This window comes from Delftia sp. JD2 (assembly GCF_001682645.1).
In the GTDB taxonomy this organism is placed as follows: domain Bacteria; phylum Pseudomonadota; class Gammaproteobacteria; order Burkholderiales; family Burkholderiaceae_C; genus Comamonas; species Comamonas acidovorans.
Window position 1 is genome coordinate 1 of sequence record NZ_LFJT01000026.1, and the last position, 55,549, is coordinate 55,549.

51 protein-coding genes and 2 pseudogenes are annotated in these 55,549 nt (G+C 66.2%); 30 read left to right on the forward strand and 23 right to left on the reverse strand.

Going from position 1 to position 55,549, the window contains the following annotated elements:
• From ACM14_RS15515 to ACM14_RS15535, 5 genes are all read left to right on the forward strand, one after another.
• A partial coding sequence (locus ACM14_RS15515) for a TOBE domain-containing protein (RefSeq protein WP_139093438.1) occupies positions 1-336 on the forward strand: 336 nt, incomplete at its 5' end.
• Positions 333-1,868, forward strand: coding sequence for a GMC family oxidoreductase (locus tag ACM14_RS15520; protein ID WP_065346633.1), 1,536 nt, complete (start codon positions 333-335; stop codon positions 1,866-1,868). The genes ACM14_RS15515 and ACM14_RS15520, both read left to right, overlap by 4 nt.
• Positions 1,865-2,650 carry a 3-ketoacyl-ACP reductase gene (locus tag ACM14_RS15525; RefSeq protein ID WP_065346634.1) on the forward strand — a complete coding sequence of 262 codons (786 nt, stop codon included), beginning with the start codon at positions 1,865-1,867 and terminating at the stop codon, positions 2,648-2,650. Before ACM14_RS15520 ends, ACM14_RS15525 begins: the two co-directional genes overlap by 4 nt.
• Positions 2,651-2,661: 11 nt before the next feature.
• Complete coding sequence (locus ACM14_RS15530; RefSeq protein ID WP_065346676.1) at positions 2,662-4,275, forward strand: GMC family oxidoreductase; 1,614 nt, start codon at positions 2,662-2,664, stop codon at positions 4,273-4,275.
• A 14-nt stretch (positions 4,276-4,289) separates the two neighbouring features.
• Positions 4,290-5,471: a dihydrodipicolinate synthase family protein gene (locus ACM14_RS15535; protein WP_065346635.1), complete on the forward strand. Its 1,182-nt coding sequence runs from the start codon at positions 4,290-4,292 to the stop codon at positions 5,469-5,471.
• Between the two features lie 77 nt (positions 5,472-5,548).
• Here the strand turns inward: ACM14_RS15535 and argC are convergent, their stop codons facing one another.
• Positions 5,549-6,517, reverse strand: coding sequence for an N-acetyl-gamma-glutamyl-phosphate reductase (gene argC, locus ACM14_RS15540; RefSeq protein ID WP_061287978.1), 969 nt, complete (start codon positions 6,515-6,517; stop codon positions 5,549-5,551).
• A gap of 119 nt (positions 6,518-6,636) precedes the next feature.
• Here argC and ACM14_RS15545 point away from each other — a divergent pair, with 119 nt between their 5' ends.
• The 3 genes from ACM14_RS15545 to ACM14_RS15555 all read left to right on the forward strand — a co-directional run bounded on the left by ACM14_RS15545 (position 6,637) and on the right by ACM14_RS15555 (position 9,460).
• Complete coding sequence (locus ACM14_RS15545) at positions 6,637-7,521, forward strand: LysR family transcriptional regulator (RefSeq protein ID WP_065346636.1); 885 nt, start codon at positions 6,637-6,639, stop codon at positions 7,519-7,521.
• Between the two features lie 320 nt (positions 7,522-7,841).
• Entirely contained in the window at positions 7,842-8,768 is a 927-nt protein-coding gene (locus ACM14_RS15550) for an NAD-dependent epimerase/dehydratase family protein (RefSeq protein ID WP_065346637.1), read from the forward strand.
• Positions 8,765-9,460, forward strand: coding sequence for a type 1 glutamine amidotransferase domain-containing protein (locus ACM14_RS15555; RefSeq protein ID WP_065346638.1), 696 nt, complete (start codon positions 8,765-8,767; stop codon positions 9,458-9,460). Before ACM14_RS15550 ends, ACM14_RS15555 begins: the two co-directional genes overlap by 4 nt.
• Positions 9,461-9,485: 25 nt before the next feature.
• Here ACM14_RS15555 and ACM14_RS15560 read toward each other — a convergent pair whose 3' ends face one another.
• The 3 genes from ACM14_RS15560 to ACM14_RS15575 all read right to left on the reverse strand — a co-directional run bounded on the left by ACM14_RS15560 (position 9,486) and on the right by ACM14_RS15575 (position 11,267).
• Complete coding sequence (locus ACM14_RS15560; protein ID WP_065346639.1) at positions 9,486-9,980, reverse strand: MerR family transcriptional regulator; 495 nt, start codon at positions 9,978-9,980, stop codon at positions 9,486-9,488.
• Between the two features lie 391 nt (positions 9,981-10,371).
• On the reverse strand, positions 10,372-10,779 hold the full coding sequence (locus ACM14_RS15570) for a VOC family protein (RefSeq protein ID WP_065346641.1): 408 nt from the start codon (positions 10,777-10,779) through the stop codon (positions 10,372-10,374).
• Positions 10,776-11,267, reverse strand: a complete 492-nt coding sequence (locus tag ACM14_RS15575; protein ID WP_043821580.1) for a helix-turn-helix domain-containing protein — start codon at positions 11,265-11,267, stop codon at positions 10,776-10,778. The genes ACM14_RS15570 and ACM14_RS15575 overlap by 4 nt, the downstream gene beginning before the upstream one ends.
• Positions 11,268-11,403: 136 nt before the next feature.
• Between ACM14_RS15575 and ACM14_RS15580 the strand changes: the two genes are divergently transcribed.
• A complete protein-coding gene (locus ACM14_RS15580; protein WP_013801982.1) occupies positions 11,404-11,895 on the forward strand; it encodes a hypothetical protein in 492 nt (163 codons plus the stop codon).
• Between the two features lie 86 nt (positions 11,896-11,981).
• On the opposite strand, the gene ACM14_RS15585 is transcribed toward ACM14_RS15580, so the two are convergent.
• From ACM14_RS15585 to ACM14_RS15600, 5 genes are all read right to left on the reverse strand, one after another.
• Positions 11,982-12,590, reverse strand: a complete 609-nt coding sequence (locus ACM14_RS15585; protein ID WP_012206105.1) for a DUF4337 domain-containing protein — start codon at positions 12,588-12,590, stop codon at positions 11,982-11,984.
• Positions 12,591-12,690: 100 nt separating this feature from the next.
• Positions 12,691-12,870 carry a DUF2256 domain-containing protein gene (locus ACM14_RS30740; RefSeq protein WP_013801983.1) on the reverse strand — a complete coding sequence of 60 codons (180 nt, stop codon included), beginning with the start codon at positions 12,868-12,870 and terminating at the stop codon, positions 12,691-12,693.
• 20 nt (positions 12,871-12,890) lie between these two features.
• On the reverse strand, positions 12,891-13,961 hold the full coding sequence (locus ACM14_RS15590; protein ID WP_065346642.1) for an NAD(P)/FAD-dependent oxidoreductase: 1,071 nt from the start codon (positions 13,959-13,961) through the stop codon (positions 12,891-12,893).
• The gene (locus tag ACM14_RS15595) at positions 13,958-14,590 is read right to left on the reverse strand and encodes a lipocalin family protein (protein ID WP_043821577.1); all 633 of its coding nucleotides are present in this window, start codon (positions 14,588-14,590) and stop codon (positions 13,958-13,960) included. Before ACM14_RS15595 ends, ACM14_RS15590 begins: the two co-directional genes overlap by 4 nt.
• Entirely contained in the window at positions 14,551-15,534 is a 984-nt protein-coding gene (locus ACM14_RS15600; protein ID WP_065346643.1) for a MerR family transcriptional regulator, read from the reverse strand. The genes ACM14_RS15595 and ACM14_RS15600 overlap by 40 nt, the downstream gene beginning before the upstream one ends.
• A 258-nt stretch (positions 15,535-15,792) precedes the next feature.
• Between ACM14_RS15600 and ACM14_RS15605 the strand changes: the two genes are divergently transcribed.
• Positions 15,793-17,367, forward strand: coding sequence for a methyl-accepting chemotaxis protein (locus tag ACM14_RS15605; protein WP_065346644.1), 1,575 nt, complete (start codon positions 15,793-15,795; stop codon positions 17,365-17,367).
• 85 nt (positions 17,368-17,452) lie between these two features.
• Here ACM14_RS15605 and ACM14_RS15610 read toward each other — a convergent pair whose 3' ends face one another.
• On the reverse strand, positions 17,453-17,830 hold the full coding sequence (locus tag ACM14_RS15610) for a hypothetical protein (RefSeq protein ID WP_065346645.1): 378 nt from the start codon (positions 17,828-17,830) through the stop codon (positions 17,453-17,455).
• Positions 17,831-18,379: 549 nt separating this feature from the next.
• On the opposite strand from ACM14_RS15610, the gene ACM14_RS15615 reads away from it, so the two are divergent.
• From ACM14_RS15615 to ACM14_RS15625, 3 genes are read left to right on the forward strand one after another with little or no spacing between them, the layout of a single operon-like run.
• Complete coding sequence (locus ACM14_RS15615; RefSeq protein WP_043821572.1) at positions 18,380-19,687, forward strand: dicarboxylate/amino acid:cation symporter; 1,308 nt, start codon at positions 18,380-18,382, stop codon at positions 19,685-19,687.
• Between the two features lie 46 nt (positions 19,688-19,733).
• Positions 19,734-21,614 carry an ATP-binding protein gene (locus ACM14_RS15620; RefSeq protein WP_034394780.1) on the forward strand — a complete coding sequence of 627 codons (1,881 nt, stop codon included), beginning with the start codon at positions 19,734-19,736 and terminating at the stop codon, positions 21,612-21,614.
• Entirely contained in the window at positions 21,611-22,957 is a 1,347-nt protein-coding gene (locus ACM14_RS15625) for a sigma-54 dependent transcriptional regulator (RefSeq protein ID WP_043821568.1), read from the forward strand. Before ACM14_RS15620 ends, ACM14_RS15625 begins: the two co-directional genes overlap by 4 nt.
• A gap of 6 nt (positions 22,958-22,963) precedes the next feature.
• Here ACM14_RS15625 and ACM14_RS15630 read toward each other — a convergent pair whose 3' ends face one another.
• Both ACM14_RS15630 and ACM14_RS15635 read right to left on the reverse strand, forming a co-directional pair.
• Positions 22,964-24,121: a mandelate racemase/muconate lactonizing enzyme family protein gene (locus tag ACM14_RS15630; protein WP_065346646.1), complete on the reverse strand. Its 1,158-nt coding sequence runs from the start codon at positions 24,119-24,121 to the stop codon at positions 22,964-22,966.
• A 43-nt stretch (positions 24,122-24,164) separates the two neighbouring features.
• Entirely contained in the window at positions 24,165-25,133 is a 969-nt protein-coding gene (locus tag ACM14_RS15635; RefSeq protein WP_047216940.1) for a tripartite tricarboxylate transporter substrate binding protein, read from the reverse strand.
• 229 nt (positions 25,134-25,362) lie between these two features.
• Between ACM14_RS15635 and ACM14_RS15640 the strand changes: the two genes are divergently transcribed.
• On the forward strand, positions 25,363-26,367 hold the full coding sequence (locus ACM14_RS15640) for a LacI family DNA-binding transcriptional regulator (protein WP_012206091.1): 1,005 nt from the start codon (positions 25,363-25,365) through the stop codon (positions 26,365-26,367).
• A gap of 4 nt (positions 26,368-26,371) precedes the next feature.
• Here ACM14_RS15640 and ACM14_RS15645 read toward each other — a convergent pair whose 3' ends face one another.
• Complete coding sequence (locus ACM14_RS15645; RefSeq protein WP_065346647.1) at positions 26,372-27,166, reverse strand: arylamine N-acetyltransferase; 795 nt, start codon at positions 27,164-27,166, stop codon at positions 26,372-26,374.
• Positions 27,167-27,262: 96 nt separating this feature from the next.
• Here ACM14_RS15645 and ACM14_RS15650 point away from each other — a divergent pair, with 96 nt between their 5' ends.
• Positions 27,263-28,702, forward strand: coding sequence for a PLP-dependent aminotransferase family protein (locus tag ACM14_RS15650; protein WP_065346648.1), 1,440 nt, complete (start codon positions 27,263-27,265; stop codon positions 28,700-28,702).
• 26 nt (positions 28,703-28,728) lie between these two features.
• On the opposite strand, the pseudogene ACM14_RS15655 reads toward ACM14_RS15650, so the two are convergent.
• A pseudogene (locus ACM14_RS15655) lies at positions 28,729-29,139 on the reverse strand (hypothetical protein); the annotation flags it as partial.
• Between the two features lie 187 nt (positions 29,140-29,326).
• Between ACM14_RS15655 and ACM14_RS31620 the strand changes: the two are divergent.
• The gene (locus ACM14_RS31620; RefSeq protein WP_139093439.1) at positions 29,327-29,767 is read left to right on the forward strand and encodes a hypothetical protein; all 441 of its coding nucleotides are present in this window, start codon (positions 29,327-29,329) and stop codon (positions 29,765-29,767) included.
• Positions 29,768-29,918: 151 nt separating this feature from the next.
• Here ACM14_RS31620 and ACM14_RS15660 read toward each other — a convergent pair.
• The 6 genes and pseudogenes from ACM14_RS15660 to ACM14_RS15680 form a co-directional block, all read right to left on the reverse strand.
• Positions 29,919-30,329, reverse strand: a pseudogene (locus ACM14_RS15660) (transposase); the annotation flags it as partial.
• Between the two features lie 670 nt (positions 30,330-30,999).
• Positions 31,000-31,407, reverse strand: coding sequence for a hypothetical protein (locus tag ACM14_RS31625; RefSeq protein WP_139093440.1), 408 nt, complete (start codon positions 31,405-31,407; stop codon positions 31,000-31,002).
• Positions 31,404-32,342: an RHS repeat domain-containing protein gene (locus ACM14_RS30745; RefSeq protein ID WP_139093441.1), complete on the reverse strand. Its 939-nt coding sequence runs from the start codon at positions 32,340-32,342 to the stop codon at positions 31,404-31,406. The genes ACM14_RS31625 and ACM14_RS30745 overlap by 4 nt, the downstream gene beginning before the upstream one ends.
• On the reverse strand, positions 32,339-35,677 hold the full coding sequence (locus ACM14_RS32275) for a DUF6531 domain-containing protein (RefSeq protein ID WP_217491963.1): 3,339 nt from the start codon (positions 35,675-35,677) through the stop codon (positions 32,339-32,341). Before ACM14_RS32275 ends, ACM14_RS30745 begins: the two co-directional genes overlap by 4 nt.
• Positions 35,678-36,097: 420 nt before the next feature.
• Positions 36,098-36,679, reverse strand: a complete 582-nt coding sequence (locus tag ACM14_RS15675) for a peroxidase-related enzyme (protein WP_013801997.1) — start codon at positions 36,677-36,679, stop codon at positions 36,098-36,100.
• 120 nt (positions 36,680-36,799) lie between these two features.
• Positions 36,800-37,726, reverse strand: a complete 927-nt coding sequence (locus ACM14_RS15680; RefSeq protein ID WP_063325566.1) for a LysR family transcriptional regulator — start codon at positions 37,724-37,726, stop codon at positions 36,800-36,802.
• 133 nt (positions 37,727-37,859) lie between these two features.
• On the opposite strand from ACM14_RS15680, the gene ACM14_RS15685 reads away from it, so the two are divergent.
• Both ACM14_RS15685 and ACM14_RS15690 read left to right on the forward strand, forming a co-directional pair.
• Positions 37,860-38,762 carry an alpha/beta fold hydrolase gene (locus tag ACM14_RS15685; RefSeq protein ID WP_065346649.1) on the forward strand — a complete coding sequence of 301 codons (903 nt, stop codon included), beginning with the start codon at positions 37,860-37,862 and terminating at the stop codon, positions 38,760-38,762.
• Positions 38,763-39,239: 477 nt separating this feature from the next.
• Positions 39,240-40,793, forward strand: coding sequence for a YdgA family protein (locus ACM14_RS15690; RefSeq protein ID WP_065346650.1), 1,554 nt, complete (start codon positions 39,240-39,242; stop codon positions 40,791-40,793).
• 40 nt (positions 40,794-40,833) lie between these two features.
• Here ACM14_RS15690 and ACM14_RS15695 read toward each other — a convergent pair whose 3' ends face one another.
• Positions 40,834-41,622 (reverse strand): IclR family transcriptional regulator, encoded by a 789-nt coding sequence (locus tag ACM14_RS15695; RefSeq protein WP_065346651.1) that lies wholly within the window; start codon positions 41,620-41,622, stop codon positions 40,834-40,836.
• Positions 41,623-41,749: 127 nt separating this feature from the next.
• Between ACM14_RS15695 and ACM14_RS15700 the strand changes: the two genes are divergently transcribed.
• The 9 genes from ACM14_RS15700 to ACM14_RS15740 all read left to right on the forward strand — a co-directional run bounded on the left by ACM14_RS15700 (position 41,750) and on the right by ACM14_RS15740 (position 50,341).
• On the forward strand, positions 41,750-42,751 hold the full coding sequence (locus tag ACM14_RS15700) for a tripartite tricarboxylate transporter substrate binding protein (RefSeq protein WP_065346652.1): 1,002 nt from the start codon (positions 41,750-41,752) through the stop codon (positions 42,749-42,751).
• Positions 42,752-42,834: 83 nt separating this feature from the next.
• Entirely contained in the window at positions 42,835-43,770 is a 936-nt protein-coding gene (locus tag ACM14_RS15705) for an amidohydrolase (protein WP_065346653.1), read from the forward strand.
• Entirely contained in the window at positions 43,767-44,765 is a 999-nt protein-coding gene (locus tag ACM14_RS15710; RefSeq protein WP_065346654.1) for a tripartite tricarboxylate transporter substrate binding protein, read from the forward strand. The genes ACM14_RS15705 and ACM14_RS15710 overlap by 4 nt, the downstream gene beginning before the upstream one ends.
• 48 nt (positions 44,766-44,813) lie before the next feature.
• Positions 44,814-45,500 (forward strand): diguanylate cyclase, encoded by a 687-nt coding sequence (locus ACM14_RS15715; protein WP_047216950.1) that lies wholly within the window; start codon positions 44,814-44,816, stop codon positions 45,498-45,500.
• Positions 45,497-46,429 (forward strand): NAD(P)-dependent oxidoreductase, encoded by a 933-nt coding sequence (locus ACM14_RS15720; RefSeq protein WP_065346655.1) that lies wholly within the window; start codon positions 45,497-45,499, stop codon positions 46,427-46,429. The genes ACM14_RS15715 and ACM14_RS15720 overlap by 4 nt, the downstream gene beginning before the upstream one ends.
• A gap of 70 nt (positions 46,430-46,499) precedes the next feature.
• Positions 46,500-47,504 carry a tripartite tricarboxylate transporter substrate binding protein gene (locus tag ACM14_RS15725; protein ID WP_065346656.1) on the forward strand — a complete coding sequence of 335 codons (1,005 nt, stop codon included), beginning with the start codon at positions 46,500-46,502 and terminating at the stop codon, positions 47,502-47,504.
• 39 nt (positions 47,505-47,543) lie between these two features.
• Complete coding sequence (locus tag ACM14_RS15730) at positions 47,544-48,500, forward strand: tripartite tricarboxylate transporter substrate binding protein (protein ID WP_065346657.1); 957 nt, start codon at positions 47,544-47,546, stop codon at positions 48,498-48,500.
• Between the two features lie 4 nt (positions 48,501-48,504).
• Positions 48,505-49,395 carry an amidohydrolase gene (locus ACM14_RS15735; protein ID WP_065346658.1) on the forward strand — a complete coding sequence of 297 codons (891 nt, stop codon included), beginning with the start codon at positions 48,505-48,507 and terminating at the stop codon, positions 49,393-49,395.
• A gap of 22 nt (positions 49,396-49,417) precedes the next feature.
• Positions 49,418-50,341: an SMP-30/gluconolactonase/LRE family protein gene (locus ACM14_RS15740; RefSeq protein WP_065346659.1), complete on the forward strand. Its 924-nt coding sequence runs from the start codon at positions 49,418-49,420 to the stop codon at positions 50,339-50,341.
• A gap of 21 nt (positions 50,342-50,362) precedes the next feature.
• Here the strand turns inward: ACM14_RS15740 and ACM14_RS15745 are convergent, their stop codons facing one another.
• Complete coding sequence (locus ACM14_RS15745) at positions 50,363-50,902, reverse strand: PadR family transcriptional regulator (protein ID WP_016446262.1); 540 nt, start codon at positions 50,900-50,902, stop codon at positions 50,363-50,365.
• A 160-nt stretch (positions 50,903-51,062) separates the two neighbouring features.
• Here ACM14_RS15745 and ACM14_RS15750 point away from each other — a divergent pair, with 160 nt between their 5' ends.
• Positions 51,063-53,084, forward strand: a complete 2,022-nt coding sequence (locus ACM14_RS15750) for an NADPH-dependent 2,4-dienoyl-CoA reductase (RefSeq protein ID WP_065346660.1) — start codon at positions 51,063-51,065, stop codon at positions 53,082-53,084.
• A 47-nt stretch (positions 53,085-53,131) separates the two neighbouring features.
• Positions 53,132-53,572: a nuclear transport factor 2 family protein gene (locus tag ACM14_RS15755; RefSeq protein WP_063325552.1), complete on the forward strand. Its 441-nt coding sequence runs from the start codon at positions 53,132-53,134 to the stop codon at positions 53,570-53,572.
• 295 nt (positions 53,573-53,867) lie between these two features.
• On the opposite strand, the gene ACM14_RS15760 is transcribed toward ACM14_RS15755, so the two are convergent.
• Positions 53,868-55,085, reverse strand: coding sequence for a helix-turn-helix domain-containing protein (locus ACM14_RS15760; protein ID WP_254662065.1), 1,218 nt, complete (start codon positions 55,083-55,085; stop codon positions 53,868-53,870).
• Positions 55,086-55,175: 90 nt separating this feature from the next.
• Here ACM14_RS15760 and ACM14_RS31630 point away from each other — a divergent pair, with 90 nt between their 5' ends.
• Positions 55,176-55,511, forward strand: a complete 336-nt coding sequence (locus ACM14_RS31630; protein WP_139093443.1) for a hypothetical protein — start codon at positions 55,176-55,178, stop codon at positions 55,509-55,511.
• The last annotated feature ends 38 nt before the right edge of the window (positions 55,512-55,549 follow it).

A 55,549-nucleotide genomic window follows, 5' to 3' on the forward strand; every position in this document is an offset into this window, starting at 1 on the left:
GGAATGGGCCAGGATCTGCCCCTGCCGCAGCCGCTGGCCACCGCGCTGCAGGGCCATGCGGGCCGCGAAGTCATTGCCGGCATACGTGCCGAGGCCGTGGGCCTGATGCCCGAAGGCGTGCCGGCCGCCCCCGGCCAGGGCCTGGCCGAGGCCCGCGTCGAACTGCTGGAGCCCACCGGATCGGACACGCTGGCCCTGCTGAAGCTCGGTGGCCATGCGTTCACCGCGCGGCTGCCGCCCGATGCGCTGTTGCGCGCCGGGGACAGGGCACGCCTGCTGATCGACCTGTCTCGGCTGGTCTGCTTCGATGCCGCCACCCAGGCGCTGATCGCATGACCGCCATGGCGCACAACGGGCTGGACTGCGATGTGCTCATCATCGGCTCGGGCGTGGGCGGCTCGGCCGTGGCCCTGCAACTGGCGGACAGCGGTGCGAGCGTATGGGTGCTGGAGCGCGGCCCGGTGCTGCCGCGCGAGGCGCAGAACTGGGACATCGAGGCCGTCTTCGCCGAAAGACGCTACCAGACCGACGAGGTCTGGTACGCCAGCGGGCGGGCGTTTCGGCCCGGCATGTTCTATTTCGTGGGCGGGCACACCAAGTTCTACGGCACGGCCATGCTGCGCTTTCGGCAGCGCGATTTCGAGGCGGTGGAGCATGAGGAGGGCATCTCGCCCGCCTGGCCGCTGCGCTATGCCGATCTCGAACCCTGGTATGCCCTGGCCGAGCAACTGTTCGGCGTGCGCGGCCAGGGCGGCGCCGACCCCACGGAGCCGCCGCGCAGCACGGCCTATGCCCATCCCCCGGTGCCGCACGAGCCGCTGCTTTCGCGCATCGAGCAGCGCTTGCGTGCCCAGGGCCTGCGGCCGTTTCCCATGCCCTGCGCCATCGACCTGGGACCGGGCGGGCACTGCCGGCGCTGCGCCAATTGCGACGCCGTGCCCTGCATGGTGGGGGCCAAGGGCGATGCCGAAACCTGCCTGCTGCGGCCTGCGCTGGCGCACCGCAATGTGCGGCTGCACACCGGCGTGCACGTTCAGCGCCTGCTCACCGATGCGGGCGGGCGGCGCGTCGTCGCGGCGGAGGTGGTGGAGGGCGGCGTGGCGCGCCGCATCACGGCGGGGCTGTTCGTGCTCAGTGCCGGCGCCATCAACTCGGCGGCCCTGCTGCTGCGCTCGGCCAATGCGTGGCATCCGCGCGGCCTGGCCAATGGCAGCGACGTGGTGGGCCGCCACTACATGACGCACAACACCACGGCCCTGATGGCATGGCACCCGTTCAGGCGCAACCGCACGCGCTTTCCCAAGACGCTGGCGCTGCACGACTTCTATTTTGGCGACGGCGCGGGCGGCCCGCCGCTGGGCAGCCTGCAACTGCTGGGAAAGATCCGCGAGCCCATGCTGCGTGCCGCCCTGCCGGGCACCCCGAGGTGGCTGCGCAGCGCGCTGGCCGAGCGCAGTGTGGACTGGTACGCGCAAAGCGAGGACCTGCCCCACCCCAGCAGCCGCGTCACGCTGCGCGCAGACGGAGCCATCGAGCTGCACTGGCACCGCACCAACCTGCGCGCCCACCAGCGTTGGGTGGCGCGCTGCGCCCAGATACTGCGCGGCACCGGCTACCCGCTGGTGCTGTCGCGCGGCTTCGGCACCGAGGTGGTGTCGCACCAGTGCGGAACGGTGCGCCTTGGGAGTGATCCGGCCACCTCGGCGCTGGACCCGCAGTGCAAGGCCTGGGAGCTGGACAACCTGTATGTGGTCGATGCGGGATTCTTCCCTTCCTCGGCCGCCGTCAACCCCGCGCTGACCGTGGCTGCCCAGGCCCTGCGCGTGGGCAGTCACCTGCGTCACCACCTTCAGGAGCTGATGCCATGAATCCGCAATCGACGGCACTGCGCCCCGTGGCCCTGGTCACCGGCGGCAGCCAGGGCATAGGCGCCGCCATTGCGCTGCAACTGGCGCACGACGGCTTTGACGTGGCCATCACCACGCTGCAGGACGACGGCGCCAGTGACGGCGCCAGCGTCGCGCAGATCCAGGCCTGCGGCGCGCGTGCGCTGCGTGTGCGCGGCGACCTGGCCGACGTGCACGACCACGCTCGTGTACTCGATGCGGTCTGCGCCTGGGGCGGTGTGCCGTCCTGCCTGGTCAACAACGCAGGCATGGGATCGCCGCGCCGCGGCGATCTGCTGGACATCCGCGCCGAGGACTTCGACCTGGTGATGGCCACCAACCTGCGCGGCAGCTTCTTTTTCACGCAGGCCGTGGCGCAGCGCATGCTGGCTGCGCCTTCGGGCGCTGCGCGGTCCATCGTCACCGTGTCCTCGGTCAGCGGCGAGATGGCGTCGGTGGAGCGCGGCGAGTACTGCCTGTCCAAGGCCGGCCTGGGCATGCTGACGCGCCTGTTCGCGCTGCGCCTGGCGGCGCACGGCATTGGCGTGTTCGAGCTGCGCCCCGGCATCGTCCGCACGGCCATGACGGCGGGTGCTGCCGATCGGTACGACGGCCTGATCGCTGCGGGCCTTGTGCCCATGGGCCGCTGGGGCCGGCCCGAGGACGTGGCGCAGGCCGCCAGCGCGCTGGCAAGCGGCAGGCTGGCGTTTGCGACGGGGTCGGTGCTGCATGTGGATGGCGCGCTCTCCATCGCGCGGCTGTGAGGAGGATGACCATGGACAGCTATGACTACATCATCACGGGCGCGGGCTCGGCGGGCTGCGTGCTGGCCAACCGGCTGAGCGCCGACCCCTCGGTGCGCGTGCTGCTGCTGGAGGCCGGGGGCTGGGACTCGCATCTTCTGTACCACTGGCCTGCGGGCTTTGCGCGCATGACCCGGGGCCGGGGCTCCTGGGGATGGCAGACCGTGCCGCAGCGGCATCTGAACCAGCGCGTGCTGCGCTACACGCAGGCCAAGGTCATCGGTGGCGGCTCGACCATCAACGCCCAGCTGTACACGCGCGGCGCGCCGGCAGACTATGACGACTGGGAGCGCCTGGGCGGCGCCACGGGCTGGTCCTGGCGCGACGTGCTGCCGTACTTCAAGCGTTCGGAGAACAACCAGCGCTTTGCCAACGAGTACCACGGCTACGGCGGCCCGCTGGGCGTGTCCTGCCCCGTCAGCCCGCTGCCCATCTGCGAGGCCTTCTTCCAGGCCGGCCAGGAAATGGGCATGCCCTTCAACCCCGACTTCAACGGTGCCGCGCAGCAGGGCCTGGGCTACTACCAGCTCACGCAGTGGAATGCGCGCCGTGCGTCGGCGGCCACCGGCTTCATCGATCCGGTGCGCATGCGCCGCCCCAATCTGACCGTCCAGCTGCAGACCCAGGCGCTGCGCGTGCTGGTGCAGGGCCGGCGCGCGGTTGGCGTGGAGGCGGTCTCGGGCACCAGCCGCACGCCTTTCAGCGTGCACGCCAGCCGCGAAGTCATCGTCTGCTCGGGCGCCATAGGCTCGCCCAGGCTGCTGATGCACTCCGGCATAGGCCCTGCCGACCATCTGCGCAGCGTGGGGCTGGCGCCTGTGCATGATCTCCCTGGTGTCGGCTCCAACCTGCAGGACCACCTGGACCTGTTCGTGATCGCCGAATGCACGGGCGACCACACCTACGACAAATACCAGCGCCCCTGGCACGCGGCCTGGGCGGGCCTGCAGTACCTGCTGCTCAAGAAAGGGCCGGCCGCCTCCAGCCTCTTCGAGACCGGGGGCTTCTGGTATGCCGACCCCGATGCGCTCGCGCGCTCGCCCGACATCCAGTTCCATCTGGGGCTGGGCTCGGGCATAGAAGCCGGGATGACCGGGCTGGAGAACGCGGGCGTGACGCTGAACACGGCCTACCTGCGCCCCCGCTCGCGTGGCACGGTCCGGCTCGCGGATGCAGACCCGGCGTCGGCGCCCTTGATCGATCCCAACTACTGGGCAGACCCCCATGACCGGGCCATGTCCATCAAGGGCCTGCGCCTTGCGCGCAAGCTGCTGGGCCAGCCAGCGCTGCGGCGCTACGTGCACGGCGAGGTATTGCCGGGCGGACATCGGGACAGCGATGCCGAGCTGTCTGACTACGCCTGCGCCCATGCCAAGACCGACCACCATCCCGTGGGCACCTGCCGCATGGGCCCCGAGCACGACCCGGACAGCGTGGTGACGCCGCAACTGCAGCTCATCGGCATGGAGGGGCTGCGCGTGGCCGATGCGTCCGTGATGCCCTTCATCCCCTCGTGCAACACCAACGCTCCCACCATCATGGTGGCCGAGAAGGCTGCCGACCACATCCTCGGCCGACTGGCTTGAGGCAGGAGACCCCCATGCAGATCCTCCTTCCCCGAAGCGACGGCCGTCTCGTGCCACTGGCCATGAAGGCCAGTCCCATCGCTCCCGCGGGCCCGGCCCCTGCCTTCAACCGCAGCGTCTACGCAGCGGCCCATGTGGTGATCGACCCGTTGGCCGCCACGCATCCCTGGGATGGACCGCCTGCCATCGATTGGGAGGCGACGCTGGCCTTCCGCGAGCATCTGTACCGCCTGGGCTTCAAGGTCGCCGAAGCCATGGACACGGCCCAGCGCGGCATGGGCCTGGACTGGCCATCGGCACGCGAACTCATCCAGCGCAGCGCGCGCCATGCGCGGGCAGTGGGCGGCCAGCTGGCCTGCGGCGCGGGCACCGACCAGCTGGCGGTGCAACCCGGGGTCACGCTGGCACAGGTCGAGGCGGCCTACCGCGAGCAGATGGACGTGGTGCAGGCCGAAGGCTGCCCCGTGGTCCTCATGGCCAGCCGCGCCCTGGTCCAGGCCGCGCGCGGCCCGCAGGACTATCTGCAACTCTATGACCGGCTGCTGGACGCTGCCGACCAGCCCGTGGTGCTGCACTGGCTGGGCGAGATGTTCGACCCTGCGCTGCGCGGCTACTGGGGCAGTACGGACCTGGCGCAGGCCCTTGATACCGTCGCCGCGCTGATCGCAGCGAAGGCGCCAAAGGTCGAAGGCATCAAGGTATCGCTGCTCGATGCGCAATGGGAGAGGGCGCTGCGCCGCAGGCTGCCTGCGGGCGTGAAGATGTACACGGGTGACGATTTCCACTACGCCGAACTCATGGCCGGCGATGGGACGGCAGCCGGTGAGGGCGGCCACTCCCACGGCCTGCTGGGCATCTTCGACCCCATCGCCCCGGTGGCGGCCGTGGCGCTGGCCGAACTGGCCCAGGGCCGCAGCGGACGCTTCCGGGAACTGCTGGATCCCACGGTGGCGCTGTCGCGCGAGATTTTTTGCGCGCCCACGCGGCATTACAAGGCAGGCATCGTGTTCCTGGCCTGGCTCAATGGCCACCAGAAGCACTTCTCCATGGCCGGCGGAATGCAGTCTGCACGCGGGGCCGTGCACTTTGCCAAGGTGTTCGAGCTGGCCGATGCCTGCGGTGCGCTGGCCGACCCGGAGCGGGCCAGCGCGCGCATGAAAAGCTATCTGTCGGTGGCCTGTGGCGTCGAGGCTTGAAGCAGGATTGCCCGGATCTTGCCCGTCTTCCCCAGGCCGGCAGCTCACACCGCACTCACTCCACGCTCACGCCAGGCTCACACCACGCTCAGGGATTCATCGCATCCTGGCTGCAGCATCGGCTGCAGCCCGAGCATCAGATCAAGGTTCTGCACCGCCGCGCCGGCGGCGCCCTTGCCCAGGTTGTCGAACACGGCGGTCAGCAGCACCTGCTGCTCCTGCGGCTGTCCGAACACCGCGAGCCGCATCCGGTTGCTGCCATTGAGCGCGCGCGGGTCGAGCCGCTGCGCATCGGCGTCCTCCTCCAGGGGTTGCAGCTCGATGCAGGGCTGGCCCTGGTACCGCGCCTGCAGCGCAGCGTGCAGGCTGCGGGCGGTCACACCAGCGGGCAGCAGCCGCAGATGCAGGGCGATGGTCAGCACGATGCCTTGCCGGTAGTGGCCATAGGCCGGCACGAACACCGGCGCATGGGCCAGGCCGGCATGCTGCTGGATCTCGGGCACGTGCTTGTGGTGCAGTCCCAGGCCATAGACCTGCAGGGGCACGGCAGTCGCGGCGGCAGCGCCCTCATGGTCCAGCAGTCCTGCGCGGCCCCGTCCCGAGTAGCCCGATACCGCGTGAATGGCCAGCGGGTAGTCGGGGGGCAGCAGGCCAGCGTCGATCAAGGGCCTGAGCAGTGCCAGCGCACCTGTCGGATAGCAGCCGGGATTGCTGACGCGCCGGGCATGGGCGATGCGTTCAGCCTGGCCTGCCTCCAGTTCCGGCAGGCCATAGACCCAGCCCGGCGCGGTGCGATGCGCAGAACTCGCATCGATCACGCGCACGCCGGGCCGGCGCACCAGCGCCACGGCCTCGCGCGCAGCCTCGTCCGGCAGGCACAGCAAGGCGATGTCGCAGTCGTTGAGCGCCTCGGCACGGTGCGCCGTGCTTTTGCGCTGGTCGGCCGGCAGTTGCAGCAGGCGCAGGTCGGTCCGATCCGCCAGCCATTCGCGCACCTGCAGGCCGGTGGTGCCTTGGTCGCCATCGATGAAAACAAGAGAGGTCATGGGTTGCTCCGATTGGGTGTGGAGCGCATGGTGCAGCGACTGCCGCATGCAGGCCAGTTGAATCTGACAAACTACAGATTCATGATTCCTGAATTGCTGGCAACCTGGGGCACCGCACCATGCGCGAAATCAATCTGGACCGTCTGCGCACCCTGCTGACGGTGGCCGACCTGGGCTCATTCGCTGCCGCCGCCAAGGTGCTGCACCTGGCGCCGCCCACGGTGACGCTGCATGTGGCGCAGCTCGAAGAGCGTCTGGGAACTCGTCTATTGCACCGCGCACCGGCCGGCGTCACCGCCACATCGGCGGGCAGCCTGCTGATAGACAAGGCGCGCCAGCTCCTGGCCGAGGCTGACGATCTCCTGCAGACCGTGCAGCGCCAGATCGCCACGCGCGGGGGCCGCGTGCGCCTGGGCGCCTCCACCGGCGCACTTGCGCACCTCTTGCCCCAGGCTCTGGAAACCCTGGCGGCCCGGCATCCCGAGATCGACGTGCAAGTGGCGGTGATGACCAGCGAGGAGGCCCTGGCGCGCCTGGCTGCCGGCAGCCTGGACATCGGCATCGTTGCCTTGCCGCAGCCCGTGCTGCGCGGGCTGCAGGTGCAGGCCTGGCGCCAGGACCCCGTGCTCGCCTTCATCCCGGCCGCCTGGAAGCCGCCGCGACACATCACGCCCGCGTGGCTTGCGGCCCGTCCGCTGATCGCCAACGACCGTGGAACCCGGCTGTCACGCCAGACTGCCGAATGGTTTGCCGCAGGCGGCGCCCGGCCGCAGGCACGGATCGAGCTGAACTACAACGACGCAATGAAGAGCCTGGTGGCGGCGGGCTACGGCGCCGCGCTGCTGCCCCACGAGGCCGGCGCACCGCAGCCTGACCCCCGCATCACCACGCGGCCCCTGCGGCCAGCACTGTCAAGGGCGTTGGGCATCGCGCACCGCAAAAGGCCGGATGACGACGCGACGTCGGTGACGATTGAGGTTTTGATGGGGATGCGGGGGCGTTGACTTTGCTGATTGATGCCTGCTTGACAGCAGGAATCAATAGAGCCGGTGAGCGGACCGGAATAAATCTCGGCTTCATCCCGGTCCGGTTCGGTGCCTTGTTGATGCGATGGCACCATCACCGGTTTGACACTACGCTGGAATAAAACGCCTGTCGCGTCAACATTTGTGCCGGAGCGACCAAAGAGTCCACCCGCTGAGCGAGCCGGCGGGTTTGTCTTCGACCTGATATCAGGGATCTGTAGTTTGCCGCTTGACCTTCAACTCAAGTTGAAGCTTAAGCTCCATATCCTCTCATCACACAAGATGCTGCAAGGATCGATATGCAAACCATTTTGGGCGCCAATGGCCAGATCGCTGTGGAGCTGGCGCGCGAGCTCCACCGCAACTACACGCAGAACCTGCGCCTGGTCAGCCGCAAGCCGCGCAAGGTGAACGATACGGACGAGCTGGTGTCCGCCGACCTGATGAATCCCGCGCAAACCCTGGAGGCCGTGCGTGGCAGCGAGGTTGTGTACTTCACCGCTGGCCTGCCACCAGACACCGAGTTATGGGAGCGGCAATTTCCTGCCATGCTGCTCAACGCACTCGATGCCACGCGGGCAGCGGGGGCCAAATTTGTCTATTTCGACAACACCTACATGTACCCGCAAACCGCGCAGCGGCAGACCGAGGAAACCGCATTTGCCCCGGTGGGCCGCAAGGGGCGCGTGCGCGCCTTGATGGTCGAGATGGTGCTGGCCGAGATGCAGCGCGGAGATATCCCCGTCGCCATTGCCCGCGCGCCAGAGTTCTACGGCCCCGGCAAAACCCAAAGCATCACCAATACCCTGGTGATCGGCCCGCTCAAGGCGGGCCAGAAGGCCAAAGTGCCGGTCCGTGACGACAAGCTGCGCACCCTGATCTGGACGCCCGATGCAAGCCGCGCCATGGCTGCCATTGGCAATGCGCAAGATGCGTATGGCCAGACCTGGCATCTGCCTTGCTGGGACGAGCGGCTGACCTATCAGGCCTTTGTGAACCTGGCGGCTGCAACCTTTGGGGTTGAGCCGCGCTACAAGGTACTGAGCCACCTGGCCATGGTGGTTGCTGGCTGGGTCTCCAAGCCTGTGCGCGAACTGCGTGAACTGCTGCCACGCTACGCACACGACAATGTGTTTGATTCGTCCAAGTTCAAGCGCCGCTTTCCCGACTTTGCTGTCACCAGCTACGCACAGGGCCTCAAGCAAATCGCGCAGGAGTCTTCATGAGTACGCCACGTGTCTTGCATGTCGTCACCAATGTCGCTCATTACGACGACCCTGCGCACGCCACAGGGCTGTGGCTGTCGGAGCTGACCCATGCCTGGGATGTGTTTGCTGCGCAAGGGTACCCGCAGCAACTGGTGAGCCCGCTGGGTGGCGCCGTACCACTGGAGCCGCGCGCACTCCAATGGCCGCTCTTCGATGCTTCGGCCAAAGCCTGGCTCGATGATCCCGCGCGCATGGCCCTGCTGGCGAACACTGCAGCACCTGCCGATATCGATGCGAACGATTTCGATGCCATCTACTTCACTGGAGGGCATGCGGTAATGTGGGATTTTCCCGATAGTGCGGGGCTGCAGCGCATCACACGCAGCATCTGGGAGCAAGGTGGCATCGTTGCATCGGTTTGCCACGGCTACTGCGGCCTGCTCAATACGCAGCTCAGCGACGGCTCTTTGCTGGTCGCGGGCAAACGGGTCACGGGTTTTTCATGGACGGAAGAAATCCTGGCCGGAGTGGCCCGGTCCATGCCCTACAACGCCGAGCAGGAAATGAAGATGCGCGGTGCGCGCTATCAAAAAGCCTTGCTGCCTTTTATCTCGTATGTGGTGGCCGATGGCCGCCTCATCACCGGGCAAAACCCGGGGTCGGCCAAAGCGACTGCAAAGCAGGTGGTGCAGGCTTTGGCAAGGCGCTAGGGCCGCGTTCCAAACTGGCGCAGGCCTATGCCACGCTTGCCCGCTTCTTGTGTCCTGTGCGCATGAGCTTGCCCATTTTTTCTTCGGCCGCTGCTTCAGAGGCCAGGGATTCGGATTGCTGGGCCAGTACATGGGAGAGCACGCGGCGTGCGTTGTCGTGGCAATCCATGTTGTCTGGCCGCGCTTCAATATCGGTCAACAAAGCCTGCAACTGCTTTTTGCTGGTTTGCAGCTTTTTCTCCATGGCCTTGATATCGGCAATTTTTTGGCGCAGCGCGCCCACGACGGCCTCATGGTCCCAGCCTTGCAGGCCGGGCGGCAAGAGTGCACGAATTTCATCCAGGCTGAAGCCCACGCCTTGCGCCATCGCAATCAGCTCCAGCATCTGCACCATCTCAGGCGGATAGCTGCGGTAGCCATTCGCGCCACGCTCAGCCGCTTGCAGCAGGCCGCTTTGCTCATAAAAACGAATGCGTGATGTGGACAGGCCTGTGCGTTTGCTCAGTTCACCAATGTTCATGCGCAACCTTCGACAAGGGCTCCTTGACCTTCAACAAGGCTTGAAGCTTATCGTACTCGCAAGCCCTTCGTTGCGGCGGCAATTTGCGGCGAGCGCGACGCGCCCTTGTCGAAGAATGCGTGCTGGCGGCCATTCAAGGGCCAAGACACCTACCTCGCATCGCCTGGCTTCCTTGTTCCACTGCGTCGCATGCAGGCGTACGGCAGCACGAAGAGGTACAGACCGCTCAACAGCAAGAGAAAGAGCGGGGGCAGCGGCGAGTAGCTGACCCAGGAGGGAGGTTCCCTCTGCGCCCGGACAATGAAGTTGGCGATGACTGTGACCGTGAAGGCGACGGACAGCCAGCGGTGGATCTGCCGGATCCGGTGGTTCCAGTTCAAGGCGGCCTCCCTTAGCGGCGCGCCTGGATCATCTTCCACCCGTTCCCCGACGGATCGCGGAAGCCTGCGTCCACGGTGCCGTACCGTGCCACGGGTTCCTGCGTGAATTCCACTCCGCTTGCGAGCATTCGGTCGTAGGCCGCGCGGCAGTCATCCACGGTCAGTACGAGGGGCGGCATGGCGCCTTTGGCCACAATCGCGCGCACTGCCTGCGCCGTTGCTGCGTCGAGCACGGGAGGGCCGGGTGTGAACAGGCCGAGCTGGAACGACGGCTGTTCCGGGTGCTGCACCGTGAGCCAGCGATAGTCGCCGTTTGCCACGTCCGTGTGGACGCGGAACCCGAGTTTGTCGACATAGAACGCGAGTGCTTCGTCTTGATCGCGCACATACAAACCAACCACTTCAACGCCTCGAATCATGGGATCTCCTGTTGTTCGGGTTCGTTTGTATCGCTTGTTGCCCGGCGTCGCTTCTCCGAAACTGCGGTCGTGAGGTCGGGGCGGTGCGCGGCGCTGACAATGCAGGCGGGCACGCGGCCCAGCTCGTGCATCGTCGCCCGGGCGCGCACCCGGACTGCGCTGGGACTGTCGCCTGTGATATCGCGGAAGGTGCGCCCGAAGGTGCCCAGGCTTGCCCAGCCTGTATCAAAGGCGATGTCGGTAATGGCCAGATCGGTTTCGCGCAGCAGCGTCATTGCCCGCTCGATGCGCCGCGTGAGCAAGTACCGGTGCGGCGGACTGCCGAAGGCCTGCTTGAACGACCGGGCGAAGTGCGCTTCGGACACGCCACTGACCTGCGCCAGTCGCCCGACAGGCCAGGCCTCGTGCGATGCGGCGTCAATGCTGTCCTTCGCGCGCAGCAGCCGGCGCAACAGTTCAGGATCCTGGTGTGCAAGGTCGTTGTTCATGCCGTCTCCGGTGCCATCGGGAAGCATTTTCGTCTCTTGGGAGTCCACGGTTTGGGAATAGACCCCTGCGCGCGAACTGTATGGATGGACAGTAGAATTTCGGGCTCGATAGTTTCCACAAGGGAAGGGTCTGGACATGTCCGCAGAACTCGAACAAGAAGTCGTCTCAATCTTCGAAGACCGCCTTTGGCATCACAACGGCTGGGAGGCCCGCGTCATCAAGAATGAAGACGACGATGGCTGGGCCGTTGCCATGACCCAGGACGGCCAGGTGGAGCCAAGCCTGGTCGGCCCGTGGACCATGGGCCGCGACAAGAAAAATCCCAAGCCGCTGGACGTTTCCGCCTTCAACACGCTGGTGAAGACGGCGCACGAGGTGATGCGCCGGCATGAGCAGCATCTGGCAGCGCAGTTGCACAAGGATGTGCAGATCATGGTGGGCGGGTCACGCGTGACCGTCTCTCTGGATATCGAGCCCGATGAAGACAATCCCAGCGCCACGCTCACCGCCACTGCCGCCGACGGCAGCGAGCTGGCCAAGGTGGGAGTCAGGCCGGACCATCAGCTCACCCGGACGTCTGCGCAAGCCTGGGCAGAGGCAGGCTACCCCCGTCCCAGCGAGGACTGAGCCGCGGGCAAGGCCGGGGAATCAGGGGGCTGTTTCACAGCGGCCTTCCAAGGCGGATATGCGGCTTTGCGGCTTTGCCACACGCTCTAGATGTGCAGCATGGCCAGCCCGCCCACGCCAAGGCCTAGCGCTGCCACGCCGAGCATGGCGTATTCCAGCCATTTCTTCTTGGTCAGCAGCGCGATGGCTGCAAGGGCAATGGCGACCTGCAGCGCGGTGGTGGCCTGCGCCCAGCGGTGATGCAGGTGCATCTGCATCTCGGACTTCTCGTCCCATTGCCGGGCCTCGGCTTCCAGGCGGTCGGCATCGCGCTTGATGTCGTCCTTTTCCTTTTCGTAGCGCTCCACCTTGGCCTGGTAGGCCGCCCGCCTGTCCTCCGTGGTCGCCAGATCACGCGCGAACTCGGACAGCGATTGCTTGGTGCTCTTGGCCTGGAAGAAGGCCCACTGGTTGGCCGCTTCGGTCTTCTTGATGGCTGCGTCGTTCTTGTACAGCCCGGCATTGGCCTGGGTGGCGCCGCCCATGTACGCGAAGATGGCGCCCACCGTGGCGATGACTGCCGTGCACATGGCGATCTGGTTGGTCAGGCTGCCGCCGCCGATGCCATGGTGGGCGGTTTGGCCATGCTCGCCCTGGGCAGCATGTTCGAGTTCGTGATCGTGTGGGCCGTGGACGTGAAAGCCGCCGGAAGACATAGGTGCCAATTCCTTGATGCAATGGGGTGGCGCATTATGGGGCCGGCCTGGCGGCAATCCAGGGCTCCCAGGATGTGCGGGCGCATGGCCCGCTTGGAGGTCAGCGCCTTGGCTGACGGCCTGCAGATGGGGGAGTGGGATCAGGCGGCAGTCGCGCGGTGCGGCAGCGCTGCGAGCAGTATTTGACCTCGTCCCAATCACGTGCCCATTTTTTGCGCCATGTGAACGCAAGACCGCAGCACGCACACAGCTTGGAGGGCAGGTGGGGCTTCTTGTGCATGGCGCGGGCGTTCCTGCAGTTCAGCGCGTCAGCGTGGCCAGGGCGCGCCGGGCCAGCGCCCGTCCGCTGAGCCAGGCGCCTTCGACCCCTGCGCCGCACATCCAGTCGCCGCACAGGCCCAGGCCCGCAGGCGCGTCCCACCAGCAGCGGTTGACCAGGTGCGGCGCCGGCAGCGCATAGCGCCAGCGGTGGGCAGTGACGCGCAGGCCGCCTGGCAGAGAGCCGGTCAGAGAGCCGGGCAGTGGGCCGGCCAGAGCCTCGAATACCTGCAGCAGTTGCCGGGCCACGGATTCGGCGTCCGACTCGATGTGATCCTGGCTCCATCGTGCACTGGCATGCAGCACCCAGGTCTGAGGTCCTTGCGGCACTTGCGGCCCCTGTCGCCCTGGCTTGGCGCTGTCGCGTGCCACCCAGCACAGCGGGCCATCCGTGATTTCTGCCGCATCCCAGTCCAGCGGCAGGGGGGCGTCGGTGCGCAGCATGGCCACCCAGCAAGGCTGCATGCGCGCGCTGGCAGCCAGTGCCGCCGCATAGGGCGAGACCGGCTCCAGCAAGGCTGCCGCCTGCGGTGCAGGCACTGCCAAAACCAGGGCGCAGTATTCCGATCCGATCTGCCCGTGTTCGGCACAGTGCACAGTCCAGCAGGCAGATTCGTACTGCAACTGCTGAACCGTGGCTTGCAGGTGCAGCCGTGCGCCATGCCCCTGTTGTGCAAGCCGCTGGACAAGAAACGCTGCGGGAGAGGTCATGCGCGGCACGCCCACCCAGCGGTCGGGGCCTGCCTCTGCTGGCACCACGTCTGTGCCCTGCAGGCGCACTGCGCGCGGACGCCAGGCGGCGACAACGCCGTGCTGCTCCCACTGGCGCACCTCCTGCACAAACTCCGGGTCCTGGGCCGCAAACGATGGAGCGCCGTGATCGCACTGCCACGCACCCTGCGGATCCTGCGCGCGCCGCGTGCTCATGCGCCCGGATGGGCCTCGGCTTTTCTCGAAGATATCCACGCGGCAGCCAGCCTCGGCCAGCAGCTGTGCACATGCCAAACCCGCCATTCCCGCGCCGATCACCGCGACGGGGGGCGCGCCGTTCACAAGGCCTCCTGGCTGTGCGCTTCCTGGTGCCGCTCATGGCTGACCCAGATCAGCGCGCCGGTATCGACGCCCAGTTCCGCGGCCTTGGCGACGATGGATTGCAGCGTCTGCGGGGGCAGTTTGGGCTCCCTGGCCAGTATCCAGCAGTACTGCGTGTCCGGCCCGAGGACCAGCGCCCAGCGGTAGTCAGGGTCCAGGGCGGCCACATGGTAGCCGCCGTAGAACGGGCCGAAGAAGGAGACCTTGAGCGAAGCCGTGTCCGGCTTGCCCGTGAACAAGGCCTTGCCGACGGCGCGCTGCCACTGGCCCCGGGGCACGGAAAACCCCCGGTTCACCACCTTCACGCTGCCGTCTGCCTGCGGCGTGTACTCGGCGGTCACATCGGTCATGCCCCGCTCGAAACCATGGTCCAGCCGTGCCAGTTCGTACCACAGGCCCTGGTAGCGCTGCAGATCGAACGGTGAGACGGGCGTGACCGAGCCGGGCGGGCGCATGCTGGCGCAACCGCTGGCCAGCAGGCCGGCGCCAAGGGCCGCTGCCAGCAGGGTGCGCCGCCTGGCGGTGAAGACGGGGCGGGGGGCGGGAAAGTTCATGCGTATGTCCTTGATGTTCTTGTCGTCTGCCGCCATCGGGCGACCAGCGGTTGCAGATCCGTGAGATGGCGCACCGGCGTCATGCCCGCGACCGGGCTGGAATAAAGCGCCGGGCATGCTCCACCGGCCCACAACTCGATGGCCGGCGGCAGGTGGCTGCGCAGCTCGCCCAGGCAAGCCTGCGCCATCGCTCCGTTGTGTGCGCTGCTGAAGCTCAGCCCCACGATGTCGGCGCGATGCGCCCGCGCGGCCTGTGCCACGTCGCCGATGGGCGTCTGGGTGCCCAGCGATACGCAGTTGCAGCCTTCCAGGGCCAGCAGGGCTTCGACCATGAGCAGTCCCAGTCCATGCATCTCCTGCGGCAGCGTGGTCAGCAACACCTTGGGCGCGGGCGGCGGGGAAGGAGGGGCGAGCGAGGCGATCGCCTGCCTCAAGACGCCGGTGAGCACCTCGGTGTACAGGTGCTCTTCAAACACTTCAAAACGCCCCTGTGCCCAGAAATCGCCGACCGCCGTGGTCAGCGGGGCCACGAGCGTGGTCACGAAACCGGCCAGGCCCATGCGCGACTGGGCCAGGCTCAGGCAATGCCTGAGCTGGGCGGGATCATGGGCGGCAATGGCGTTGAGCATGGGGGCGAAGCGGTCAGAGTCCGCTGCATTCTCTGAATTTGTCCTGGACAAATCCTTGCCCGGCGAGGTGTCGGTGCGGGCCAGCAGCGCCTGCAGGCCGTCCAGATCCACGCCCATCAGCTTGCTGGGGCGCAGCCCCGTATCCATGAGCCGCCGGATCAGGGTCAGTTGTCGAACCTGGTCCGCCGGGTAGCGGCGATCGCCTGCCGAATCCCGTTCAGGCCTTGGAAAGCCGTAGCGTCTTTCCCAGACACGCAGGGTGTCCTTGGCAAGTCCGGTCTCGCGTTCGACGGCCGAGATGGGCAGCCCGGGGCCAGGCGCCAAAGGCAGGGGGTCAGAAAGTGGCGTCATTGATCTGAAGGGAACAAAACGTCCGGTCATGGCCGGGATGTTTTGAGGGATTTTGCGAATTGTCTAGGACAAAAATATGTTTTGTCCAATATATTACATAGAGAAACAAAGCGCAGGCCCGCTGGCCGCCACCCGGCAGCCGCTGGCGCGAGTGCTTTGTAGATCCCGGCCAGGAGATGAGTGCCCAGGCGCAGGCGAGGCTTCACACCATGATCGCCGCGCCCTTGTGCAGTCTTTCCGGCCACGCAGTTCGTACCGATGATCATCATGAATTTGTCCAACTGGCCACTGGCCCGCCGTCTCGCAGCTGCCTTCGCATGCGTCATCGCCATTTTTCTTCTTGTCATCGCGCTGGCCGTGAGCAGCCAGTCCCGGCTCAAGGAGGCCCAGCAATGGAACGAGCACACCTTCAAGGTGATGTCCCAAGGACAGCGCATGCTCACGGGCATGGTCAACATGGAGACGGCCTCGCGGGGCTATCTCCTGTCGGGTGACTCCCGTTTTCTTGCCCCGTGGGATGAAGGACTCAAGGAGTTCGAGGCCTCCTGGCAGGAGGCCGTACGCCTGACCGAGGACAACCCCGCCCAGCAGCGCCGGCTCGACGGAATCCGGCTGCGCCACCGTGAATTCGTGCAGGCGGTGCAGCCGCTGCAGGCGCTGCGGCGGCAAGTCCAGGACGGCACGGCGACGGTCGAGGATCTGGTCCGCGAGTTCTCTCTGGGGCGCGAGAAGGCGGCCATGGATGGGCTGCGCGCACTGCAGGCGGACCTGGTGCGAGAGGAGGAGCAGCTCATGGCCGAGCGCCTGACGCGCACCGAGTCGCTGGCGGCAATGACGCTGGCGTTCGAGCTGGGGGGTGCGCTGGTGGCCGTCGTGCTGGCCGCCTTGCTGGGGACCTGGGTCACGCGCTCCATCACGGGCCCCATCGGCCGGGCCATCCAGGTGGCACGCGCGGTGGCATGCGGGGATCTGACGCAGCGGGTGGAGGCCACCACCCACGATGAAGTGGGGATCCTGCTGCGCAGCCTCGGCGAGATGAGTGATGCGCTATCGCAGGTCGTGGCCGTCGTGCGCAGCGGCAGCGAATCCGTGGCAAGTGCAAGCACGCAGATTGCCCAGGGCAACACCGACCTGTCCTCGCGGACCGAGAGCCAGGCCAGCGCGCTTGAACAGACGGCGGCCTCCATGGAGCAGCTCGGAGCCACCGTGACCCAGAATGCTGATGGCGCGGGCAAGGCCAACGCGCTCGCGCAGCGGGCCAGCGGCGTGGCCGGGCAGGCGGGCGAGGTGGTCACCCAGGTCGTGGACACGATGAAGGGCATCAGTGAAAGTTCGCGCCGCATCGCCGACATCATCAACGTCATCGACGGCATCGCGTTCCAGACCAACATCCTGGCGCTGAACGCTGCGGTGGAGGCTGCGCGTGCCGGAGAACAGGGCCGTGGCTTCGCTGTGGTGGCCTCCGAGGTCCGCAGCCTGGCCGGCCGCAGCGCAGCGGCGGCCAAGGAGATCAAGGCCCTGATCTCCGACAGCGTCGAGCGGGTCGAACAGGGCTCTGTGCTGGCCGATCGCGCGGGCGGCACCATGGCTGAAGTGGTGACGAGCATACGCAGCGTCACCGACCTCATGGGCGAGATCAGCGCGGCTTCCGCCGAACAACGCAGCGGCGTGGCACAAGTGGGCGAGGCGGTCATGCAGATGGACCAGGCGACACAGCAAAACGCGGCCCTGGTGGAGGAAATGGCGGCGGCAGCCACGAGCCTGCGCCAGCAGGCGCATGACCTTGTGCAGTCCGTGAGTGTTTTTCGCCTGGGGCCCCAGACGCAGGGTTGAGGCAGGGTTGGCGCTCGGTTGATGCACCGGTGAAGACACGGTGCGGGACCCTGGGAGAGCGGGCCCCTCTACAGGCGCCGGAGCATCAGCTGCTGCTGCCGTCCTGCCCGGGCACCGGCCGGCGTTCAAACAGTTGCGCCATGGCTTTGGCGGCTGCCTCGGCCGCTTCGGCGCGGCGCATCTCGGCCGCGTCTTCAAACCCGCAGCCCATGGCCTGGGCCTCGGTGCCGGCGTAGTCGGCCAGCGTCTCGGCGCTGTCGCGGATGCTTTGCAGGGCGCGGGCCACCACATCCATGTGGCGATGGCCCTTGGGCGTCTCCAGCCATGCCAGGGCGAGTTGGGCGATGGAGGAAATCTCTGCACAGCCTTGCTGCACAAGATGGTCCACCTGGGTGAGGGCATTGGACAGCTGCCGCGTGGTGTGGCTGTCCTTGGCGGTGGTGGGTTGGGTGGTGGGGTTCATGCCTTGGCCCTCCGTGTGGAAGGGGCGGCGCCAAGAGAGGGCGCGCAGGCGAGTGCGAGGAAAACGGTGTTCATGCTTGATGCTCCATTGCAAAGCGAATTCACTGGCCTTTGCGATTGCATTGATCCGTGAATTGCATTGACAGACCTCGCTTTCGAAGAGGTTGTGCCGCTGTGTGATGGAGGTGTTTTGAAGCACCGGCCCCGTGACATGGGGCCGGTGCGGATGATAGCGCCGGCCGGGAGGGTCGGAGGCGGCAGGCCCGGCCATCCGGTTTTCCGAACGATGCAGGCGTTCCATCGTTCGGATTTCCGTGCCACCTTATGCATAAAAGTAAGGTCGATATAGGCGAATCAAGCAGTTAGCGCGGGGTGCAGGTGCCGGATGCGGCTGGCACGGTCTGTGCACTGTCAGGCGCAGGCCACGTGCATCGTGGTTGTGTATGCAGGGAGACAAGCCCGTCTTCGCTGTGGCATCCGGCCCGTGGCCGGCAGCCGTGGTGGCCGGGCTCGCTTGCAAGACCGAAATACGTCCAACGAAAAAATCCGCATGAAATTCAACCGCTTGACCACCATGGTGCTCGTGGCCATGGTCCTCGGCGTGCTGGTGGGCTATGCCTGCAACAGCTACGCACCCACGCCCGAGGCCGCCAAGGAAATCGCCAGCTACTTCGGCATCCTCACCGATGTCTTCCTGCGCATGATCAAGATGATCATCGCGCCCCTGGTGTTCGCCACCCTGGTGTCGGGCCTGGCCAACATGGGCGACGCCAAGGCCGTGGGCCGCATTGGCGGCCGCGCGCTGGGCTGGTTCATCGTGGCCTCGTTCTGCTCGCTGGCCATCGGCCTGATCTATGCGAACGTGCTGCAGCCCGGCCATGGCCTGAGCGTGGCCCTGCCGTCGTCGGCCGAGGGCCTTAACCTCAAGACCTCGGCGCTGAACCTCAAGGACTTCATCGCCCACGTGTTCCCCAAGAACATCTTCGAGGCCATGGCGACCAACGAGGTGCTGCAGATCCTGGTGTTCGCGCTGTTCTTCGGCATTGCGCTGGGCAATCTGCACAACCAGGCCGCGCGCTCCATGGTGGGCCTGATGGACGAAGTGGTCCACATCATGCTCAAGGTCACCGATTACGTGATGCGCTTCGCCCCCGTGGGCGTGTTCGGCGCTGTGGCCGGCACCATCACCATCCATGGCCTGGGCATGCTGTCGGTGTTCGGCAAGTTCATGCTGTGCTTCTACCTGGCCCTGGCCACGCTGTGGGTGCTGCTGATCGTGGCCGGCTACTGCGTGCTGGGCCGTGACATCTTCCGCCTGCTGAACCTGATCCGAGGCCCGCTGCTGGTGGGCTTTTCCACGGCCAGCAGCGAATCGACCTATCCCAAGCTGATGGAACAACTGGAGAAGTTCGGCATCAAGCCGCGCATCATCGGCTTCGTGCTGCCGCTGGGCTACTCGTTCAACCTGGACGGCTCGATGGTCTACACCACCTTCCTGGCCATCTTCATCGCCCAGGCCTACGGCATCGACATGACGCTGACGGCCCAGATCACCATGCTGCTGGTGCTGATGGTCTCCAGCAAAGGCATTGCCGGCGTGCCGCGCGCTTCGCTGGTGGTGGTGGCCGCCGTGCTGCCCATGTTCGGCCTGCCCGAGGCGGGCATCCTGCTGATCCTGGGCATCGACCACTTCCTGGACATGGGCCGCACCCTGACCAATGTGCTGGGCAATGCGATCGCCACGGCCGTGGTGGCCAAGTGGGAAGGCGCCGTCGATCCGACCGCGGCCACGGATGACGACGAGTCCCTGCTGCCCACGGACCATTCCGAGCAAGGGCGGCCCGCTGTCTCGGCCTGAGGCCCAGGCGGCGCTGGGGGGCACTGATAACATCGGTGCCTTCACCATGCCCGCCCGCCGCCCCCTGCGCCAGCTCATCCTGCTTTTGCTGTGGCTTGCCCTGAGCGGGCTGAGCGGCTGGGGTGCGTACCTGCTGGCCCAGCGGCTGGGCATCGCCGATCTGCGTGCCACGGGCATGCACCGGCTGGAGCTGTACGGCGCCAGCCTGCAGCGCGAGATCGGCAAATACGCCTTCCTGCCCGACGTGCTGGCGCTGGAAGGCAATGTACAAAGGCTGCTGGCCGAGCCCGGCGACGAGCAGCTCACCAACCGCGTCAACGCCTACCTGGAGCAACTCAACGACCGCGCGGGCACGCTGACTGCCTACCTGGTCGATGCGCGCGGCCACGTCGTGGCCTCCAGCAACTGGCGGCGCACCGACAGCTACATGGGCGAGGACCTGAGCTTTCGTCCCTACTACCGCACCGCCATGGCCACGGGCAGCGCGCGCTTCTTCGGCATAGGCACCACGCGCGGCGAGCCCGGCTACTACCTGGCCTCCACCCTGGGTGACGACACCCACACGCTGGGCGTGGCCGTGGTCAAGGTCAGCCTGGACCAGCTGGAGCAATCGTGGTCCACGGTGGAGGCGCCCGTGCTGGTGGGGGACGAGAACGGCGTCGTCATCCTGGGCACGGTCTCCGACTGGAAATTCACCACCTTGCGCACACTGGACGAGGGCACGCGCGCCGCCTTCGACCACACGCGCCAGTACAACCGCCGCGCGCTGGAGCCGCTGGGCCTGCAGGTGCTGCGCGACCTGGGCCAGGGCGCGCGCCTGGTGCGCATTGCCCGCCATGGCGAGGAATCGCCAGGCTCGGTCTACCCGGTCAGCGGCCGCTTCCTGGCCCAGTCGCGCCAACTGCCTGGCACGCCCTGGACGATCACCGTGCTCTCGCACCTGGAGCAGGTCGACCAGCTGGCCCAGAGCCGCGCGCTGGCCGCGGCCGTGGGCGCGGCCTTTGTGCTGCTGCTGGCCATGATGGTCAACGAGCGCCGCCGCCACCTGCGCGACCGGCTGGCCGCGCGCGAGGCGCTGCAGGCCGCGCACGACGAGCTCGAGCGCAAGGTGGAGCAGCGCACGGCCGACCTGTCGGCCGCCAACGAGGCGCTGCAGGCCGAGGTGGCCGAGCGCACACACGCCGAGGCCACGCTGCGCGCCGCCCAGGACGAACTGGTGCAGGCCGGCAAGCTGGCCGTGATAGGCCAGCTGTCCACGGGCGTGGCCCATGAACTCAATCAGCCGCTGACGGCGCTGCGCACCCTGGCCGGCAACAGCCAGCGCTTTCTGGAGCGCGGCGATACCGAAACCACGCGCGTGAACCTGGAGCGAATGGCGCAGCTGGCCGACCGCATGGGCCGCATCACCGGCCAGCTGCGCAACTTCGCGCGCAAGTCCAGCGGCGCCAGCCAGGCCGTGCCGCTGGCGCATGCGCTGGACAATGCGCTGGCCGTGCTGGAGTCGCGCGTGGCCGAGACCGGCGCCCGCATCCTGCGCGATGACGGCGTGCCCGAGGCCGTGGCCTGGTGCGACCGCAACCGCATCGAGCAGGTGCTGATCAACCTGATCAACAACTCCCTGGACGCCATGCGCGGCCAGCCCGCGCCCTGCCTGGAGCTGGCCTGCGCCGTGGCCGATGGCCGCGCCCAGGTCACCGTGCGCGACCACGGCCCGGGCCTGAGCGAAGCGGCGCAGGCCCATCTGTTCCAGCCGTTCTTCACCACCAAGGAAGAGGGCGTGGGCCTGGGCCTGGGGCTGGCGCTGTCGGCCGGCATCGTGCGTGAATGCGGCGGCACGCTGACGGGCAGCAACCATCCGGGCGGCGGCGCCGTCTTCACGCTGAGCCTGGCCCTGGCTCCCTCCACACCCTCTGCCGACACACCATGACCGACGCCCTCAAAGTCCTGATCATCGAGGACGACCCCGACATCGTGCTCGGCTGCGAGCAGGCGCTGCAGCTCGAAGGCATCGCCTGCGAAAGCGTGGGCAGCGCCGAGCAGGCGCGCCGGCGCCTGTCGCGCGACTTCGCGGGCATCGTGGTCAGCGACATCCGCCTGCCGCGCATGGACGGCATGGCCTTCCTGCGCGAACTGGTGGCCATGGACCCGGAACTGCCCGTGGTGCTGATCACCGGCCACGGCGACATCTCCATGGCCGTGCAGGCCATGAAGGACGGCGCCCAGGACTTCATCCAGAAACCCTTCGCCCCCGAAACCCTGGTCGGCGCTGTGCGCCGCGCCCTGGAGCGCCGGCGGCTGGTGCTGGAGGTGCGGGCGCTGCGCCAGCAGCTGGACCAGCGCGACAGCCTGGAGCACCGGCTGATAGGCCGCGCGCCCAACATGCGCCAGCTGCGCCAGATGCTCACGGGGCTGGCGCAGAGCGCGGCCGATGTGCTGATCCAGGGCGAGACCGGCACGGGCAAGGAACTGGTGGCGCGCTGCCTGCACGAAGCCAGCGCGCGGCGCGAGGGCAACTTCGTGGCCGTCAACTGCGGCGGCCTGCCCGACACGCTGTTCGACAGCGAAATGTTCGGCAGCGAGGCCGGCGCCTATACCGGCGCGGGCAAGAAGCGCATCGGCAAGCTGGAGCACGCCAGCGGCGGCACGCTGTTCCTGGACGAGATCGAGAGCATGCCCCTGCCCATGCAGATCAAGCTGCTGCGCGTGCTGCAGGAGCGTGTGCTGGAGCGCCTGGGCTCCAACACCCTGATCCCCATCGACTGCCGCGTGATCGCGGCCACCAAGGTGGATCTGCTGGAGTTGAGCCGGCAAGGGCTGTTCCGCGCCGACCTCTACTACCGCCTGAACGTGGCCACCGTCTCGCTGCCGCCCCTGCGCGAGCGGCGCGAGGACGTGCCGCTGCTGTTCGAGCACTTCGCGCTGCAGGGCGCCGCGCGCCACCAGCGGCCCGTGCCCGAGCTGACCACGGCGCGCGTGCAGCAACTGCTGGGCTATGACTGGCCCGGCAACGTGCGCGAGCTGCGCAACGTGGCCGAGCGCACGGTGCTGGGCATCGAGACCGGCTCGCCCCCCTTCGGCCAGCCGGCCGGCACCACCGCGCAGGACGCCGCGCCCCGGCCGCTGTCCGCCGCTGTCGAGGCCTTCGAGCGCGCCCTCATCGCCGACGCCCTGCGCCGCCACGCCGGCAGCCTGGCGCGCACGGCCGAAGCCCTGTCCATGCCCAAGACCACGCTGCACGACAAGATCCGCAAGTACGGGTTGGATGGGTAGGCACCCTCAACCCCGCTCCCCGAACTCCACGCTTTCGCGCGTCCAGCGCCGCGCCTGCTCGCTCAGGCTCAGTCCCAGGCCGGGGCGCGTGGGCACGAGCATGCGGCCATCGGCGATGTCCAGGCGTTCGTTGAAGAGCGGCTCCAGCCAGTCGAAGTGTTCCACCCAGGGCTCGTTGGCGCAGGTGGCGGCCAGGTGCACGTGCAGCTCCATGGCGAAGTGGGGCGCCAGGCTCAGGTGGGCCAGTTCGGCCTGGGCGGCGATCTGCAGGAAGGGCGTGATGCCGCCCACGCGCGGCGCGTCGGGCATGAGGAAGTCGGCGCTGCGGTGGCGTATGAGATCGCCGTGCTCGGCGGCGCTGGTCAGCATCTCGCCGGTGGCGATCGGCGTGTCGAAACGCGCGGCCAGCGCGGCATGGCCTTCGTGGTCGTAGGCGTCCAGCGGCTCCTCGATCCAGACCAGGTTGAACTCCTCGAAGACACGGCACATGCGCTGGGCCGTGGGGCGGTCCCATTGCTGGTTGGCGTCCACCATGATGGGCGCGGCATCGCCCAGGTGGGCGCGCATGGCCTCCACGCGCCGTATGTCCAGCGCGCAGTCGGGCTGGCCCACCTTGAGCTTGATGCCGCCAATGCCGCGCTCCAGCGAGGCGCTGGCGTTGCGCTTGAGCTCATCGAGCGGCGTGTGCAGAAAGCCGCCCGAGGTGTTGTAGCAGCGCACGGATTCGCGCTGCGAGCCCAGCAGCTTGGACAGCGACAGGCCCGCGCGGCGCGCCTTGATGTCGTACAGCGCCACGTCGAAGGCCGCGATGGCCTGCACGGCCAGCCCGCTGCGGCCCACGGAGGCGCCGGCCCAGCACATGCGTGTCCACAGCCGCGCGATGTCGCTGGGGTCTTCGCCCAGCAGGGTGGGCGCGATTTCGCTGGCATGGGCGAACTGGCCCGGGCCGCCTGCGCGCTTGGCGTAGCTCAGGCCCAGACCCCGGTGGCCGTCGCGGGTCTGGATCTCGGCGAACAGCATGGCGACCTCGGTCATGGGCTTTTGGCGGCCCGTGAGCACCTTGGCATCGCTGATGGGCCGGGCCAGGGGGAGGTAGCAGGACGACAGGCGTATCCACTGGATGCGGTCCTGGCTGGTGGTTTCGGAAAGCGCGGAAGAGGTCATGGCTGCGGGAGTGCGGTGGTTGGAAAAAGGACAGGGGCAGGCATCAGTCGATGCTGATCTTTCCGGCCTCGATGACCGTCTTCCAGCGCGCGTATTCCTGGCGCTGGAATTCGGCGAACTGTTGGGGCGTGCCGGCCACCATCTCGTAGCCGATGGAGACGAACTGCTCGCGCACCCGGGGATCGTTGAGCGCCTCGACAAAGGCCGCATGGGCCTTGTCGCGCAGCGCAGGCGGCAGGCCCTTGGGCGCGACGATGGCCTGCCAGGAGGCGACCTCCACGTTCTTCACCCCGGCCTCGGCCAGCGTGGGCAGGTCCGGCAGCACGGGCGAGCGGCGCGGGCTGGTCACGGCCAGGGCGCGCATCTTGCCGGCCCGGATGTGCTGGATCACGGCATTGATGTTCTGGAACGAGGCATCGACCTGGCCGCCGATCAGGTCGGCATGGGCGGGCGCGCCACCCTTGTAGGGGATGTGCACGCCCTGGGTGCCCGTTTGCTGCCAGAACAGTTCGGCCGTCAGGTGGTCGCTGGAGCCGTGGCCGGCCGAAGCAAAGCTCATCTTGCCCGGATGGGCCTTGAGGTGGGCGACCACGTCGGCCACGCTTTTGTGCGGCGAGGCGGCAGGCACGACCAGCACGTTGGGCGACTGCACGGCCACGGTGATCAGGTCGAAGTCCTTGAGGGCGTCGTAGGGCAGGTTCTTGATCAGGTGGGGCACGATGACCAGCGGGCCCAGCGAGGTGACGAGAAAGGTCTGCCCGTCCGCCGCCGCGCGCTGCACGAAGGCCGCGCCGATGGTGCCCGTGGCGCCGGCCTTGTTCTCCACCACGAAGGACTGCCTGAGCTTCTCGCCCAGCCTGGGCGCCACGGCGCGCGCGACCTGGTCGGTGGAGCCGCCAGCGGGGAAGGGCACGACCAGGGTGACGGGCCTGTCTGGCCAGGCCTGGGCCGATGCAGAAAAGGCAGCGAGCGCGGCCAGGGCCAGCGCCATGGCACGAAGAATGTGATTCATCTTGTCTCCTGATTTGTGAATGACATCGTTGTCATTTCCGAGGAAATGAAAAAGCGCCGATGCCAATTTGTAGATGCAAGGATTTGCGCTTTCAGCAAAATGATATCGTTGTCATTTTGGCTGTCAATCACGATTTCTGCGATGCAGGGCAGGTCTGGCGCCCGTGCGTGGAGGGCGGTCTGCTATCTTCAGGCCCGTCCCCGATACCAGCCCGCGATCGCGCTTGCCCATGAACACACCCACACCACCCAGGCCCGCCACGCTGCACGACGTGGCCGAGGCGGCCGGCGTCTCGCTGATCACGGCCTCGCGCGCACTGGGCAATCCTTCCATCGTTTCGGAGAAGACGCGCGAGCGCGTGCGCCAGGCCGTGGAGGCCACGGGCTACATCCCCAACCTGCTGGCGGGGGGGCTCAAGTCCCGCCGCAGCCGCATGGTGGCCGGCGTGGTGCCTGCGCTGTCGGTGTCGCAATTCCTGCCCACGGTGCAATCATTGACGGCCACGCTGGCGCAGGAGGGCTATCAGCTGCTGCTGGGCCAGACCTTCTACGACGAGCAGCGGGAGGAGGAGGTGCTCAACGCCATGATCGGGCGCCAGCCCGACGGCATTGTGATGATGGGCCTGGTGCAGTCCGACAAGGCGCGCGAGCGGCTGCGCAGGACCGGCATTCCCGTGGTGGAAACCTGGGACTTCAGCGACCGGCCGCTGGACATGGTGGTGGGCTTTTCCCACCTCAAGGTGGGCAGCGCGCTGGCCGGCTATTTCCTCTCGCGCGGCCTGCAGCGCGTGGGCATGGCCACGGGCAGCGACCACCGGGCCCAGCAGCGGCGCGAGGGCTTTCTTGCAGCCTGGGGCCGCGAGGTGCCCACGGTCACCGTGTCCGCGCCCGGCAGCCTGGAGCTGGGCCGGCAGGCGCTGGGCCAGTTGCTGGCGCAGCAGCCCGATCTGCAGGCCGTGGTCTGCAGCTCGGACATGCTGGCCCACGGCATTTTGGTGGAAGCCCAGGCGCGCGGCCTGCGCGTGCCCGTGGACCTGGCCGTCTCGGGCTTCGGCAATGCCGATTTCGCGGCCCATCTGCTGCCGTCGCTGACCACCGTGCATGTGGACGGACCGGGCATAGGCCGCCTGGCCGCCGAACTCGTGCTGGCACGCTGCAAGGGCCACAGTGCCGGGCGCTCGGCGTTCGACCTGGGGTTCGAGCTGATCGAGCGGGATTCGACCCGCCGAGCTTAGAGAGTCAGCACACGGCAGCCGCCTGGCGCTCGGTCGCCAGCCCGAACAGGCTGCCCAGCGCGTGCTGGATCTCATCAGGCGCCAGCTGCCTGGTCTCGGTGCCGCTGGCCGTGATGGTCTTGAGCGCGTCGCCCACCAGGATCATGCGGCCGGCCGGCTGGTGCAGCACCACCACCCGCTTTTGCACGAAGATGGCGTCCTGGTGCGTGGAGTTCAGGTAGTTGGCGGGGGCGAAATCCACCCACTCCTGGGGCGACAGGTTGAAGGCGTACTGGTTGGCCCATTCACCGTCCACGCGGGCCTGCAGCAGGTATTCGCCCTGGTCGTCCAGGCTCAGGCGGAAGGCGTCGCCGTCCTGGCGGACCTCGGTATCCAGCTCGTCCAGGGCCATGGGGGCGCGTATGCCGTAGCTGCCAAAGCCCAGGTCGCACAGCCAGCGCCGTCCCTCGACCTCGGCCACCAAGGCCATGTGGGTGCGGGGCCGGCGTGCCGGATAGAACATCGGCCGCGCCGCCACAAAGCGGTAGGCAATGCCCAGGGCCTGCAGCGCCATGGCGAACAGGCCGTTCACCTCGTAGCAATAGCCGCCACGGGCGCCGCCGAGGATCTTGCCCGCAATGTCTTCGGGCACCAGAGAGACGATCTTGCCGGCCTGCACGTCGAGGTTCTCGAAAGGCACCGCGAACAACTGGTGGCGCATCAGCGCATGCAGGGTGGCGGTATCGGCCTTGGCGGGGTCACCGGCACTGAAGCCGATGCGGCGGAAGTAGGCCTGGAGATCGAAATTGCTGGCTTGCATGGGTTTCCTCGGGTTGCTTGATGGCTGCAACGATAAATCCGGGCAGCCAATGCCTGTATAAGCAGAATTCAAGAAAACTGACCTGTACAGATTGGCATGCCCACCACCAACGAACCCTTGCCCCAGTACCGCCGCATTGCCCAGGCCCTGCGCGAGACGCTGGCCTGCGGCGCACTGCGCCCCGGCGACAGGCTGATCTCCGCCCGCAGCCTGGCCGAGCGCGAACAGGTCAGCCTGCCCACCGCGCTGGAGGCGCTGCGCTGCCTGGAGGCCGAGGGCCTGATCGTCGCGCGCCCGCGCTCGGGCTACTTTGTGCGGCAGGCAACGGGTGGCGCGGCGCTGCAGGCGTCCCGCCCGTCGTCGCGTCCCGTGCCCGTGACCCTGTCGGCCCTGGCGCGCTCGCTGTTCAGCAGTCCCGACACGCGCCTGATCCCGCTGGGTGCCGCATTGCCCGATCCGGCCTGGCTGCCCACGGCCCGGCTGCAGCGCGCGCTGCAGACCGCCGGGCGCCGCCTGGACGCGCACGGGCAGACCTACAGCATGCCGCCGGGCCGCGCCGACCTGCGCGGCCAGATCGCGGCCCGGGCCGCGCAATGGGGTGCGCGCTTCGGCCCCGATGACCTTGTTCTGACGGCAGGCGCCACCCAGGCCGTGCGGCTGGCGCTGCGCGCCGTGTGCAAGCCCGGCGATGTCGTGGCCGTGGAGCGGCCCGCCTATTTCGGCAGCCTGCTGCTGCTGGAGGACCTGGGCCTGAAGGCGCTGGAGATTGCCACCGATCCCCGCGAAGGCCTGCTGCTGGAGCCGTTGGCCGAGGCCATTGCCCGCCACCGGCCGGCTGCCGTGCTGGCATCGCCCACCGTGCAGAACCCGCTGGGCGCCAGCATGCCGGTGGAGCGCAAGCAGGCCCTGGTGGCGCTGCTGGAGCGGGCAGGCATTCCCTTGATCGAAGACGATGTCTATGGCGACCTTGCGGGCGACGGCCAGCGCCCGCCGGCCTGCAAGGCCTTCGACGGCAGCGGCAACGTGCTGTATTGCGGCTCCGTGTCCAAGACCCTGGCGCCGGGCTGGCGCGTGGGCTGGATTGCGGCGGGCCGCTTCCATGCCCAGGTGCTGCAGGTGCGCCTGGCGGGCGACTGGGCCGGTGCGCCGCTGCTGGAAGCCGCCGTGAGCGAGGTGCTGGCCAGCGGCGACTACGACCGGCACCTGCGCCGCCTCAAGTCCCGCGTGCAGGCCGGGGTGCAGGCCGTCACGGCGCGGGTCGAGGCCAGCTTTCCGCCCGGCACCCGCGTCTCGGCCCCGCGCGCGGGCTTTCTGCTGTGGGTGGAGTTGCCGCGCCAGGTGAATGCACTGGAGGTGCACCGCCGCGCGCTGGAGCTGGGCATTGGCGTCAGCCCCGGCCCGCTGTTCTCATCGCGCTCGGACCTGCCCAACCACCTGCGCCTGAACTGCGCCAACGAGCCCACGCCGCGCCTGCTGGGGGCCGTGGGGCAGGTGGGGGAGATATGCCGGGGGCTTCCTGGTGAATCTCGTGGTTAGAGGAGTATGTGTCGGACTTGTTGTGATTAACGCCACCGATCCACAAAGCGCGCACAGATGATCGCTGCCGCCAACTTCAACAGCGCTTCGTGAATTTCCATTCGTCGTTCAAAGTGGATTCGTAACTTGTCAAAGCCTTTAAACCATCAGAGGAATGTCTTAGGCATCCACGGCGATGTGTCGCTTGGAATCGAGCTTGCCGTTGTCCGCCGGGTTGGTGCCCGTTTCCTGGTCCCCGGGGCCTAGGAACGAGGAGCCATCAATGCTGATCCGGCTCCATTCGATCTGGTCATGTGCACGCAGTCGTGTCAGCATTGCCTATTGCAACTGCTCCCAGACACCAGCAGCGTTCCAGTCGCACAGGCGTCGCTAGCAGGTCATGCCGCTGCCGTATCCAATGGATTGGGGAGTTCTTCCCATGAAATACTTGTTCTCAGGCCTGTAGTACAGCCTATTGTTGAGGGTGGATGTCTTTTTGGATTGCTGATTGCTCTCTGCAATCAGATTGGTCTTAATTTATTTCTAGATAAACCTTTAATTGAGTCATTTTGCTAGGGCTTTTTATCAAATCATCGCCATAGATCTTGGTTAGAATAAATTCCGCTTTTTAAATAAAGGAATCAAATGTTAATTAAAAAATGCATTTCTGCTGCTGCGATGATTCTCGTTGCGAGCACTTCGCACGCCTGGAATTTGATTTATGCCCATGACGTAAATGGAAATGCAACAGTGGGCTCGCTACAAGCACTCCGAACAGCAGCAAAAAATGGCGCGTCTGTAAAGATAGTTACTCATGAGCCGGGTGTTCATTTCTGGAATGCTCCATGCGCGCAGGTTTCTGTTCGAGACGACTCCACCCAAGCAGTGGTATGTTTAGGGCATGTGGACTTCTTGGTCAACCTCAACCAAGGACCTCAGTTCGGCGTCCCCTTGCAGCCTCCTCACGGAGCAAATTTCGCAGCCAATACAACTGGTCAATACGCTCAGGTAGATATTCAGACTGGCAATGGAGCCGTGCTGGCGCAAAAGGTATTTCGCGGAGCAATAAGCTGGTATGTTGATTGACGGTATAGAAACATCAAATACGCTGTATCCGTGATAATGCTTTGATTAAGCCAATATTCATTGATTGCTTATAATTTTGGCCTCAAAAAATTCCTATTTAAAGCATCGGTAAATTCCGGTGCGGCCAATAGGTGGCTTAAAGTTGTCGGCATCACATATCCACGAAGCGCGCACAGACGATCGACGCCGCCAATTTCAGCAGCGCTTCGTGGATGTCCAACCGTCGTTCAAAGCGGATTCGCAGATTGCCCAAGCCTGCAAACCATCCGTTCGTCCGCTCCACCATCCATCGGTGCTTGCCCAGCCGCTCGCTGGTCTCAACGCCTCGTCTGGCAATACCCCGTTGTCTCAAATGCGCACGGCAACGCTTGTAGTCATAGCCCTTGTCGGCGTGCAGCTTGGCTGGTCTTTTGCGGGGATGCGCTGGCAAGCCTGCAATCGCAGGAATCGCGTGCACGCACCTCTCGAACACCTTGTCGTCGTGCCGGTTCGCGCCGCTGACCAAGATCGCCAGCGGGACGCCTCTGGTATCTACAACGATGTGTCGCTTGGAGCCGAGCTTGCTCTATCGAACGATAGGCCGCAATACTCACCCCAACCCCTCCAGGAGGCACCACAGGTATCGCCGCCGCAACCCTAACCATCGCGACACCCGCCGCATCCACCGCGGCCCCGCTCCAGTTCCCATCCCGGACATTGCTGGCCAGACTCTGCAATCTTGTTGAAATTTTTTATAAAACAGCATTTTACTTATCACCAAGGTGCTGCTTAAAAACACTCCCAGTCTTCTATAAATATTCTGTCAAGTCATCAATTTTTTATTAAAAGTTCTGCTGAAAATTAGAAATTCTATAATATGAGATACTGCGGTTCTTAATTTTACTTAACTTCCGTCAGGTTTCAATATCACACCTTCATGCATGACGAAGCAGTCTACAAAACCTGATATTTCTCCAGGCGTGTAAATGACAAGAAAATCCTCATTGGGTGCGATGGTAAGATTCTGATTTTCTGTATTGGTTTCAAATATAGCATGAACTACGGCACGTTGGCCTGATTGTAGTATGTAGTATTATGGTATAGGCTCTAATACTATTTTTGTTGGTGTGATTTTCTCATTTTTGATGGATAATTTGCTAATTATATTTGACATTCTATTTCATCATATTTCGAAAATTCCCCGAATTCAAATCAATGAAAATATTTATCTATTAATGAATGGTTGTAAATTATTATCCATGAAGCAACTCTGTCGTTATATTTTCTTTTTCATTATCTAGAAACGATGAAAATTCGTGAAGCCAATTGGAAACCACTATGTTATCCATGGAGAATGTGCTTGCTGGTAATTGAACTGAAGGACCTTTGTTAATGATTCTGCCGTCCTCCATGCATGCATCTGATGTGATATTTAATGTATCGTCTATTAAATGTACATTAATAACTATTGCCAATTCATTGCTGTCAATGCTTCGTGCCAAAGATAGATATCCGTTCAATGGGAATGATTCGTTTGAGTTACACGATATATTTGAAATAACGTTGTTAACTGATCTGTTTATGTCGGCATTGAATTTTGAAAGAAAATATTGAATTTCCTTCCAAAATATCTTCATTTCCAAATGAAGTATGTGATTCATTTACGCATAACTCCTTCCACAGAATCAAGTAATTCTTGAGTTAGCGGATGCATGCTGTTGCTGCCTCGACTGTCAATCCATCCTTGCATTTGATTCATGTCTATCGGCTTAATGGAGACATGGCCCGTCTGAGGATTGTCACAAACTGCACATAGGTTTTTAAATTTTGCCGTGTTGATGACTTGAATTTTTCCGGGTAGAGATTTTTCAATACTATTGGTGGCGGATAGGCCCTGCACGTCAACAGTCCTCGGGGTCATACTATTTGGCGTTCCAGAGGCAGATCTATATATTAAGGTGCCATCTTTGGCGGAATCTATCGAACGATACGCCGCAATACTTGCCCCAACCCCTCCAGGCACTACAGGTATTGCCGCCGCAACCCCATCAATCGCGATACCTGCCGCATCTACCGCAGCCCCGCTCCAGTTCCCCTCCCGGACATTGCTGACCAGACTCTGGAAGCCGATAGAAATATTGAACGCGTCCCAGACGGTTTCCGCAAGCTTGCCGTCCGGGTCCAGGTATTTGTTCGGGTTGTTGTTGGCGTAGGCGTAGCGGTTGAAGCTGTGGATCTGCTCGGGATTCATCTCCTTGGGGTCCATGCCCGTGAACCGGCCCAGCAGCGGCATGTAGTACCGCGCGCCCATGTAGGTCATGCCCGTATCGGGGTCGTAGGGCCTGCCAGCGAACCACAGCTTGTTGTCCGCGCTGGCCGGCTCCACCTTCTGGCGGTAGCCATAGGGCAGGTAGTTTTCCTTCCAGAGTACGGCGCCGGATTGGTTGGTGGCCAGCCAGGGCGTGCCTGCAGCGTCGTTGTGGAAGTAGGTGACGGTGGCCTGGGCCAGCGCACCGGGCGTGGTCAGCAGGGCTGCCAGAAGCAGCGCGGCAGCTGCCAGCAGGCGCCGGCAGGATTGGCGGATGGCGTTCTTCATCGGGCGCTCACTTTCTGTGCAATGCGCTTGCCGTTGAGGTAGATGTATTCGGTGAGCTGGCCGGAGCCGTATTCCGCGAGCAGGTTGCCGTGCACACCATGGAACTCGTAGGTGGTGACGCCTGCCTTGGTGGTGTGGGTGCGTTTCTGGTCGCCGTCGTAGGCATAACGGATGGGGGAATTGCCCCAGCAGTCGGTGCACAGCAGGTTGGGGACGGCGTTGTAGGTGTAGGACTTCTGGCTGCTCTGGATGAAGTTACCCGCCGTGTCGTAGGTGAAGTGGTTGGTCGGGCCGCCATTGACGGTGATGGAGGACAGGCGGTGGCGGCTGTCGTAGCGGTAGTCGATCAGTTCGCTGCCCAGGCTCTGGCGGGTAATGTTGCCGGAGCCGCTGTAGCTGATGCTTCCGCGCCCCCTGGAGGTGCCCATGGATACCAGTCTGTGCACGCCGTCATAGCCGAAGGTACGGTCATAGTCCGCATCGGCCGTATCCCTCACGCTGGTGAGATTGCCCGTGCGGTCATAGGTCAGGATGGATCGGTGGAAATAGCTGCCCTGGCGCGAGGTGGCGAACGAGGCGGGAAGCAGCCTTTCGTTCTGGCCATATTCGGACTGCACTCCGTTGGCATAGGCGATGCGCTTGATCTGGCGGGACGGCCAGTAGCTGACGCTGCTGATGTAGCCGGGCATGGCCGTGGGTCTGCCTAGACTGTCCAGTGTGTAGCTGACGGTGGAGCCAGACAGTGGGTAGGTGATGGATGCCAATTGGTCATTGCCGTTGTAGCTGTAGCCAGCATTCCAATTGAAGCCACCTGCAGCCAACTCCTCCCGCGTGAGGTTGCCGTTGCGGTCGTAGGTGAAGCGACGTGTGGCTTCGGATGTGGCCGTGCTCAGCAGGCGGTGGGCCCTGTCGTAGCTGTACGTGACGTCCGGGGTGGAGCCGGGGTAGCTGATGGACTGCAGGCGGTTGTGCCCGTCGTATCGGTATTGGATGGTGCCTACGGTCCCTGTGATCCTTGAAATCATGTTGCCTGCGGCATCGCGGCCCAGGCTTGTGGTGCCGGTCTCTGGGTGTGTGATGGATGTCAGTTGGTAGCTGCCGTTGTAGCCGTAGCTTCGTGTGATGCCCGCTTGCGTGACTGAGGTCACCAGTCCCCTGGCATTGCGGCCGATGGACAGGTTGGTGGACGGCTCCGGTGTGGAGATGGCCATCAGCAGCGGCTGGTCGGGGTCGCCGTAGGCGCGGTAGCGGTAGGTGGTTGTCAGACCGCGTTCGTCCACCACGGCGCGTGTGGCGGGGCCGTAGCCTATGCCCTGCGTGCTGCCATCCGCATGGCGTATGGAGATGACGCGGTCCAGGATGTCGTGCCGGTAGGCGGTTCCTGCGCTGGTGCCCGGGTCGGATTCAAAGGTTCTGCGGCCCAGCGCGTCGACGCTGAAACTTCGCACGATGCCGCCATGGTTGACGGACACGGGCTGACCGAAGCCGTTGAAGCTGGTGGTCTGGGTGAGCGCTCCCCGGCTGACGGTGCGCGTGGTGGTGCCATGGCTGATCTGGACGCTGTTGCCTGCGGGATAGCCGACGGAGATGATGCGGTTGAGACCGTCATAGCCATAGGTCCAGGTACTGCCGTCACCCCGGGTCTCGTAAGTGACGTTGCCCGCATCGCTGACCGTCCGCGAGATGGAAATGCCCTCGGGCTGCGATTCCGATTGGGCTATTCCCCGCCTGTAGCCACCGTAGTAGTGTGTCAGCCCTCGCGGGAAGGTGGTGGCGCTCAGGTTGCCTTGGCCGTCATACGCGTGGCGGGTCTGGATGCCATCGCGGGTGATGGAGGTCATGTTGCCATTGCCGTCGAAGCTGCGCGATATGCTGCCGCCCGCATGGCTTTCGCTTTGCACCTGGCGCACTATCCATTTGGACGGGTTGATGTAGTAGCTCAGGCTGGTGGTGCGGTTGCCGCTCGATGGGCCGTATTCGGAGATCGTGCCAGGATTGCCATAGGTGTCGAAGTTGCTGTAGCGGGTCGTATAGCTGGCGTTGTCTCGTGTGATGGTGCGCTCTGCAAGAAGCGGGGCGTTGAATTCACCGATATCGACCTTGGTAGCGAAGGCGCCGGGACGGAAGTTGTTCTCGCTCGATATCTTCTGCTTGCCCCAGGTGTAGGTCTCGGTCTGGCTGCTACCCAGGCTTTTGGAGGCCAGCAGGCCCACCATCCATACGCTGCCCGAGCTAGAGTAATTGGGCCCTATGTGCCGGTAGGTCACGGTGCCTGAGGGGGTGTTGACGGTGGTTACGTCGTGTGCGCCGGGGCGTCCGGGCGCGTAGCTGAAGGACCAGTTGCCTCCCGTGCTTGTGGACTTGGCCGTGACCACGGTAGAGCGGCTGGCGGGATTGGCCTGGGTGTCGAAGTGGACGAAACCGTATTGATAGCCGATGGAGCCCCCCTGAGGGTAGGTCAGGCGCCGCATGATGTGGCTGCCGGGGGTGTTGTTGAGGTTCCCGTTGTAGTCATAGATCCAGCGCAGACCGTCGGGCCGGGTGACGGAGCCGAGCTGGAATTTGTCCCTGACGTTTGAGATGCCCTGATAGGCGTAGTGGTAGGTCTGGCCTGCCGCGCTGATGGCGGTGATCCTCCGGCTCGCCATACCGCTGTCCGCATAGAAAAACTGGACTGAGCGACCATCGCTTGTGACCACGCTGGATATCTGCGGCGAGGCGGCCGCCGCGTACTGGATGGTGGCGTAGTTGCCGTTGCGGTCCGTGATGCGGCTCGTCAACCAGGCATATGTGGGATAGGGGCCGCCACCCAGATTGACCAGTTGGTTCATGTCGTAGCGCGTGCCGTCGGGTGATGTGATGGCCAGCCCACCCGCGCCGCTGGTGATGCAGTCGGCGCGCCAACGCTGCGTGGTGATCAGCAGTGGTGCGGTCGTGCCTGTGAAAGCCAGCAGCTGGCGGCTGCCGTCAGGCAGCTCCAGCACGGGGTTGTCAGCGATGGTCTGGCTGTTCTTGTTGAAGCAAATACTGGTTTCGCGGGACTTGAGCACCCTTCCAAAATGGATGTTCCAGCCCACGCCCGCCAGCGATTCATGGAGCGCCGGATTCGTGGGTTCTACCGATGTGCTGTTGTACGAACGTACTACTTTCAGGTCGAAGCCGCCATTGCCGGGCAGGTGGATATCCACGTAATGCAGTTGCAGTGCGCCGGTGAATGGATCAATGAATTCACCGAATACCTGGTTCACATAGCTGCGATTGGGTTGAATTCCCGGATCTTTGTAGAAGTCGGGAATGACTTCCTGGGAATGGACGGGCCACGCCGCCATTGTCATCAGCAGCGCCAAGCTGCCCGCAATTGCCTTTATTGCCGGATTCATGGGTTCTCCCTGAAGAAACTGGACAGGTGCGCACGCGCGGCTCGGGCAGTTGGTTCTGCTCTTGGCTGGCTGCAGGGCCATGCTGTGCATCTTCAGGGAGGCCGGCAAGAGAGCCCCCTTGGGCGGCAGGGTGGCTTCGAACGGTTCTTTTTACGCCGGAGTGCGGGAATCCAGCTAATGCGCTACATCAGGAATCCCGTGTTAATGACTGTCAAGAAAAGAAAATAGCCAAGCGTCCATCTTGAAAAGCGCACCGAATCATGACCTTTGGTCGGTATTTTTCCAGAATATCTCTCAGCTTATTTTCAGATTATTCCTAGGATCATTGGAGGCTACGGGATTGGGTTTTCCATGAAGCCGTCCCACTCTGACGCCTTATTTCTTCTCGCGCGGCACGCGCCCCATGAGGAAGAACTCGGGATTGGGCTGCATGCCGGCAAAGCTGGCCATGCGGTTGGACAGGCCGAAGAAGGCGGTGATGGCGGCGATGTCCCAGATGTCCTCGTCGTCGAAGCCATGCGGGTACAGCGCCTCGAAGTCGGCCTCGCAGATTTCATGGCTGCGTTCGCAGACCTTCATGGCGAAGTCCAGCATGGCGCGCTGGCGGGCGCTGATGTCGGCCTTGCGGTAGTTGACGGCCACCTGGTCGGCCACATAGGGCTGCTTTTCGTAGATGCGCAGGATGGCGCCGTGGGCCACCACGCAGTACAGGCACTGGTTGGCCGCGCTGGTGGTGGTGACGATCATCTCGCGCTCGCCCTTGGTCAGGCTGCCTTCCTCCTTGAGCATGAGCGCATCGTGGTAGGCGAAGAAGGCGCGCCACTCGGCAGGGCGGCGCGCAAAGGCCAGGAAGACGTTGGGGATGAAGCCTGCCTTTTCCTGCACTTCAAGGATGCGGGTGCGGATGTCCTCGGGCAGGCTGGACAGTTCGGGCTGGGGGTAGCGGGCGGTGGCCATGTGTCTTGTCTCCTGGGTGTGGTGGTTGTCGTTGCGGGCCATGTTCGCATGGCCTGCGCTGCGCGGGGTGAACGCGCATGACAGCCTGTCTGCCGCCGAGGTTGCAGATTGCGCCCGGGCTCAGGCGGGCGCCATGTCCGGCTCAGGCCGTTGTGCAAACCAGTCGCCCAGAAAGCCGGTGAGCGCGCGGATTCTGGCCGACATCTCGCTGCGCGTGGCGTGCACCAGGTAGATGTCGGCCGCAGGCAGCTGCCATTGGGGCAGGACCTCGCGCAGCGCGCCTGCGGCCAGCGGCGCGGCCACGTCCCACAGCGAGCGCTGCAGGATGCCGTGGCCGTCCAGCGCCCAGGCCAGGGCCGCTGCGCCGTCGTTGGTGCTCATCACGCCGTTGACCTTGATGTTGTGCTCGCTCAGGCCCTGGCGCGTGCGCCGGCTCAGGCGCCAGCTGCCATAGGTTTCGTCGCTCTCGCGGATCACGATGCAGCGGTGGGCCTGCAGGTCGGCGGGCTGGCGCGGCTCGCCATGGGCATCCAGGTAGGAGGGCGCGGCGCACAGCACGCGGCGGTTGGGCAGCAGCAGGCGGGCGGTGAGGGCGGAGTCGGGCAGGGCGCCGAAGCGCACCACGGCGTCAAAGCCCTGCTCGACCAGGTTGACGGGCCTGTCCGTCAGTTGCAGTTGCACCTGCACCTCGGGATAGGCGCGGGCAAAGGCCGACAGCGCGGGCGCCAGCCGCTGGCGGCCAAAGCCCAGCGTGCAGGCAATGGACAGCGGGCCGCGCGCCGTGGCGCGCGTGCCCGAGATGCTGCGCTCCAGCGCCTCCAGGTCGGCCAGGATGCGCGCGCCGTCCAGCAGGTAGGCTTCGCCCTCGGGCGTCAGGTGGATGCGCCGTGTCGTGCGCTGCAGCAGGCGCACGCCCAGGCGCCGCTCCAGCAGGGACAGGCGGCGGCTGACGGCGGGCGGCGTCACCCCCATCTGCTGGGCCGCGGCGGCCAGGCTGCCTTCGCGGATCAGCAGCGAGAAGAAACGCAGGTCGGAAAAGCCGTCCATGGTGGATGCGGTGAATGGTTGATTCGTAAATTGAACTGATGGATCAATGCAGTATTTTGCTATTTATGCAGCCTGGTTTACTGATTAGCATGGCAGGCTGACAGTCATGAACAACGTAGAAGGAATCTCCGGGATGCACACAGATCCATGGATGCCGGGCCTGCGCCAGCAGCGCATCACGGTCGATGACGGGGTGGAGATCAACGCCTGGGTGGGCGGGCAGGGTCCGGCCCTGCTGCTGGTGCACGGCCACCCGCAGACCAGCGCCATCTGGCACCGCGTCGCGCCCCGGCTGGCGCAGCAGTTCACCCTGGTGCTGGCCGACCTGCGCGGCTATGGCGACTCCTCGCGCCCGGCCGGCGACCCCGAGCATGTGAACTACAGCAAGCGCACCATGGCCCGCGACCTGCTGCGGCTGATGGCCCGGCTGGGCCATGAGCATTTCAGCGTGCTGGCGCATGACCGGGGCGCGCGCGTGGCGCACCGGCTGGCCATGGACTATCCCGCCAGCGTGCAGCGCCTGGTGCTGCTGGACATTGCGCCCACGCTGGCCATGTACGAGCAGACCGGCGAGGCCTTTGCGCGCGCCTACTGGCACTGGTTCTTCCTGATCCAGCCCGCGCCGCTGCCCGAGCGCCTGATCGAGGCCGACCCCGCCGCCTATGTGCGCGAGATCATGGGCCGGCGCAGCGCCGGCCTGGCGCCCTTCGATCCCCGGGCGCTGGCCGAGTACCAGCGCTGCCTGGCGCTGCCGGGCAGCGCGCACGGCATGTGCGAGGACTACCGCGCCTCGGCCGGCATCGACCTCGACCATGACCGCGAAGACCGCCAGCTCGGGCGCAGGCTGTCCATGCCGCTGCTGGTGCTCTGGGGCGAGGAGGGCGTGGTGCACCGCTGCTTCGATCCGCTGCGCGAGTGGCAGCTCGTGGCCGACGATGTGCGGGGCCGGCCGCTGGCCTGCGGGCACTACATCGCCGAGGAGGCGCCCGATGCACTGCTGGACGCGGCCCTGCCTTTCTTGCTGCAGGCCGGGTGAATGCGGCCATTGCCGGCATGTGGCCGGCATACGGTGGGTATACGGCCGGCATACGACCGGCATACGACCTGCATGGGGGCGCAATGACAGGCCGCATTGGCAGGCCGCATTGACGGCAAGTGAAGACACCGCAAAAGCCGAAGAATTCCGCAAAGGCCTGATTGACGCCATATCCATGGCGGCATAGCGTACGTTGCGCATTCCATTGGCATGCCAATCATGCGCGGCAATGGTAAGCAATTGAAAAAACCGGGCGCCTGTCGCGCCTGGGCAATTCCATGGGCGCGGGCCTTGAGAACGGCGCAAGACAAGGCCTGGCAAGGGCTGCGCAAAGGCGTGCGCCCACATGGGCCTGCCACGGGTGGCTCAGATGCGCCATTGCATGGGCCATTGCCGTTCCGTGGTGAAACGCCGAACTGATACAGTCGCGCGGCCCGCCCGAGGGGGAGGGGTCTTATTCATCACGGGATATTCACAATGAGCAACAAGAAAACCGCAGTGGCCGCTGCCGTGGCATTGGCCGTCGTGGCCTATGGAGGAACCACCTGGTATACCGGCCAGCGGGCCGAGGCTGGCTACAAGGAGGCCGTGGCCGAATTGCGCAAGGTGCTGGGCGAGAAAGTCGTCGTGACCGACGAGTACCACAAGGGATTCCTCTCCTCCCAGGCCAAGCTGGTGCTGCAGTGGCCTGCGGCGGAAGCTCAGGCCGCCGATGCGGCTGAAGCGGCTGACGCGGCAAAAGCAGCCGACACAGCTGAAGCGCCCGCCGCAGCAGAGCCGGTCGCTGCGTCCAAGCCCGTGCGCCTGGTGGTGGACACCACGGTGCGCCACGGCCCGCTGGCCGGTGGCCGACTGGCGGCAGCGGTTTCCGAGACACGCTTTGCGCTCGACGGCCTGGACGAAAAGAGCACGCAGGTGCTGGCCAAGGCCGCAGCCCCCACGCTGACCAGCGTGCACCACTTCACGGGCGGCCAGGATGTGCGCCTGCTGCTGCCCGCCGGCGAGCTGGGCGACCAGGAAGTCACCATGCGCTGGCAGGAAATGGTGCTGGACACGGCCCTGGGCGGTGGCAGCGTCAAGGGCACCTGGCGCTGGCCCGAGGTGGCCCTGCTGGGCCTGCCCAGCCGCGACAAGTCCATGGGCGTGGAAGAGGAAGAGGGCGACGAGGAGGAATCCGACAACGACGAGGCCCTCCCCACCCAGCCGGCCGCAGTGCCGGTGGAGCGCACCAGCATCATGCTCACGGGCCTGGAGAGCAGCTTCGAGAACAAGGTCATCGACGGCCTGTGGGGCCTGGGCCCCGGCAAGGCCAGCGTGCGCATCGCCCGCTTCGGCATGAGCAGCACGCCGGCCGAAGGCGGCGAGGCCAAGACGCTGCTGGACCTCAAGAACGTGGACGGCAGCTCGGTCATCGAGTCGGACAAGACCACGCTGGGCATGACCACCCAGGTCAAGGGCACGGGCCGCATCGGCCCCATCGATTTCGAGTCCGTGGGCTACGAGGAAAAGATCCAGCGCCTGGACATCGAGGCGCTGCGCGGCTTCCAGCGCGTCATGGTCGAGGGCTACCGCAAGGAGGGCCTGGCCAAGGCGCTGGAATCGCTGGAAGAGCAGGGCATGGGCGTGCTGATGCAGAACGCCCCGCGCCTGGTGGCGGCCCTGCCGGCCTACTCCATGAAGCTGCAGGCCACCTACCAGGGCCAGACCGGCCACCTGGAGTACGGCGCCGAAGTGCAAAGCGCGCCCACGCAGGAGCAGGTCGCCCAGGCCGGCTGGATGCTGGCGCTGCTCAAGACCTCGGCACTGCAGGCCAATGCCAGCTTGCCCAAGGCCTGGCTGGAGCCGCTGATCAAGGCATCGGGCAAGCCCGATGTCTCGGCAGAGGATGTGGAAGGCATGCTGGGCATGGCCCAGGCCACGGGCTATGCCCGCCTGGAAGGCGACAAGCTGGTCAGCGCGCTCAAGATGCAGGCCGGCCAGGTCACGCTCAACGGCAAGCCCATCGCCCTGCCCATGGGCGCGCTGCAGTAAGCGGCCATCCACCTTCCGGGCGTCGCCCCGGAAGGGGTTCTCAGGGGTGCCACTGGCTGGCGCGCACCACAGGGGCCTGTGTGCTGGCGCTGCCCGCCAGCGCATAGGACAGCTGGTTGGCCGCCGCCACCACGGTCTGCGCCATGGCTTCCAGCCGGGACTCGGGCAGGCGCGATGCCGGCCCCGAGATGCACACCGACCCCATCAGCCGCCAGTGCATGCCGAACACCGGCGCCGACACCGTGGCCACGCCCTGTTCGCGCTCGCCGATGGACCAGTGGTAGCCGCGCTGGCGGATCTGCTCGTACACCGGCCCCGGCTCGCCTGAAAACGCCAGGATCACGCGCCCCGGCGAGCCCTGGTCCAGCGGCAGCCCCTCGCCCATGCGCGCATGGTGGCGCAGGGCCTGCGGCCCTTCCACGCGCACGAGGCAGGTGCGCACATTGCCTTCGCGCACATAGAAGGCCGCGCTCTCGCCGCTGGCCTGCGTGAGCGCGCGCAGCGCGGGCTCCAGCACGTTCTGCACATCAAAGCCCGCCTGGTAGCGCGCACCCAGCCAGCCTGCCGCCGGGCCCAGGCGCCAGTCCCCATCGTCCCTTTGCACCATGAAGCCCGACTGCGCCAGCGTGCGCGCCAGCCGCAGCACCGTGGTCTTGTGCAGCGCGCAGCGCCGGCTCAGTTCCGCCAGGGACAGGTGCGACTCCCCGAGGGCGAAGGCGCCAAGCAGCTGCAAGGCACGCGTGACGGCGATGACGCCGCCGTCCTTGGCCGGGCTGGCCTTGTCATCGGATGGCTGCGCCGGGGAAGGGGTGCTGGGGGGCTTGTTCATGGTGCAAGGCGTGCAATTGGTTGCGCTGTATGAAACGGCATTGTATGGGTTGAAACGTTTTCATAAAGTTCGTCCCACGCACCGCAGCCATGCGGGCGTTGGACACAACAAACGGAGACAAACCGCCATGCCGATTCCCTCGCTTTCGCGTTGCCTCAACGCACGCCTTCTTGCCGCCCTGGTCGGCGTTGCCGCCATCGTGCCCGTGGGTGCTGTACAGGCCCAGGACACCTATCCCCGCAAGCCCATCCGCCTGGTGGTGCCGTTTCCGCCCGGTGGGGGCACGGACATGATCGCGCGCACCGTGGCCCAGCGGCTGGCGGACCACAACAAGTGGACCGTGGTGGTGGACAACCGGCCCGGCGCCGGCGGCAACCTGGGCGTGGATGCCGTGGCCAAGGCCGCGCCGGACGGCCATACCCTGGTCATGGGCCAGACCAGCAACCTGGCCATCAACCCCTCGCTGTACGCCAAGCTGCCCTATGACCCGCTGAAGGACCTGGTGCCCGTGGCGCTGGTGTCTTCCGCGCCCATCGTGATGGCCGCGCCGGCCAACTCGCCCTACAAGACCTTTGACGACCTGGTCAAGGCCGCCAGGGCCAAGCCCGACGGCCTCACGCTGGGCTACTCGGGCAACGGCACGGTGGCGCACCTGGCCGGCGAACTGGCCGAGAACGCGGCCGGCATCAAGCTGCGCCATGTGCCCTACAAGGGCGCGGCCCAGGCCATGACCGACCTGGTGGGCGGGCAGATCGATTTCTACATGTCCGCCGTGCCCACGCTGCTGGGCCAGGTGCGCAACGGCAAGCTGCGCGCGGTGATGGTCACCTCGCTCAAGCGGTCCGACCAGCTGCCGCAGACGCCCACGCTGGCCGAGTCGGGCTACAAGGACTTCGAGGCCGTCACCTGGTTCGGCGTGCTGGCCCCGGCCGGGACGCCCCAGGCCATCGTGCAGCAGCTGAACAAGGCCATCAACGACGCGCTGCTGGTGCCCGAGGTGGCCGAGAAGCTGCGCTCCGAAGGCGGCGAGGTGCTGGGCGGCTCGTCCGAGAAGTTCGCCGCGCTGCTGCGCGCCGAGGTGCCGCGCTGGGCACGCATCGTCAAGGACTCGGGCGCCAGCCTGGACTGAGACCGGGGGCAGGGGCGCCAGCCCTTTCGCTTCCTTCTCGCTCCCACCTCCCTTCCTTTTTCTTCCTCCATCGAGATCTCGCCATGGACTGCGACAGCCTTGCCGTGCCCGTCCGTTTCTCGCAGGGCAGCGCCCGGCCCCGTGCCGTGCTGCCCCCGGATGCCTGCGACTGCCATGTGCATGTCTATGACGGCCGCTACCCGGCAACCCCGGGCGCGCGGCTGCTGCCGCCCGACGCCTCGGCCGGCGACTACCGCGCGCTGCAGCGGCGCCTGGGCACCTCGCGCTGCGTGCTGGTCACGCCGTCCACCTACGGCAGCGACAACCGCTGCATGTTGGACGGGCTGGCCGCCCTCGGCCCGCAGGCGCGGGGCGTGGCCGTGATCGATGGCAGCGAAAGCGATGACCAGCTGCAGCGCCTGCACGGCCTGGGCGTGCGCGGCGTGCGGCTGAACCTGTCGCTGGGCGTGACGGGCACGGCCGAGCTGCTGGTGCCGCTGGCCCGCCGCATCGCGCCGCTGGGCTGGCACCTGCAGCTGCTGATGGCGCCGGACCTGCTGGCGTCGCTGGCCGGCGTGCTGCGGCAATTGCCGGTGCCGCTGGTGTTCGACCACTTCGGCCGCATCGCCCCGGTGCAGGCGGGGCGCCATGCGGGCCATGCGTTGCTGCTGGAGTTGCTGGAGGGCGGCAGGGCCTGGGTCAAGTTGTCCGGCGGCTACATCGTCAGCGCGCTGCAGTCGGTCGAAGACCCGGCGCTGGATGCCCTGGCCGCCAGCTATCTGCGCTGCGCGCCCGAGCGCGTGCTCTGGGGCAGCGACTGGCCGCATGTCAGCGCCTTGGCAGGCATGCAGCCCCTGCCCGATGACGCCCGCCAGATCGACCGCCTCGTCGACTGGACCTCCCAGGCCGGCGGCGCCGCCACGCTGCAGCGCGTGCTGGTGGACAACCCCCGGGCGCTGTACGGCTTCGAGACCGCAGCGCCGCCATTGCATTGCACACAAGCAGGAGACAAGCCATGAACACCTTCCACTCCACGCGCCGCGCACTGCTGGCCGCAGGCGGCGCCGCCCTGCTGGGGCCGCTGTGCAGCGCCGCCGCCCACGCGCAGCCCGCATGGCCGGCAGGCAAGCTCATCACCTGGGTCGTGCCTTACCCGCCCGGCGGCAGCACCGACGTGCTGGGCCGCCAGGTGGCGCTGCACCTGGGCAAGGCCCTGGGCAGCACCGTGATCGTGGACAACCGCGCGGGCGCCACGGGCACCATCGGCGCGGCCTACGTGGCCAAGGCGACGCCGGACGGCCACACGCTGCTGGGCACCTCCATCGGCCCGCAGGCGATTGCGCCCCACCTCATGGGCAAGCTGCCCTATGACCCGATTGCGGGCTTCGAGCCGGTCATCACCATCGGCACCATCCCCCATTTGCTGGTGGTGGGCGCGGCCCAGCCCTTCCAGACGGTGGCCGATCTGCTGGCCGCCGCCAAGGCGCAGCCGGGCCAGCTGGCCTTTGCCTCGGGCGGCAGCGGAACCATCTTGCAGATGCAGGGCGAGCTGCTGCAAAGAAAGGGTGGCGTGCGCTTCATCCATGCGCCCTACAAGGGCGACACGCCCGCGCTGCAGGACACGCTGGCGGGCCAGGTGCAGTTCATGTTCGCCCCCGTGGCGGCCGCGCTGCCCCATGTGCAGGGCGGCAAGCTGCGCGCGCTGGCCGTGACCTCGGCGGCGCGCCTGAAGGCCCTGCCTGACGTGCCCACCATGGCCGAGGCCGGCATCGGCGACTTCGTGGTCGAGCAGTGGCAGGCCGTCTTTGCGCCGGCCAGGACGCCGGCCGCCATCGTGCAGCGGCTGAACCAGGAGATCGGCCAGGCGCTCAAGGACCCGGCCGTCGTGGCACTGGCCGAGCGGCTGGGCGTGACCCTGGTCGGCGGCACGCCGCGGCAATTGGGCGAGCTGCAGAAATCCGACTCCGCCAAGTGGGCCCAACTCATCCGCGAGGCCGGCATCAAGGCCGACTGAACCGCTTGCATCTTCCTGTTTCCCTTCACCTCATCTCACTGGACCATCATGAGCCAACTCCCAGAAATCATCCGTGACATAGAGCGCGTGGACGCCCAAGTCGTGCAGCGCGCAGCCGGCTTTCAGGCCGCCATCCTGGCCGACGTGGCGGGCCGCCGCGGCACCATGCATGCGCGCGTGGCGCCCGTGCACCAGGGCATGAAGGTGGCCGGCCCGGCCTTCACCGTCGAGGTGCGCCCCGGCGACAACCTCATGATCCACGCCGCCATTGCGCTGGCCCGGCCCGGCGATGTGCTGGTCATCGACGGCAAGGGCGACCAGACGGCGGCGCTCATGGGCACGCTGATGCTCAGCGCCTGCAAGAAGCTGGGCCTGGCCGGCGTCATCGTGGACGGCGCCATCCGCGACCGGCTGGAGCTGCTGGAGCTGGACTTCCCCGTGTTCAGCGCAGGCTTCAATCCCGCAGGCCCGACCAAGTTCGTGCCGGGCCGCATCAACCACGCCATCTCCGCTGGTGGCACGACGGTTCACCCGGGCGACCTGGTGGTGGGCGATGCCGATGGCGTGGTCGTCATCGAGCGCGCCAAGGCACCCGCCATGCTGGAGCTGGCCGTGAAGAAGGTGGCCGACGAGGCCGCCCGCATCGAGGCCATTGCGCGCGGCGACACGGCATCGAAATGGCTGCCCGCGGCCCTGCGCGCGGCCGGCGTGCTCAAGGAAGGGGAATCGCTGTGAGCACCATCATCGTCACCGGCGCCGATCTGGCGCAACAGGCGCTGGACCTGCTGGCCCGGCACGACATCGTCTATGCGGGCAAGACGCCCACCGAAGAGGACCTGGTCGCGCTGTGCCGCGCCCATGATCCCGTGGCCATCATCGTGCGCTACGGCAAGGTGGGCGCGGCCGTGATGGACGCGGCGCCCTCGCTGCGCGTGATCTCCAAGCACGGCAGCGGCACGGACACCATCGACAAGGCGGCTGCCGCCGAACGCGGCATTGCCGTGGTGGCCGCCGCTGGCGCCAATGCGGCGGCCGTGGCCGAGCAGGCCCTGGCCCTGCTGCTGGCCTGCGCCAAGTCGGTGGTGGCGCTGGATGCCCGCATGCACGCAGGCCACTGGGACAAGGCCACGCACAAGAGCCTGGAGCTGGGCGGGCGCACCGTGGGCCTGGTGGGGCTGGGTGCCATCGGGCTGCGCTTTGCGCGCATGGCCGATGCGCTGGGCATGCGCGTGATCGGCTTCGATCCCTTCGCAAAGAACCTGCCCGCCTACGTGCAGCCCGTGGACCTGGAAACCATCTGGCGCGAGTCCGACGCGATTTCGCTGCACTGCCCGCTGACCGAGGAAAACCGGGGCATGCTCGGCGCCTCCACGCTGGCGGCCTGCAGGCGCGGCGTGATCGTGGTCAACACCGCACGCGGCGGCCTGATCGACGAGGCCGCGCTGCTGGCCGCCGTGCGCTCGGGCCAGGTGGCGGCCGCAGGGCTGGACAGCTTTGCGGTGGAGCCCATGGTGGCCGGCCACCCGTTCCAGGGCGAGAAGAACTTCGTGCTCAGCCCCCATATCGGCGGCGTGACCGGCGATGCCTACGTGAACATGGGCGTGGGCGCGGCCCGCAATGTGCTGGAGGTGCTGGCCCGCGTGCCTGCGGCGGCCGGCGCCTGAGCCAGGGCAGGGGCGCCGTGCGCGCCCTTGGCCCATGCATGTGCATGCATGTGATTTGAGGAGACAAGCGATGTCGAGGAATTTCCAAGAGGTCCGCCGCCTGGCCTTGCGCGGCGGCCTGCTGGCCGCCATGGGGCTGGCCGTGCTGGGCACCCAGCCCGCACTGGCGCAGAAGGACTATCCGGCCAAGCCCGTGCGGCTGGTCGTGGGCTTTGCGGCGGGCGGCCCCACCGACGTGGTGGCGCGCGCCTTTGCCGACCATGCGGGCAAGGCCCTGGGCCAGCCCTTCGTGGTGGACAACAAACCCGGGGCCAACACCATCGTGGCCGCGCAGGCCGTGGCTGGTGCGCCGTCCGATGGCTACACCCTGCTGTTCGGCGCCACCAACCACAGCATGATCCCGGCGCTGTACCAGGGCCGCGTGAAGTTCGACGTGGTGCGCTCGTTCCGGCCGCTGTGCACGGTGGCCAGCAGCCCCACGGTGCTGGTCGTGGGGCCGGGCATGCCGGCGCGCAGCCTGCAGGAGTACATGGACCAGGCGCGCAGCCGGCCCGGCAGCGTCACGGCCGGCACGGCGGGCATGGGCAGTTCGGGCCATTTCGCCACCGAGATGTTTGCGCGGGCCAAGGGCCTGAAGCTCAACCACGTGCCCTACAAGGGCGCGGCGCCCGTGGTGACCGACCTCATGGGCGGCCAGCTCGATAGCTCGTTCGCCACGCTGGGCTCGGTGCTGCCCCAGGTGCGCAGCGGCAAGCTCACGGCGCTGGCCGTGGCCTCGCCCAGACGCGCGTCCCTGCTGCCCCAGGTGCCGACCTTTGCAGAAGCGGGCGGCGGCGACTACTCGGCCGATGTCTGGTATGGCGTGCTCGCGCCGGCCGGCATTCCCGACGGCGTGGCCCAGGCGCTGGAGCGCGTGGCCGTGGAGTTTGCCAAGAGTGCATCGGCCGCGGAAAAGCTGCACGGCCTGGGCATGGATGCCGAGTCGAGCTGCGGCAGCGCCTTCGCGCAGCGCGTGGCCAGCGAAGCGGCCTCCTATGCGCAGATCGCCCGCGAACTGAACCTGAAGGCGGATTGATTCGGCCGCCACCCCCTCGAAAAAATCTGGAGACAAGCCATGAAATTCCTTACCAGAACCCTGATCGCGGCCTGCGCCCTGGCCGCCGCCGTGGCCCAGGCCGCCTTTCCCGAGCGTCCCATCACCCTGGTCGTGCCCTATGCGCCCGGCGGCGGCGCCGACGCGGCCGCGCGCCTGCTGGCCACGCGCATGGGCGCGCGGCTGGGCACCAGCATCATCGTGGACAACCGGCCCGGCGCCAGCGGCACGATTGGCGCCAGCCAGGTGGCCAAGGCGCGCGCCGACGGCTACACGGTGCTCTACGACGCCACGCCGTTTTCCATCAACCCGCATCTGTTTGCCAAGCTGCCCTATGCGCGCAGCGCGCTGCAGCCGCTGTCGCTGGTGCTGCTCATGCCCAATGTGGTCGTGGTCAAGGCCGACTCGCCCGTGCGCAGCGTGGCCGACCTGGCGGCCAGGGCCAAGGCGCAGCCGGGCAAGATCAACTTCGCCTCGGGCGGCAGCGGCACGGTGCAGCGCCTGGCGGCCGAGCTGTTCCGCCAGCGGCTGGAGCTGGACATGGTCCACGTGCCCTACAAGAGCGGCGGGCCGGCCATTGCCGATGTGATGGGCGGGCAGGTGGACTTCATGTTCGGCACCATGGCGGCCACCTATCCGCTGGTCACGGGCGGCAAGCTGCGCGCCCTGGCCGTGGCCGCGCCCCAGCGCTCGGCGCGCCTGCCCGATGTGCCCACCGTGTCCGAGACCGTGATTCCCGGCTACGAGGCCTATGAGTGGAACGGCATCTTCCTGCCCACGGGCACGCCCGAGCCCGTGGCCGCGCGCCTGCACCAGGCGCTGGCCGAGGTGCTGCAGGAAGCCGAGGTGCGCCAGCGACTGAGCGACCTGGGCGCCCAGCCCATGGGAACGACGCCGGCCGAGTTCGCCGCCTTCCTCCAGAAGGAAGACGCCAAGTGGGGCGAGGTAGTGCGCAAGGGCGCCATCGTGCTGGACTGAGCGCATGGCCATGAACGCATCGACCATCGCCGTTGCGCATTCGGCCGGCACGAACCGGCCTTTCCGCACGCTGCCGCCGCTGGCCTGCGACAGCCACATGCACATCTTCGATGCGCGCTTTGCGCCGTCGCCGCACTGGCCGCGCACGCCGCCGCATGCCGACGTGGCCATGTACCGTCAACTGCAGCAGCGCCTGGGCACTTCGCGCGCCGTGGTGGTCACGCCCTCGACCTATGGCACGGACAACGCCTGCACGCTGGATGCGCTGGAGCGCCTGGGCGATGATGCGCGCGGCGTGGCCGTGGTCGCCCACGACGTGGCCGATGCCGAGCTGGACCGGCTGGCCGCGCACCGCGTCTGCGGGGTGCGCGTGAACTTTGTCTCGCCGCAGTCCTGGGGCGAGACCACGGCCCACATGCTGGTCACGCTGGCGCACCGGGTTGCACGGCTGGGCTGGCATGTGCAGATTTTTGTGCAGCCCGAACAGCTGGTGGCGCTGGCGCCCGTGCTGGGCGCGCTGCCCGTGCCCCTGGTCGTGGACCACCTGGGCCGCATCGACCCGGCTGAAGGCATGGAGGGCGCGGCCCATGCCGCGCTGCGCCGGCTGCTCGATGGCGGCAACACCTGGGTCAAGCTCTCCGGCGCCTATATGCGTTCATCGGTGGGCGGCCCTTCCTATGCCGACACGCTGCCGCTGGGCCGCGATCTGGTGCGCGCCGCGCCCGAGCGCCTGGTCTGGGGCAGCGACTGGCCGCACACCACCGAGGCGCCGGGCTCCGTCAACGATGCCGATCTGGTGGACCTGCTGCAGGCCTGGGCCGGCACGGACGAGGCCATGGACCGCATCCTGGTGGACAACCCCGCAAGGCTGTATGGCTTCGACGGCGCGGCCTGACACTCCAAGAAAGACAGACACCATGTTCCTGCTGCAAGCCCCCCAGGTCTGCGAACTCGAATCGTTCACCACCATGCCCGACGCCCTGCGCCGCCCCGAGCGCAGCGACTGGGCCGATGCCAACCGCAGCGGCGCCGTGACCGACTCCTTCCTCGAAGGGCCGGTGTTCGACGCGGCCGGCCATCTGTACGTGGCCGACATTCCCTGGGGCCGCGTGTTCCGCGTCGATCCGCAAGGCGCCTGGACGTTGGTTGCCGAGTACGACGGCGAGCCCAACGGCATGAAGTTCCTTGACGAGCGCACGCTGCTGATCACCGACTACAAGAACGGCCTGATGCGCCTGGATGTGGCTACGGGGCGCATCAGCCCCTATCTGCAGAGGCGCAACAGCGAGCGCTTCAAGGGCGTGAACGACCTGGTCTTCGATGCCGAGGGCAACCTCTACTTCACCGACCAGGGCCAGAGTGGCCTGCACGATCCCAGCGGCCGCCTGTACCGCCTGCGGCCGGACGGCCGGCTGGACCTGCTGCTGGCCAACGTGCCCAGCCCCAACGGCGTGGCGCTGTCGCCCGATGGCCGCGTGCTCTACCTGGCCGTGACGCGCGGCAACTGCGTCTGGCGCGTGCCCCTGCTGCCCGATGGCAGCGTGGCCAAGGTGGGGCAGTTCTTCACCTCCTACGGCCCCAGCGGCCCCGACGGCTTGGCCATGGATGACCAGGGCCGGCTGCTGGTGGCCAACCCGGGCCTGGGCCTGGTGTGGGTGCTCAACCACCGTGCCGAGCCCGTACAGGTGCTGCGTGGCGTGCCGGGAAGCTCGCTCACCAACCTGGCCTTTGGCGGCGCGGACCGCCGCACGCTGTATGTGACGGACTCCACGCACGGGCGCATTCTGCGTGCCCGGCTGGAGGCGCCGGGGCTGGCGCTGCACGGCTTGAACAAGGGCTGAGGCGGCCGTCGCGACCGTTCCTCAGGGCCTGGCCGGCATGTCCAGGATCTCCCGGGCTTCCTGCAGCAGGCCTATCCACAGCTGCTCCTGCTGTATGCCGGCCTTGAGCACCAGGTGCTGCAGCCGCCGCTCGCGCGTGGGCGGCTTGTCCAGGAAATCGCGCTGCTCCAGGCGCTGGTAGACGTCCAGCTGCGCCTGGTGCAGTGCCAGCAGCCGCTGCACTTCGTCCTGCAGTCCGCAGGGGCCCACCACCGCCTCGGCACGCAGGCGGACCATCCATTCCTCGCGCAGCGGCTTGGGGTCTTCCTGCTCGGCCACCCAGCGCTTGAGCTCCTTGCGGCCCGTGGGCAGGATGCGGTACTGGCGCTTGCGGCCCCGGCCGGATTCGGCGGGCAGGGCCTCGATCCATTGCGCCTCTTCCAGCCGGGCGAGTTCGCGGTAGATCTGCTGGTGCGTGGCGTTCCAGAAATAGCCGATGGAGCGGTCGAAGCGCTCGGCAAGTTCCGAGCCCGAGCAGGGGTGCTCGACCAAGGCGGTGAGAAGGGCGTGTGGCAGGGACATCGGCAACAAAGGGACTGGCGCTGGGCGCCATCTTACGGGCCTGCATGGAGGTGCGGCCAAGCGCTGCAGTCATTTTTGCAATTTTTTGCGCAACCAGTTGCATAAATAAAGGAGGCTGACTACATTCATGCAATCAGTTGCATAAAAAAGCGAGACAGGCATGACCCACTACCCCCACCTGAATGCCGAACTGGACCTGGGCTTCACCACGCTCAGAAACCGCGTGCTCATGGGCTCCATGCATGTGGGCCTGGAGGAGGCGCCCAACGGCTTCGAGCGCATGGCCGCCTTCTACGCCGAGCGCGCGCGCGGCGAGGTGGGCTTGATCGTCACGGGCGGCATCGCCCCCAATGAGCGCGGCCGGCCCATGAAGGGCGGCGCCATGATGGTCAATGAGCACGAGGCGGACCAGCACCGCATCGTCACGCAGGCCGTTCATGCCGAGGGCGGCAAGATCGCCATGCAGATCCTGCACTTCGGCCGCTATGCCTACCAGCCCGGGCTGGTGGCGCCCAGCGCGCTGCAGGCGCCCATCAACCCCTTCGTGCCGCATGCGCTGACGGGCGACGAGGTGGAGCAGACCATCGAGGACTTTGTGCGCTGCGCAGCCCTGGCCCGGCATGCGGGCTACGACGGCGTGGAGATCATGGGCTCGGAGGGCTATCTGATCAACGAGTTCATCGCCGCACGCACCAACCACCGCGATGACGAATGGGGCGGCAGCTACGCGGGCCGCATGCGCTTTGCGGTGGAGATCGTGCGGCGCACGCGCCAGCGCGTGGGGCGGGACTTCATCATCATCTACCGCCTGTCCATGCTGGACCTGGTGGAAGGCGGCTCCACGCTGGAGGAAGTGATCGCGCTGGCCCAGGCCATCGAGGCCGCGGGCGCCACGCTGCTGAACACGGGCATAGGCTGGCACGAGGCGCGCATCCCCACCATCGCCACCAAGGTGCCGCGCGCCGCGTATGCCTGGGTCACGCAGCGCGTGATGGGGCAGGTGGGCATCCCGCTGATCACCTCCAACCGCATCAACACGCCCGAAGTGGCCGAGCGCCTGCTGGCCGAGGGCTATGCCGACATGGTCTCCATGGCCCGGCCGCTGCTGGCCGATGGCGACTTCGTGCGCAAGGCGCGCCAGGGCCGGGCCGACGAGATCAACACCTGCATTGCCTGCAACCAGGCCTGCCTGGACCATACCTTTGGCGGCAAGATCACCTCCTGCCTGGTCAACCCGCGCGCCTGCCATGAGACCGAGCTGGTGATTGCGCCCGCGCCCGCCGCCAAGCGCATCGCCGTGGTGGGCGCCGGCCCGGCGGGCCTGAGCTTCGCTGTCACCGCCGCGCAGCGCGGCCATGCGGTGACGCTGTTCGATGCGGCCAGCGAGATTGGCGGGCAGTTCAACATTGCCAAGAAGGTGCCCGGCAAGGAGGAGTTCCACGAGACGCTGCGCTATTTCCGCCGCCAGCTGGAGCTGGGCGGCGTGGCGCTGCGACTGGGCCACCGCGTGGAGGCCGCCCAGCTCATCGAGGGCGGCTATGACGAGATCGTGCTGGCCACGGGCATACGGCCGCGCGTTCCCGCCATCGACGGCGTTGACCATCCCAAGGTGCTCGGCTACCTGGACGTGCTGCAGGGCGACAGGCCCGTGGGCGAGCGCGTGGCCATCATCGGCGCGGGCGGCATAGGTTTCGATGTGGCCGAGTACCTGACCCATGCCGGCGACAGCGGCGCCGTGGCGCCCCGCAAGTTCTATGCGGAGTGGGGCATAGACACGGACTACGCCCAGGCCGGCGGCCTGGCGCAGCCGCAGGCCGAGCCCTCGCCGCGCCGCGTGCACCTGCTGCAGCGCAAGTCCACCAAGGTGGGCGACCAGCTGGGCAAGACCACGGGCTGGATACACCGCACCTCGCTGAAGGCGCGCAGCGTGGCCATGGGCTCGGGCGTGGCCTATGAGCGCATCGACGACGCCGGCCTGCACATCACCGTGGACGGCCAGCCGCAACTGCTGGAGGTGGACAACGTCGTGCTCTGCGCGGGCCAGGAGCCGCAGCGCGAGCTGCATGCGGCCCTGAGCGCGGCGGGCTGCAGCGTGCACCTGATCGGCGGCGCCGACGTGGCGGCCGAACTCGACGCCAAGCGCGCCATCGTGCAAGGCACCACGCTGGCGGCCAGCCTTTGAGGGCGCCGCCCGATTCCGTTTCCCACCTCAACCACCAGGAGACAAGCATGTCCCAGCCCCCGAAGAACGCCCATCCCGCAGTCGCCCGCTCCCTGGAGCTGTGGCATCGCATGGTTGCCGCCAGCGACCTGGGCGAGCTGCACACCATCGTCCATCCCGATGCAGTGTTCCGCTCGCCCATGGCCAACACGCCCTATGCCTCGGCACCCGCGCTGATGCTGGCGCTGTCCACCGTGGTCCAGGTGTTCGAGAACTTCACCTACCACCGCCAGATGGCCAGCGATGACGGCCTGGACGTGGTGCTGGAGTTCAGCGCCAGCGTGGGCGGCAAAAACCTCAAGGGCATCGACTTCATCCGCTTCGACGAGCAGGGGCTGATCCGGGAATTCGAGGTCATGGTGCGCCCCATGAGCGGCCTGCAGGCCCTGGGCACGGAGATGGGAAAGCGGCTGGGTGACAAGCTTCCCGCCTTCAAGGCCGTGGCCTGAGGGTCGGGCGCGCCATGAAAAATGTCCGCTGTCAAGAGATTTCTGCTTCCACTCAATGGACGCAAATCCATATCTGACGCGGGTTTAGAGAGTATTCGCGTTCCGGGGGCGAACGCACTGCATCCGAGCCAGGAGTCGCATGGGAGCCGAGGGATTGTGCGTCTCCGGCGACCTGAGGCGCGAGCCAGCGCATAAGCGCCGCCCACGAGAGCTGGTCAGTGCATCGGCGCTGCGAGCCATGCCTATGGTCGCGGTTCGCAGCAGTCCGAGGCCCAAATTGCGGCAAAAAAGACACTCACCGGTCGAAGCGCGGGAAACTCTCCACACTCGCCTTCAGCTCGGTCACCAGAACCTGAGCGTCATCGACGATGCGCTGAAGAGACGCGCCGCCGTCCATGTAGACCCTCATAGACACCAGTTGGAGCAGGCCAAGACCGATTCGGCGCACATCGAGCAGCGTGCTTTCCGGCAGCAAGGACAACTTGAAGTAGGTCCATTTCGCGATTTGCTGGCCGACACCATAGGTTTCTTGCTGGGCTTTCTCGACGCGCCCGTCGAAGATCTCTTTTCCGGCTCGGTCCCACATCTGGGCCAACTTGCGAGCCAGCTTGGCAACCGCCTCCAAGACTTCGCGCTGAGTCTCTTGGCTGATTTCGACAGGATCGACCAGTTCCCGCATCAACTCCGCAGCAACGAAGCCTGCAGAGTTGCATACATCGTCGAAGCTGTCTCCTCCGCCGAGGTAGTGCCGGAAATGCGCGACCTCATCCAGTTTCTCGGCCATGGCTTCCAACCGCTCATTGACGTCGCCCTCAATGGCCCAGTCGGTGACGGACAGATCACGCAGCCTGGACGCATGGGTTTCAGCATCCGCCGACCACTCATCAACCCAGGGTTTCAGGCTTCGCATCTCGGCATCCGTGTCGCTCCAGCGCCGCACATTGGCAAGCACGTCGGCTAGCGCGGACAGTTCCGGGTGATTCTTGGCACCCTCCGCTGCGGCCGCGGGGACCAAGGCAGCACGAATCTCTGCAGCCGTCGCCGGTCGGGAAACCGGGCCGTGCCGGATGTACGCACGCCCATCCACGTAGTAAAGAGACTCCGAACCCTTCTCGACGGTTATGACGAGAACGCCGCCCCCATTGGCCGATGCCCAACTGATGCTGGGACGAACAGGAGGATCGATGATCTGACATACACCCACGAGCCTCCTTTCAAATTCATCCCGAATCGCTGGATCATGTGCGTTGGCGACTCCGGGAATCGAGCCATCATCCGCCACCCCAAGAAGAATCTGGCCACCGCCGGTGGAAGCGAAAGCTGCGATCTCCTTGGCAAGATCCCGCACCTGCTTCGGCAACTCCCGCTTGAATTCGACGGTCTCACTCTCGCCGCCCTGAGCAAGCAGAGGCAGCGCTTCGGATAGCTGGGCATCAGCCCACGGTTCAATGGTCATGCCGACATCATGCACAAACCTGACGGATATTGTCAGAAGCTGGGAGTCGTCTTGCATCTGCCCGCACTCCACTAATACTTGAACCTGCCTACGGCGCTCTGGCCAAGAGCTACCATTCGTTCTTTCACTTTTGTTCAAATCGCATTCATGACCAATCAACTCGTGGACGTCGTCAAAGAACTGGCCGAAAAGCAAGTCGGGTTCTACGCAACGCATGACGATCCGCATGGTCAAGCGACCGTTCCACTTTCATCCCAGGAAGTAATCAGGTATGTGGCCGATCCTGTTGGATACCTTGCCGAACACTATCGGGTGAGCCGAGAGGATTACCTCGCGTGGCACCGTTCAGGCTACAAAGTCGTCTGCGCGGGATTCACCAAATCCGGCAAACCATGCAAAGCCATCGTCACGGGTCTGTCCATGGTAGGCAGCCCCGAAGTATGGGTAAAAGGTAGGGGCAGCCGCTGCGCTATACACGGGTGAGCGGCCGCTCCAATCAAACCTGATCCAGATCAGGCCGG

Bases quoted from the DNA above. Each gene is read 5' to 3' on its own strand.
- ACM14_RS15535 (WP_065346635.1), top strand. From the start codon at position 4,290: ATGCAGATCCTCCTTCCCCGAAGCGACGGCCGTCTCGTGCCACTGGCC.
- ACM14_RS15680 (WP_063325566.1), bottom strand. From the start codon at position 37,726: ATGGACGGCTTTTCCGACCTGCGTTTCTTCTCGCTGCTGATCCGCGAA.
- ACM14_RS15525 (WP_065346634.1), top strand. From the start codon at position 1,865: ATGAATCCGCAATCGACGGCACTGCGCCCCGTGGCCCTGGTCACCGGC.
- ACM14_RS15750 (WP_065346660.1), top strand. From the start codon at position 51,063: ATGACCCACTACCCCCACCTGAATGCCGAACTGGACCTGGGCTTCACC.
- ACM14_RS15760 (WP_254662065.1), bottom strand. From the start codon at position 55,085: ATGCAAGACGACTCCCAGCTTCTGACAATATCCGTCAGGTTTGTGCAT.
- argC (WP_061287978.1), bottom strand. From the start codon at position 6,517: ATGACCTCTCTTGTTTTCATCGATGGCGACCAAGGCACCACCGGCCTG.
- ACM14_RS15710 (WP_065346654.1), top strand. From the start codon at position 43,767: ATGAACACCTTCCACTCCACGCGCCGCGCACTGCTGGCCGCAGGCGGC.
- ACM14_RS15580 (WP_013801982.1), top strand. From the start codon at position 11,404: ATGTCCGCAGAACTCGAACAAGAAGTCGTCTCAATCTTCGAAGACCGC.
- ACM14_RS30745 (WP_139093441.1), bottom strand. From the start codon at position 32,342: ATGAAGAACGCCATCCGCCAATCCTGCCGGCGCCTGCTGGCAGCTGCC.
- ACM14_RS15675 (WP_013801997.1), bottom strand. From the start codon at position 36,679: ATGGCCACCGCCCGCTACCCCCAGCCCGAACTGTCCAGCCTGCCCGAG.
- ACM14_RS15605 (WP_065346644.1), top strand. From the start codon at position 15,793: ATGATCATCATGAATTTGTCCAACTGGCCACTGGCCCGCCGTCTCGCA.
- ACM14_RS15745 (WP_016446262.1), bottom strand. From the start codon at position 50,902: ATGTCCCTGCCACACGCCCTTCTCACCGCCTTGGTCGAGCACCCCTGC.
- ACM14_RS15530 (WP_065346676.1), top strand. From the start codon at position 2,662: ATGGACAGCTATGACTACATCATCACGGGCGCGGGCTCGGCGGGCTGC.
- ACM14_RS15715 (WP_047216950.1), top strand. From the start codon at position 44,814: ATGAGCCAACTCCCAGAAATCATCCGTGACATAGAGCGCGTGGACGCC.
- ACM14_RS15595 (WP_043821577.1), bottom strand. From the start codon at position 14,590: ATGGCGGCAGACGACAAGAACATCAAGGACATACGCATGAACTTTCCC.
- ACM14_RS31620 (WP_139093439.1), top strand. From the start codon at position 29,327: ATGTTAATTAAAAAATGCATTTCTGCTGCTGCGATGATTCTCGTTGCG.
- ACM14_RS15630 (WP_065346646.1), bottom strand. From the start codon at position 24,121: ATGACCTCTTCCGCGCTTTCCGAAACCACCAGCCAGGACCGCATCCAG.
- ACM14_RS15610 (WP_065346645.1), bottom strand. From the start codon at position 17,830: ATGAACCCCACCACCCAACCCACCACCGCCAAGGACAGCCACACCACG.
- ACM14_RS32275 (WP_217491963.1), bottom strand. From the start codon at position 35,677: ATGACAATGGCGGCGTGGCCCGTCCATTCCCAGGAAGTCATTCCCGAC.
- ACM14_RS15550 (WP_065346637.1), top strand. From the start codon at position 7,842: ATGCAAACCATTTTGGGCGCCAATGGCCAGATCGCTGTGGAGCTGGCG.
- ACM14_RS15625 (WP_043821568.1), top strand. From the start codon at position 21,611: ATGACCGACGCCCTCAAAGTCCTGATCATCGAGGACGACCCCGACATC.
- ACM14_RS15620 (WP_034394780.1), top strand. From the start codon at position 19,734: ATGCCCGCCCGCCGCCCCCTGCGCCAGCTCATCCTGCTTTTGCTGTGG.
- ACM14_RS15640 (WP_012206091.1), top strand. From the start codon at position 25,363: ATGAACACACCCACACCACCCAGGCCCGCCACGCTGCACGACGTGGCC.
- ACM14_RS15635 (WP_047216940.1), bottom strand. From the start codon at position 25,133: ATGAATCACATTCTTCGTGCCATGGCGCTGGCCCTGGCCGCGCTCGCT.
- ACM14_RS15690 (WP_065346650.1), top strand. From the start codon at position 39,240: ATGAGCAACAAGAAAACCGCAGTGGCCGCTGCCGTGGCATTGGCCGTC.
- ACM14_RS31625 (WP_139093440.1), bottom strand. From the start codon at position 31,407: ATGAATCACATACTTCATTTGGAAATGAAGATATTTTGGAAGGAAATT.
- ACM14_RS31630 (WP_139093443.1), top strand. From the start codon at position 55,176: ATGACCAATCAACTCGTGGACGTCGTCAAAGAACTGGCCGAAAAGCAA.
- ACM14_RS15545 (WP_065346636.1), top strand. From the start codon at position 6,637: ATGCGCGAAATCAATCTGGACCGTCTGCGCACCCTGCTGACGGTGGCC.
- ACM14_RS15705 (WP_065346653.1), top strand. From the start codon at position 42,835: ATGGACTGCGACAGCCTTGCCGTGCCCGTCCGTTTCTCGCAGGGCAGC.
- ACM14_RS15735 (WP_065346658.1), top strand. From the start codon at position 48,505: ATGGCCATGAACGCATCGACCATCGCCGTTGCGCATTCGGCCGGCACG.
- ACM14_RS15725 (WP_065346656.1), top strand. From the start codon at position 46,500: ATGTCGAGGAATTTCCAAGAGGTCCGCCGCCTGGCCTTGCGCGGCGGC.
- ACM14_RS15645 (WP_065346647.1), bottom strand. From the start codon at position 27,166: ATGCAAGCCAGCAATTTCGATCTCCAGGCCTACTTCCGCCGCATCGGC.
- ACM14_RS15560 (WP_065346639.1), bottom strand. From the start codon at position 9,980: ATGAACATTGGTGAACTGAGCAAACGCACAGGCCTGTCCACATCACGC.
- ACM14_RS15740 (WP_065346659.1), top strand. From the start codon at position 49,418: ATGTTCCTGCTGCAAGCCCCCCAGGTCTGCGAACTCGAATCGTTCACC.
- ACM14_RS15585 (WP_012206105.1), bottom strand. From the start codon at position 12,590: ATGTCTTCCGGCGGCTTTCACGTCCACGGCCCACACGATCACGAACTC.
- ACM14_RS15575 (WP_043821580.1), bottom strand. From the start codon at position 11,267: ATGAACAACGACCTTGCACACCAGGATCCTGAACTGTTGCGCCGGCTG.
- ACM14_RS15700 (WP_065346652.1), top strand. From the start codon at position 41,750: ATGCCGATTCCCTCGCTTTCGCGTTGCCTCAACGCACGCCTTCTTGCC.
- ACM14_RS15685 (WP_065346649.1), top strand. From the start codon at position 37,860: ATGCACACAGATCCATGGATGCCGGGCCTGCGCCAGCAGCGCATCACG.
- ACM14_RS15555 (WP_065346638.1), top strand. From the start codon at position 8,765: ATGAGTACGCCACGTGTCTTGCATGTCGTCACCAATGTCGCTCATTAC.
- ACM14_RS15730 (WP_065346657.1), top strand. From the start codon at position 47,544: ATGAAATTCCTTACCAGAACCCTGATCGCGGCCTGCGCCCTGGCCGCC.
- ACM14_RS15570 (WP_065346641.1), bottom strand. From the start codon at position 10,779: ATGATTCGAGGCGTTGAAGTGGTTGGTTTGTATGTGCGCGATCAAGAC.
- ACM14_RS30740 (WP_013801983.1), bottom strand. From the start codon at position 12,870: ATGCACAAGAAGCCCCACCTGCCCTCCAAGCTGTGTGCGTGCTGCGGT.
- ACM14_RS15600 (WP_065346643.1), bottom strand. From the start codon at position 15,534: ATGACGCCACTTTCTGACCCCCTGCCTTTGGCGCCTGGCCCCGGGCTG.
- ACM14_RS15755 (WP_063325552.1), top strand. From the start codon at position 53,132: ATGTCCCAGCCCCCGAAGAACGCCCATCCCGCAGTCGCCCGCTCCCTG.
- ACM14_RS15650 (WP_065346648.1), top strand. From the start codon at position 27,263: ATGCCCACCACCAACGAACCCTTGCCCCAGTACCGCCGCATTGCCCAG.
- ACM14_RS15615 (WP_043821572.1), top strand. From the start codon at position 18,380: ATGAAATTCAACCGCTTGACCACCATGGTGCTCGTGGCCATGGTCCTC.
- ACM14_RS15695 (WP_065346651.1), bottom strand. From the start codon at position 41,622: ATGAACAAGCCCCCCAGCACCCCTTCCCCGGCGCAGCCATCCGATGAC.
- ACM14_RS15520 (WP_065346633.1), top strand. From the start codon at position 333: ATGACCGCCATGGCGCACAACGGGCTGGACTGCGATGTGCTCATCATC.